This window comes from Streptomyces sp. NPDC053076 (assembly GCF_044546845.1).
Classification (GTDB): Bacteria; Actinomycetota; Actinomycetes; order Streptomycetales; family Streptomycetaceae; genus Streptomyces.
This window is the reverse complement of the sequence record NZ_JBITZL010000009.1, coordinates 56619-112054: the sequence shown is the minus strand read 5'-3', so window position 1 is coordinate 112054 and position 55436 is coordinate 56619. Positions and strand designations below refer to the sequence as shown.

Sequence of the window (55436 nt, the reverse complement as noted above, 5' to 3'; positions counted from 1 at the left end):
ACCCACGTCGTCCCCCTCGACCGCCTGCACGACGCCCCCGCCGGCACGGTCGGCAAGCTCATCGCCGGCACCGAGATGCGGATCGTCTCCCTGGACGACCCCGGCAAGGACCTCGGCACCGCCGAAGCCGGCGAGATACTGATCCGCGGCCCCCAGGTGATGAAGGGCTACCTCGGCCGCCCCGACGCCACCGCCGACATGATCGACACCGACGGCTGGCTGCACACCGGGGACGTCGGACACGTCGACGCCGACGGCTGGCTGTTCGTCGTGGACCGGGTGAAGGAACTCATCAAGTACAAGGGCTTCCAGGTGGCCCCCGCCGAACTGGAGGCACTCCTGCTCACCCACCCGGGCATCGCCGACGCCGCCGTCATCGGCACCGACGACGAGAACGGCAACGAGGTCCCGCACGCCTTCGTCGTCCGCCACCCGTCCGCCGACGGCCCGACCGAGAACGACATCCTGCTGTACGTCGCCGAACGCGTCGCACCCTACAAACGCGTCCGCCGGCTCACCTTCGTCGACACCGTCCCCCGCGCGGCCTCCGGCAAGATCCTGCGCCGGGAACTCCGGGAGCTGACGTGACCTCGATCAGCCGCACGCGCGCGCGTGCCGTGGAAACCCTCAGCCTGGACGCCGCCGACACCCGCAACGCCCTCTCGGCGGCCCTCGTCGGCGAACTCGCCGCCGCGCTCACCGACTGCGGCGAGGACCCCGGCGTACGCGCCGTCGTCCTCACCCACACCGGCACCACCTTCTGCGCCGGCGCCGACCTGCGTGACCCACCCGACCCGGACGCCCTGGTGGCCCTGCTCCGGCAGATCGTCGAACTGCCCAGACCCGTCATCGCCCGCATCACCGGACACGTCCGCGCCGGCGGCCTCGGCCTGCTCGCCGCCTGCGACATCACCGCCGCGGCCACCACGGCCACCTTCGCCTTCACCGAGGTCCGCATCGGAGTCGCCCCCGCGGTGATCTCCCTCCCGCTCATCCCGCGCACCGACCCCCGTACCCTCGCCCGCTACTACCTCACCGGCGAACGCTTCGGCCCGGCCGAGGCCGTACGCCTGGGACTGCTGACGGCGACCGCCGACGACGTGGACGAAGCCCTCGCCCCCGTCCTCGACGGCCTGCGCCGCTGCGCCCCGCAGGCCCTGGCCGAGACGAAACGGCTGCTCACGGCTAGGGTGCTGGAGACATTCGACCGGGACGCGGCGGACCTGACCGCCCTCTCGGCCCGGCTGTTCTCCTCCGACCAGGCCCGGGAGGGGATGACGGCCTTCCTGGAAAGACGTGAGGCGGCATGGGTGGTGTGAGTACGACCGAACGCGAGCGCGTTCCCAAGCAGGACCGCAGCCGGGCCACCCGGCAGCGGCTCCTGGAAGCCGCCGTGGCCTGCCTCGCCGAACACGGCTGGGCGGGCTCCACCGTCGCCGTCGTCGCCGAACGCGCCGGCGTCTCCCGCGGTGCCGCCCAGCACCACTTCCCGACCCGGGAAGACCTCTTCACCGCGGCCGTCGAGTACGTCTCCGAAGAACGCTCCCTCGCCCTGCGGGCCTTGTTCCCCGAAGGCGCCGCCGACCGCCGCGCCGTCGTCGCCGCCCTCGTCGACCTCTACACCGGCCCCCTCTTCCGCGCCGCCCTGCACCTGTGGGTCGCCGCCTCGGACGAGGACCCGCTGCGTCCGCGCGTGACCGAACTCGAGGCCCGCGTCGGCCGCGAGACCCATCGCATCGCCGTCGACCTCCTCGGCGCCGACGAATCCCGCCCCGGTGTCCGCGAATCGGTCCAGGGACTCCTGGACATGGCCCGCGGCCTGGGCCTCGCCAACCTCCTCACCGACGACACCGCCCGCCGCGAACGCGTCGTCGCCCAATGGGCGACGCTGCTGGACAACGCCCTCGACTGACCCCCGGCAACGCGCCCCCCGGCACCCGCACCCCCCGGCACCCGCACCTCCCGCCGACGCCGACAGCCGCCCGGCGACGGCCCCGCCCGGCAACGCACGTCCCGCCGACGCCGACAGCCGCCCGGCGACGGTCCCTCCCGGCACCCGCACGTCCCGCCGACGCCGACAGCCGCCCGGCGACGGTCCCTCCCGGCACCCGCACGTCCCGCCGACGCCGAGACCCGACCCTGGGGCGGCAACGGCCTGGCGTATCTCCCGTCGATCCGGGGCCCCACCTGTGAAGCAGGTCACAGGCGCTTCCCGTGGCCCGCAGTACCCTTGCCCCATGCTTCCGATGCTCGTCCGACGCCGCCACGTGGACTACGTGCGCGTCACGAGCATGGGCTGTCGGCGCTTCTCCGCCTGACCCAGCCCCCTGTATCTCCCTTTTCTTCCCTTTTCCGGCACCGGGGGCCGCCACACCCTCGGCGGCCACCCGTGCCCCGTACACCCTGCGGACGCACCCCATGACCACGCACACAGCGACGTCGTACCACCAGCTCCCGATCATCGACCTCTCGGCCGCCGACCACGGGCCCCAGGCACGCGCACTGCTCCACGCCCAACTGCACAGCGCCGCCCACGACGTCGGCTTCTTCCAACTCGTCGGACACGGCGTCACCCCGGCCGAGACCGACGCGCTGCTCACCGCCATGCGCGCCTTCTTCGCCCTCCCGGAGGCCGACCGGCTCGCCCTGGACAACATCGGCTCCCCGCACTTCCGCGGCTACACCCGCACCGGCGACGAACGCACCGGCGGCGCCCGTGACTGGCGCGACCAGCTCGACATAGGCGCCGAACGCCCCGCCCGGATCCCCAGGCCCGGCGAACCCCCGTACTGGTGGCTGCAAGGCCCCAACCAGTGGCCGGCCGCCCTCCCCGAACTCCGCACGGCCGCCCTCGCCTGGATCGACAGGCTCAGCACGGTCGCCCAGCGCCTCCTGCGTGAACTCCTGACCGCCATCGGCGCCCCCGCCGACTTCTACGACCCGGTCTTCGGCGACCACGCCCACCCGCACCTCAAGCTCGTCCGCTACCCCGGCAGCGCGGCCGACGGCACCGACCAGGGCGTCGGCGCCCACAAGGACTACGGCTTCCTCACCCTCCTCCTGCAGGACACGGTCGGCGGCCTCCAGGTCCAGCGCGAGGACGGCCGCTTCCACGACGTACCGCCCATCGAAGGCGCCTTCGTCGTCAACCTCGGCGAACTGCTGGAAGTGGCGACCAACGGATACCTGCTGGCCACGAACCACCGGGTCGTCAGCCCGCCCGGCGCCACCGAGCGCTTCTCGGTCCCGTTCTTCTACAACCCGCGCCTGGACGCGAAGGTGGACCCACTGCCCTTCCCGCACGCGTCACAGGCCCCCGGCATCACCACGGACCCGTCGAACCCCCTGTACGCCGAATACGGCTACAACGAACTCAAGGGCAAACTCAGAGCCCACCCGCTGGTGGCGGAACGACACCACGAGGACTTGCTCGCCGCCGCGTGAAGGACAGAACGCCGCGCGAAGGACAGAACGCCGCGCGAAGGACAGAACGCCGCGCGAAGGACAGGCGCCGCCTGAAAGACAGGGTGCCGCCTGAAAGACAGGGTGCCGCGAAAGACGGGGCCGCCTGAAAGACGGGGCGCGAAGCGCCTGTCTTTCAGGGGCGCGGGGAACTGCGCGACCAGCCACAACCGACCCGCAGCCGCCGACGCGCGCCCCCGGCCCCCGCTCAGTGGGCGACACCCACAACCGACCCGCAGCCGCCGACGCGCGCCCCAGACACCCGCACCCGCACCCGCCCCGCCCCGCTCAGTGGGCGATATCCGCATACCCTTCGATGTCCTGAGGCCGCCGCGCCCCCGGCCCCACATACCGGGCAGAGGGCCGCACCAGCCTCCCGGTCCGCTTCTGCTCCAGAATGTGCGCCGACCACCCGGCGGTCCGCGCACACGTGAACATCGACGTGAACATGTGCGCCGGCACCTCGGCGAAGTCGAGCATGATCGCGGCCCAGAACTCCACGTTGGTGGCGAGCACCCGATCCGGCCGACGGTTGTGCAACTCCTCCAGCGCCGCCTTCTCCAACGCCTCGGCCACCTCGAACCGCGGCGCCCCCAGCTCCCGAGCCGTACGCCGCAGCACCCGGGCCCGCGGATCCTCGGCCCGGTACACCCGGTGCCCGAACCCCATCAGCCGCTCACCCCGGTCCAGCGCCTGCCGGACGTACGCCTCCGCGTCCCCCGTGCGCTCGATCTCCTCGATCATCCCGAGCACCCGGGACGGCGCACCGCCGTGCAGCGGCCCGGACATCGCGCCCACCGCACCCGACAGCGCCGCGGCGACATCCGCCCCCGTGGAGGCGATGACCCGCGCCGTGAACGTGGACGCGTTCATCCCGTGCTCGGCGGCGGACGTCCAGTAGGCGTCCACGGCCGCCACATGCTTCGGATCCGGCTCGCCCCGCCAGCGGATCATGAACCGCTCCACCACCGAGTTCGCCTTGTCGATCTCCCGCTGCGGCACCATCGGCGACCCCTGCCCGCGCGCCGACTGGGCGACGTACGACAGGGCCATGACGGCGGCCCGTGCCAGATCGTCCCGAGCCTGCCCCTCGTCGATGTCGAGCAGGGGCCGCAGCCCCCACACCGGGGCCAGCATGGCGAGCGCAGACTGCACGTCCACGCGGATGTCGCCGGAGTGCACCGGGATCGGGAACGGCTCGGCGGGCGGCAGACCGGGATTGAAGGCGCCGTCGACGAGCAGCCCCCACACGTTCCCGAACGAGACCTGCCCGACCAGGTCCTCGATGTCGACGCCCCGGTAGCGCAGGGCACCGCCCTCCTTGTCCGGTTCGGCGATCTCCGTCTCGAACGCGACGACACCTTCGAGCCCGGGTACGAAATCGGACATCAGGCGGCTCCTAGTGATGTGTGGGCGGCGGTCTTCCCGGTGATGCCCCGATCCGCCGGCGGTCACCCATGGTCAACCCAACCGCAAGGGGGGACCAGCACGATAACTCCCGGTGCCGCGCTTGGGGAGACCACTCGACACTGAGTGCCATACCCGTTCGATACGGCAAGATGACCGCGTGACCGACCGCGACCCGCTTCCGGACCCCGTCCTCGACCCCGCCGCCATGCGCAAGCAGTACCGGGCCGACGGGCTCGCCGAAGAGGACCTCGCCACCCATCCGATGGACCAGTTCGCCCGCTGGTTCGAGGACGCCGCCCGCGCGACCCTGCACGGCACGCTCTACGAACCCAACGCGATGGTCGTCTCCACGGTGGACGTGACGGGCCGCCCCAGCTCACGCACGGTCCTGATGAAGCAGTTCGACACCGACGGTTTCGTCTTCTACACCAACTACGACTCCCGCAAGGCCCGCGACCTCGCGGAGAACCCGAACGTCTCGCTGCTCTTCCCCTGGCACCCGCTGGCCCGCCAGATCATCGTCACCGGCAGCGCCCGGCGCACCGGCCGCGACGAGACCGCCGCCTACTTCCGCAGCCGCCCGCACGGCTCCCAGCTGGGCGCCTGGGCCAGCGCCCAGTCCACGGTGATCGCCTCCCGCACCGAACTGGACGCGGCGTACGCCGAACTCGAGGCGCGCTACCCCGAGGACGAACAGGTCCCGGTCCCGCCGCAGTGGGGCGGCTTCCGCGTCGTCCCCGAGACGATCGAGTTCTGGCAGGGCCGCCACAACCGGCTCCACGACCGCCTGCGCTACGTCGCCCAGCCGAACGGCGTCTGGAAGGTCGAACGCCTCAGCCCCTGACCTCCGGGCCCACCGCCTGGCCCCTGACCTCCGGGCCCACACAGACCTCCGGGCCCACACAGACCTCCAGACCTCCGGGCCCGCACAACGCAGACGACCCGCGGGCTGGGTTCCTCCAGGGAGGAGCCGGCCGGACGTACCGGCAGCCCGCGGGTCGGGTGACTGCTTGAGACTGGGCCGGCTGCGTGCTCGCACACGCTGATCCGGCACCGCACATGGTGTGGTGACGGGCGCTAGCCCGCAGTCACCTCACGCGTCCGGTTTCCATACATCTGCCGAACCACCTCCCTTCTCGTGTACCGACACCCTAAGAAGGGTCCGGGAGGCGCTCAACTGTTTTTTCGAGCCGCCTGTTTTCCGGGGGCCGTGGCATTGATCCATGCCATCTTGCGGGAACAGGATGTGGGCTGTGTCACGTTCCAGTTGAATAAGGGCCAATTAGCGAACCGAGCGCCGTGTTCACGTGCGCGGATGCAGCCTCCAGGGGGTCCAGGTGAGTGCTTCGCGGCGGAGTGGGACCACCGACGAGCTGGGACCGGACGAGCCCGAGGAGCCGGGAGGCTCCGACCTGCTCGCCGCTCTGCTCGACGGGATGGACGCGGCCCTGTGCGCCTTCGACGCCGACGGCGTGGTGACGCACTGGAACCGGGAGGCCGAGCGGATCCTCGGGTGGACGGCCGCCGAGGCCGTGGGGCGGCACGGGTTCGCCGGGTGGGCGGTGCGCAGCGCCGACGCCGAGGAGGTGCAGGCCCGGCTGATGTCGGCGATGCACGCGCCGGGGCGGCAGGTGCACGAGTTCGCGCTGGTGACCAAGGACGGCGGGCGGGTGCTGGTACGGACCCAGTCCGCCGCCGTGCGCGGGCCCGAGGGGAAGCCCGCCGGGCTGTACTGCGCGTTCAGCGAGGTGCACGCGCAGATCGATCTGGAGCGGTCGATCGCGCTGAGCGAGGCGCTGTTCGAGGACGCGGCCTGGGGTGTCGTGCTCGTCGACGCCGATCTGCGGCCGGCCGTCATGAACGCGTACGCGGCGCGGGCGCTGGGCGTGGGGCGTACGTCGGCGCTGGGCCGGCCGCTGGGTGAGCTGCTGACGCAGGGCGCGGAGGAGCTGGAGGCCGCCCTGACGCATGTCCTGGCCGAGGGGGCCCCGCCCGCGCCGGCCGAGATGTGGGTGGCCGTGCGGACGCCGGAGGGCGAGACGCGGCGCTGCTGGCGGAGCGGGTTCCTGCGGCTGGCCTCGCCGCTCGCGGAGGAGCCGGTGCCGCTCGGTGTCGGCTGGCTGTTCCTGGACGTCACGGAGGCGAGGCAGGGGCAGCAGGAGGCGTCCCTGCTGCGGTTCCGGACGAATCAGCTGCATCGCGCGGCCCGGGCCGCCGCCGAGTGTGAGGACCCGGTGGAGGCGGCCACCGTTCATCTCGATTTCGCGCTCGCCGGCTTCGCCGACCACGCGCTCATCGACGGGGTGGCGGGCGGCCCGCACGCGGAGGGCGACGCGGCCTCGGGCCCGGTCCGGCTGGTACGGCTCGTGGCCACGCCCGCGGGGGCGCCGGGACCGAGCCTGCTCACGGGTGCGGCCGGGCTGCCCGCGCGCTACGAGGAAGGGCATCCGGCGTTGCAGTGCGTGCAGCGGGCCGGGAGCGTGCGCGCGGACGCCGGGTCCGTCCCGGCCGAGCGGGCGCGGGAGTGGGCGCTGGAGCGGCAGTGGCCCAGCGACGCGGTGCACGCGCTGTGCGCGGTGCTGCGCAGCCGGGGGCGGACGCTGGGTGTGGTGACCTTCCTGCGCGGTGCCGGCCGCAACCGCTTCGAACGGTCCGACACGGCCTACGCGGAGGACGTCGCCCTGCGGATCGCGGCGTCCCTGGACCTCGGTGAGGCGATGCGGGGGCGGCCGGGGGACCAGGTCCCGTAGGGCCCGGTCCGGTCGTGGCGGCGTGTCAGTGGTGGTGCGTCAGTGGCCGTAGAAGATCCGGTCGCCGTACTCCGTCATGACCCGGCCGTTCCACTCGTGTCCGCCGTCGACATTGCCGGAGCGCAGCAGAGGCGGCTCGATGCCGCGGTCGGCGAGGGTGGCGGCGGTGGTCGCCATGACGGCCTGGAGCAGGGCGGTGGTGACGACCGTGGAGGCGGGGGCGAAGGGCGCCGGGATGGTGTCCAGGGTGAGTTCCGCGTCGCCGACGGCGATCTTCGAGTCGAGGACGATGTCGCAGTGGTCCTTGAGGAAGGTGCCGGTGGTGTGCCGGGACTTCGTCTCGGCGGCGTACGCCACGGAGGTCACGCCGATGACGTGTACGCCGAGGGTGCGGGCGTGCAGGGCCATCTCGACGGGGAGGGCGTTGCGGCCGGAGAGGGAGATGATCACCAGGGCGTCGCCGGCGCGGAGCGGTGAGGTGTCCAGGACGGCGCTCGCGAGGCCGTCCACGCGTTCCAGGGCGGAGCCGAGGGTGGCCGGGGTGACGTCGACGCCGACGACGCCGGGGACGGCGAGCAGGTTCATCAGGGCCAGGCCGCCGGCGCGGTAGACGACGTCCTGGGCGGCCAGCGAGGAGTGTCCGGCGCCGAAGGCGAACAGGCGGCCGCCGGCGGTGACGGTGTCGGCGAGCAGGGTGCCGGCCGCGGTGATGGCTTCGGCCTCCTCGTCGCGGACCCGGTGCAGCAGGCCGATGGCGGCGTCGAAGAACAGGTCGGCAGGCGTGCCGTCGCTCATGCGGTGCCCCTTCGCAGCGTCTGTGTCGCGGATCACGGTGCGGTCTGGACCAGTACGGTGTCAATACGGCCCGTACCACTGGTGCGGTCTGCGTTTTCCCGGTACCGCCCGCTTGTCAGTGGGATCCGGCAGAATTGATGTCAGGGCCAGCGCACGCCGGCCGGGCGGCCGGCAGAGGTAATCGAGGGGCACGTATGTCCGGACTGATCGACACCACGGAGATGTATCTCCGCACCATCCTCGAGCTCGAAGAGGAAGGCGTCGTCCCCATGCGTGCTCGCATCGCGGAGCGGCTGGACCAGAGCGGGCCGACGGTGAGCCAGACGGTGGCGCGGATGGAGCGCGACGGTCTGGTGTCCGTGGCCAGCGACCGGCACCTGGAGTTCACGGACGAGGGGCGCCGGCTGGCGACGCGCGTGATGCGCAAGCACCGCCTGGCCGAGTGTCTGCTCGTGGACGTGATCGGGCTGGAGTGGGAGCAGGTGCACGCGGAGGCGTGCCGGTGGGAGCACGTGATGAGCGAGGCCGTGGAGCGGCGCGTGCTGGAGCTGCTGCGGCACCCCACCGAGTCGCCGTACGGCAATCCCATCCCGGGTCTGGAGGAGCTGGGCGAGAAGGACGGGGCGGATCCGTTCCTGGACGAGGGCATGGTCTCGCTGGCCGACCTGGACGCGGGGGCGGACGGCAAGACGGTCGTCGTCCGTCGTATCGGCGAGCCGATCCAGACGGACGCGCAGCTGATGTACACGCTGCGGCGGGCGGGCGTGCAGCCCGGTTCGGTCGTGAGCGTGACGGAGTCGCCCGGCGGTGTGCTGGTGGGCAGCGGTGGCGAGGCGGCCGAGCTGCAGGCGGACATCGCCTCGCACGTGTTCGTCGCCAAGCGCTGAGACGGAGAGGGCCCCGGCGCCGTGTGGCGCCGGGGCCTGTCCTCCCCTGTGCTGACCCGGAGCCCCGAGCTCCCAGGGTCATCCCCCTCGGACCGGCTTTTCCCCGAGCGGTCCGCCTCCCGCCAGAAGAGATCCCCTCGGCTGCGGCGATCATGCCCTGCTGGGTGTCACTCGAATGAGGGGTGTTGTCCGCAGATACGGAATCTTCGAATGGGTATTCGATAATCTGAGGCAGCTGGACGACGGGACAGGCGGAGGCTGGGGGGTGCCAGGTCGATGGCACGGCGTATCGATGTGACGGGAGCGGGCGGGGTACGCCTGGCCGCCTGGGAGTTCGCCGAGCCTCCGAAACCGGAGGCGGAACCTGCCCCTCCGCGAGGGGGGCCGGGCGCCCCGGCGCAGCAGGCGGAGGCCGACGCCCCGGGCGTGCTGTTACTGCACGGCCTGATGGGCCGTGCCTCCCACTGGGCGGCCACCGCCCGCTGGCTCGCCGGACGCCACCGCGCCGTGGCGCTCGACCAGCGCGGCCACGGCCGGAGTGACAAGCCCGCGCGGGCCGCGTACACCCGCGATGCCTACGTCGAGGACGCCGAGGCCGCCGTCGAACAGCTCGGTCTCGGCCCCGCCCTCCTCATCGGCCACGCCATGGGGGCGCTGACCGCCTGGCAGCTCGCCGCCAAGCGCCCCGACCTGGTGCGTGGCCTGATCATCTGCGACATGCGGGCCTCCGCGCTCGGCGCGGCCTCGCAGCGCGAGTGGGCCGACTGGTTCCGCTCCTGGCCCGTCCCCTTCGCCAGCCTGGCCGACGTCCGCAAGTGGTTCGGCGAGGACGACCCCTGGGTGGAGCGGCCCAGCCCGGCGCGCGGGGCGTTCTACGCCGAGGTGATGCACGAGTGCGAGGACGGCTGGCGGCCCGTGTTCGAACCCGAGCAGATGCTCAGCTCCCGTGAGACATGGGTCTATGACGCCCACTGGGAGGAGCTGGCCCAGGTGCGGTGCCCGACGCTGGTGGTGCGTGGCGTGGACGGTGAGCTGGGGCGGGCGGAGGCGCAGGAGATGGTGCGGGTGCTGCCGCGGGGCCGGTACGCGGAGATTCCCGACGCGGGGCACCTCGCGCACTATGACCTGCCGGCGGCCTGGCAGGGGGCTGTCTCACCGTTTCTTGAGGCGCTGCCCGGGGATTGGGCGCTGCCCGGGGAGTGAGGGCCTGGGCGTCTGCCGGTTTGCGGGTTCGTCGGCCGACGCGGGCGCGCGGCGGGTTTCTCGCGCGGTTCCCCGCGCCTCTTGAGCCGGCGCACCGCACCTCCCTCCAGGGGTGCGGGGACCGAGCGACCGGCCGCGAACGACCGGCGGCCGCCGACGTGCCGGCAACCAGGCAGACGGGTGGGCGGGTGGGCGGACCGGCTACCGGTCCCGGCCGCAGGCATAGGCCAGCGGCGAGATCAACTCCTCCGCGTCCGGCAGCCAGCGGTTCGCCGGGGTGGGCCGGCAGGCCCACTGCACCGCCCCGCGGGACCCGAACCGCGTGGGCGGCGCCGCCACGTACCCGCCCTCGCCCAGCGCCACCAGATCCAGCGACGGCAGCGACCAGCCGAGCTTGCGCACCAGCTCCGCCACCTTCACCGACGCCCCCGGCAGCACGAAGAACTGCATCCGCCGGTCCGGCGTCAGCGTGACCGGCCCGAGCGACAGCTCCATCCGCTCCATCCGGGCCAGCGCCAGGAATCCCGCGCTCTCCGGGACGGACAACGCGTCGAACGTCCGCCCCGTCGGCAGCAGGATCGACGCCGTCGGCTGCCTCTGCCACATCCGGCGCGCGACGGTCGCACTGCCGGTCGCCTGGGTCGCCCAGTCGGGGCGCGCGGGGTGCGCACCCGGCGCAGAGCAGGTGGCGTCGTCGCACGAGCAGCGCTGCATCCCGTCGACGGCTTCCAGCCAGGTGCCCGGGAACACGTCCCAGTGCCGCTCCTCGGCATAACGTACGGCGGTCTCCAGCAGCGATTCCCCGCGCTGCTGCGGAATATGACCGGAAATCTGAGTGTTTTCGGCGCCCGCGATCGTCTCTTCCACGCCTCACTCAACTCCCGCGTTCACCTTGAGTTACGGCTGTACCGCGCGCGGGGGAGGAGCATCGATTCGGCAACCGGGGCGCATGGGTGCACGGGCGGGGGCGCGTGGGAGGAAGCGGTGCGTGGGGTGGGTAGCAAGGGCTGGGGGTGGCGACGGCCTTTACCCCGGCAAACCGCACATGTCACGCATTGACGGTATGTCGGCTGGGCAGTGATCTTCCCGGCCGGAGCCGCACGCTCCAGCCGCACGCTCCAGGGGATCGCACCGCAGGGGGTAGCAATGGCCGCAAGGCCTCTCGTGGCGAGGCAGCCGAACGAACGGCTGCAGGCACTCATCCAGGAAGCGGGGTGCTCGAACGCCGGGCTGGCCCGGCGGGTCAACATGTGCGGCGCCGAGCACGGACTCGACCTGCGCTACGACAAGACGTCCGTGGCCCGCTGGCTGCGCGGCCAGCAACCACGGGGCCGGGCCCCGGCGATCATCGCCGAGGCGCTCGGGCGCAAGCTCGGCCGGACGGTCACGATCGACGAGATCGGCATGGCCAACGGCAAGAACCTCGCATCGGGGGTCGGTCTCCAGTTCTCGCCGACGGTACTGGGCGCCATCGAGCAGGTCTGCGAGCTGTGGCGCAGCGACGTGGGGCGCCGGGACTTCCTGTCCGGCTCCTCCGTCGCGGCCTCCGCGCTGGTCGAGCCGAGCCGCGACTGGCTGATCTCGGCGCCGGACGCCCAGGTGGCCCGGCAGGCCGGCCCGCGCGTGGGCCAGGCCGACGTGGCCGCCGTCCGGTCCATGACCCAGGCACTGGTGGAGCTCGACCACCAGTACGGCAGCGGGCACGTACGCCCGGTCGTCGTGCACTACCTCAACAGTGTCGTCTCCGGGCTGCTCGCGGGCTCGTACCGGGAGGCGGTCGGCCGGGAACTGTTCGCCGCCGTGGCCCGGTTGACCGAACTGGCCGGGTACATGGCCGTCGACACCGGCCAACCGGGCCTCGCCCAGCGGTACTACATCCAGTCGCTGCGGCTCGCGCAGGCCGCGGGGGACCGCGGGTACGGCGGTTACATCCTCGCCGCGTCCATGAGTCACCTCGCCGCGCAGCTCGGAAATCCGCGCGAGATCGCTCAGTTGGCCCGGGCGGCGCAGGAGGGGGCGCGCGGGGCCGTGACCCCGCGCGCGGAGGCGATGTTCCACGCCGCCGAGGCGCGCGGGCACGCGCTGCTCGGCGACGTACGCGCGGCACAGGCGTCCGCCGGCCGGGCGGTCGCGGAGATGGAGCGGGCGGACGGCTCCTCCGGTGCCGACCCGGTGTGGATCGCGCACTTCGACGAGGCGTATCTGGCCGATGAGTTGGCGCACTGCCACCGCGACCTCGGGCAGGCCGAGGAGGCGGCGCGGTACGCCGAGCAGTCGCTGGCCGGGCACCCGGAGTCCCGGGCCCGCCGGCGGGCCATCGGCTATGTGCTGCTCGCCACGGCCCAGGTGCAGCAGCGCGAGATCGAACAGGCATGCAACACCGGCATGAGAGCGGTGGAGTTGCTGGAGACACTCCGCTCCAACCGGGGCGCCGAGTATCTGGACGACCTCCAGCAGCGCCTGGAGCCGTTCCGGGACGAGGCGGTGGTGAGGGAGTTCGGGGCGCGCCTCGATCTCCAACAGGCCGCCTGAACAGCACGCCGCCTGAGCAACAGGCAGCCTGAGCGGCACGCCGCCTGAGCGGCACGCCGTCTGAACACGGGCCCCGCTGCTCGGTGAACGCACGGGAAACGGCACCCGGTGTGCGCCGGGTGCCGTAGAACAGCGCCTCGCGGGGCGGATCTGTTACTGCTGTCACAGGAAGGAAGATCACGCCCAGAGCTGCGTGGCACCCGGCTCGGGGGACCCGGTAGCGTGAGCCGACGATTCACAAGGTCCCCCATTAGTAGGAGTCCCGGTGACGCAGAGTGGACAGGGCGAGGAGCCCTCGGCGCGGCCCGCGCGCGAAGGCATCGTGCTGCCCTCCGACGGAGGCGAGCCCCTGCTGCCGGGCATGACCGCGACGCCCGCGCCCGCCGGCCCGGCCGGCGGGCAGGCATGGGGCGGTACCTGGGGCCCGGAGCAGCAGGCGCCCCAGCCGGGCCAGGGCTGGCCCCCGGCGGCCCCTCAGTGGAACGGCGCCGAGCAGCCCCCGGCCGCCACGGGCCCCGGCCCGCTGCCCCCGGAGGGAGCGCCCGCCCCGTCGTACGGCGGTCAGGCACCCGGTTACGGCGGCCAGGCCCCTTCCTACGGCGGTCAGGCCCCGGCCCAGGGCGGCCAAGCGCCCTCTCACGGCGGTCAGGCACTCGGTTACGGCGGGCAGGCCCCTTCCTACGGTGGGCAGCCCACGGCCCAGGGCGGTGGGGCACCTTCCTACGGGGGCCAGGCACCCGCCTACGGCGGCGAGGCGCCTTCTTACGGCGGTCAGCGCCCGGCCCACGGTCCCGGCGGAGGCCAGCCCGGTCCCGGCGCCTACGGGGCGGCTCAGCCCGCCTACGGCACGCCGGACGCCTACCAGCAGCACCAGCAGCCGTATCCGGCGCAGCCCGCCGCCCCGCTGCCGGACGCCTACCCGGCCGCCGCCCCGCTGCCCCCGACGGCGGACGCCGCGACCCAGTACATCCCCCCGGTCCCCGGCGGGCCCGGCGGCCCCGTCGCCCCCGTTCACGAGGGCGCCACCCAGTACCTGCCGCCCGTGCAGGCCGCGCCGGCCGACGGCGCCACCCAGTACATCCCGCCGGTCACCGCGGGGCCCACGGGCCCCGGAAACGAGGCGGCCACCCAGTACATCCCGCCGGTGACGCCCGGCGCGCTGCCGCCGGAGTCGGGAGGCGAGGAGACGCGGTACCTCGGCCAGGTGCCCCGGCAGGCGGCGCCCGCGTCCTCCGACGCGGAGGCCACGCAGTTCATCCCGCCCTACGCCGCCCAGGCCCAGGCGCAGGGGGCGGACCGGCAGCCGCCCGCCGAGTTCGACAACCTCTTCCGCGGCGGCGCGGCGGCCGACGACAGCCCGGCCGGCTCCACCCAGCAGCTCCCGCGCGTCCAGCAGCCGGACGCCCACCCCGGTCCGGCGCAGTCGTCGTACCGCCCGGCGCAGCCGTCGTACGACGCGGAGCCGGACGGCGGCGGGCGGCGCAGTGGCCGCTCGCGGCTGCCGCTGATCGCGGCCGTCGGCGTCGGCCTCATCGTGGTCGGCGTCGGTGCGGGCGCGCTGCTCAGCGGTGGCGGCGGCAAGGAGCAGGGCGGGGACGACAAGGACCAGACGGTCGCCGCCACCTCCCCGGCCACCCAGGACTCCGCCTCGCCCACCGTCGACCCCGCCCGGCAGCAGGCGGTCGAGCTGGACAAGGTGCTCGCGGACAGCGGCAGCAGCCGGGCCTCGGTGATCCAGGCGGTGGCGGACGTCAAGCAGTGCGACAACCTCGACCAGGCCGCCGGCAACCTGCGGGACGCGGCCAAGCAGCGCAACCAGCTGGTCACCCGGCTGGGCAAGCTGTCCGTGGACAAGCTGCCGGGCAACGCCGATCTGACGGCCGCGCTGACCACGGCATGGCAGGCGTCCGCCGCGGCGGACAACCACTACGCCGCCTGGGCCGGCCAGGCCAAGAGCCACAAGGTCTGCCACAAGGGCCATGCCCGCACCACCAACGAGACCCAGGCCGGCAACCGGGAGAGCGGCACCGCCAGCGCGCAGAAGACGAAGGCGGCGGCGCTGTGGAACGCGATCGCGACGAAGTACGGGCTGACCCAGCGCCAGCCGACCCAGCTGTGACGGCCGACCCAGCTGTGACGGCCGGCCCAGCTGTGACGGCCGGCCCAGCTGTGACGGTCGGGCCGGCCGTGCGGGGCCCCCGGACGGGGGCCCGTCAGGGCACGTCGGCGCGTTCCAGGACGGAGGTCATGTCGGCGATCCCGTCGTCGCCGCCGATGCCCTTGCGGGCCGCGACCAGCTTGCCGTCCTGGACCACCTGGAGGGTGACGTCGGCGTTGACCAGCCGCGGGAAGCCGACCCCGGCGAGCTTGCTCTCGTAGGGCCAGTACAGGGTCGGCGTGAGGCCGCCGGTGGAGACCCGCAGGCCGTCGTCGAGGGTGCGCCGCACGGTGTCGGCGCTCACCTCGCCGTCGCCGATCCTCTCCAGGACGGCCTTGAGCACGGTGTAGGCGATCCAGGTGGTCTGCACGCCGGCGTCCGCGGGGTCGATGCGGTTGTCGCCGAAGGCCGCCTCGTTGATCACCTTCTTCATCGGGGCCCAGCGGGGATCGGAGGCGACCGGGTACCAGCTGGTGATGTACGCCCCCTCGTACGGTCCGGACGCCCCGCCCGTGGTGTTGATCACCGTCTGGTCGACGCTGCCGAGCACGGTCGCCGTGCGCACGGCCGGGTAGTTCTCGCGGGCCCGCCGGAAGGAGTCCATGAAGGTGTCGGTGCGGTCCCCGAGCGCGGGCACCACGCAGCCCTTCCGGGCCACGTCCTGGGTGGCGTAGCGCAGCGCCTGGTCGGCCTGGTCGCCGTACTCGGTGCTGTCCTCGGCGGCGAGCCGGTCGCCGGCGACCGAGTGGCCGCCGGATCTCAGTCCCGAGTCGAGCATCGCGGGCAGCTCGTCGCCGGCGATGCTGTCGGGGCGGACCAGGGCGACGTTGCCGCAGCCGGCCGCGAGGGCCTTGCCGAGGCCCGCCAGGAGGGTGGGCTGGCCGCCGTTGACCGGATAGGACATGGCGCCCGTGAACTCGTCGTTGGTGACGCCGTAGCCGCCTATGTAGGGGATGCCGGCGCCTTCCAGCGGGGCGAGGTAGGAGTCGGCGAACTGGCTGTAGGAGCCGACGACCGCGACCACGTTCTCGTTCGCCGCCCGCCGGGCGCACTTCGCGGCGCCCACGCTGTCGTTGTGGTCGTTGCAGGTCAGGACGTCGAGTCTGCGGCCGTCGATGCCGCCGTGGGAGTTGATCCACTTCGCGTAGGCGAGGGCCATCGCGGGCATGCCGGGCTTGTTGGTCGCGTCGGTGTCCTGCGGGGCCCAGGTCATCACCCGGATCGGGTCATCCCCGGAGCCCCCCGTGGCACCAGGGATGACCCCGCATGCGGCTGCGAGCGACGCACAGACGGCCACAGCGCCCGCGGCGAGGGCGATGGCTCTGACGGGGCGGGAAAGGTGCGTGCGGGGGGTGTCGCGGGTGCGTCGCCTGCCGGTCATGGACCCGCACGATTCCCTCACACCGCTAACCGGGGAGTGACTCTCGGTCGATGAAGGGTGACATGGAGGTGAATTACAGGGGCCGGTGGGATCCGGGGAACGAGGAACGTACGATCGATGACCGTGCAAGGTTCGGAGAACTCTTCCCGTCGCGGCCGTCGCTCCTCCACCATGGGCGGCATGCCCTTGAACGACATGCCGTGGTGGCGGTGGCGCAGCAACGTGCGCTCGGCGCTGCACATGCTCTCCGACCCGGTGTTCCAGCGGGAGGTCTGGCTGGCCGGCGCGGACGGCTACGGCGACGTGACGGACGCCGTGTACCGGCTGGTGGAGGACACCTGGCTGGACAACTGGTCGGCGGAGAAGTACGTCGGCACCATATTCCGGGATTCGCAGGAGGCGGCGCTCGTCGACACCGCCGTGCTGCGGGTGCTGCGGATCATGCACCAGGTCGGCCCGGACGCCCCCGTCGCCGCGTACGTGGACGACGCCGGCTGGCCGGACGCGGTGCAGGCGGCGCGTGACGCGCACGTACGGATGTCGCTGAGCGACGGCGACGACCCGGACGCGCCGCCGAAGAGCCTGGAAGTGCTGCGGATCCTGACGAGGTCCGCGTAGCGGACGCCGGCCCCCGGCGGGTGGCCGGTATGGGACCCTGTAGTGCATGACTGAGCAGTCCGCCTCCTCCGCCGCAGCACCGGCCGACCAGTACGTCCTCACGCTCTCCTGCCCGGACAAGAAGGGCATCGTGCACGCCGTGTCCAGCTATCTGTTCATGACCGGCTGCAACATCGAGGACAGCCAGCAGTTCGGCGACCACGACACGGGGCTGTTCTTCATGCGCGTCCACTTCTCGGCCGAGGCGCCGGTGACGGTGGACAAGCTGCGGGCGAGCTTCGCCGCGATCGGTGACTCCTTCCACATGGCCTGGCAGATCAACCGGGCCGACGACAAGATGCGCATCGTGCTCATGGTCAGCAAGTTCGGGCACTGCCTGAACGACCTGCTGTTCCGGGCGCGGATCGGCGCGCTGCCGGTGGAGATCGTGGGCGTGGTGTCGAACCACACCGAGTTCAAGGAGCTGGTGAGCTCCTACAACATTCCCTTCCACCACATTCCGGTCACGAGGGACACCAAGGCGGACGCCGAGGAGAGGCTCCTGGAGATCGTGCGGGAGGAGGGGGTCGAACTGGTCGTCCTCGCCCGCTACATGCAGGTCCTCTCGGACGATCTGTGCAAGCAGCTCAGCGGCCGGATCATCAACATCCACCACTCGTTCCTGCCGAGCTTCAAGGGCGCGAAGCCGTACCACCAGGCGCATGCGCGGGGTGTGAAGCTGATCGGGGCGACGGCGCACTACGTCACCGCGGACCTGGACGAGGGGCCGATCATCGAGCAGGAGGTCGAGCGGGTCGGGCACGACGTGACGCCGGACCAGCTGGTCGCCATCGGCCGCGATGTGGAGTGCCAGGCCCTGGCGCGGGCGGTGAAGTGGCACGCGGAGCGGCGCATCCTGCTCAACGGCCGACGGACGGTGGTGTTCGCGTAAGGCCCGTTCCCTCGGGGGCGGTGCGCCTACTCGGGCACCGTGAAGTAGCGGGCGAAGGCCGGGATGACGTCCGGCTCGCCGACCCCTCCGTCGCCGTCGGTGTCCAGGGCGGCGGCGGTCGCCTCGGCGAGAGCGTCGGGTACGTGCAGAACCCGCAGCACGCGTGCGGCGTCGGCGATGCCGATGCGGCCGTCGCCGTCCGTGTCGGCCACCGCCAGGGCCGCGTGCAGGAACGGACGGGCGATCTCGGCGAAGCGGTCGGGGTTGTCCCGCAGCCGCTTGACCGCACCGGTGACGAACTCCTCGCGGGTGATGCGCTGGTCGCCGTCCCGGTCGGCGATGCCGGCCATGCCCTGCCAGAACGCCTCCGCGCCCAAGTACAGGGCCTGTCCCTTGTCGGAGCGGGCGGGCACCGCGAACTCGGCGAGCAGCGCCTTGGCCGCCGCGCTGAAGTCCTCGCGGTCGATGCAGCCGTTGCCGTCCTGGTCGAAGGTGGCGAACCGGGCCGCGATCCTGCGCTCGTACTCGGTGCTGTCCATGTCTGTTCGGACCGCCTTACGTGAGGGTCGTACGGGGAGGTCAGGTCGATCGGTGGGCCGGACCTGGCTGGGAGCGTACGACGCGGGTGGCCGTCGGACGGCGGAAAACCGGCGACTGTGCCAAGACCGGGGGAATTCTGCGACAACAGTGTGGCCGGGTCGCGGGGGCGTGACGGCCGGTCAGGCGGAGAGCGGCCCCGCCTCGTCGGTGGTCGCGGAGTCGAGGTCGGGGCGGACGTCGAACAGGCGTCGGACACCGAGCGCACCGAGCACGCGGTTGACGTGCGAGCCGTCCTCGGCGCCCCGGTCCGGCAGGATCAGCCGCAGCCGGCCCTGACAGGAGCGGATCAGCCGACGGGCGGCGATGAGGACGCCGACCCCGCTGGAATCGCAGAAGAACACGTCGGAGAGATCCACGACGAGGCTGTGGTGTCCCTCGGCGACGACGTCGTGCACGCGCTGGCGCAGTACCGGCGAGGTCATCAGGTCCAGTTCCCCGGAGACCCGGAGCACGGCCCACTCGCCTTGTTCGACGCCGGTCACATTGAATGCCACGGCCACGCCCCTCCGCTCGCCGGATCGCCCGGAACCGCCCGGAAACGGAAGCAGTTCCTACGTTTCATTCCGCGCGGCTGCCCAGCGGCCGTTCCCTGAAACGTGATGCGGCAAACGACCGGCGATCGACAAGGGGCTTGTTTCGGTCACTATCGATCCTGTTCGATCAGAGATGCACGCGTCCCGCGTGAAGGTTGTGTGAAGAGGGCACTATCACCTGCGACGCTCCCGGGGGCGCACGTTGACACAAAGGGGCGTGCACTGTCGGACGTGCCGACTACATTCGAGAGGACAGGACCGACAGGCTGGACGGGCCGGACACGGTGAGGGGAGGGGACCGCATGGCCAGGAAGGACGTACCGCCCCGCTGGGACCGCAAGATGCAGCAGCGGCTCGCCCGCGGTGAGGCAGCCGCCCTCGGCGAGCTGTACGACCGGTTCGCCTCCCTCGTGCACAGTCTCGCCCACCGCGTCCTCGGCGAGGAGCGGGCCGCCGACGCGGTCACCCGCGAGGTCTTCGCCCACGTCTGGGAGCACCCCGAGACCTACGATCCCCAGCAGGGCCCGCTGCGCTCCTGGGTCGCCGCGGTCACCCACCGGGTCGCCGTGCAGCGGCTGCGGGACCGGGAGGAACGGGAAGAGCCGCGGCGCGAGGAACTGGAGAGCACGGTCCGCCGCGCCTCGGTCGCCGCCCGCGCCGACTTCATCGTGCACTCCATGCCCGCCCCGCTGCGGGCCGCCCTGGATTCGGCCTACTTCCAGCGCCGTGACTACCGCCAGACCGCGGCCGACCTCGGCGTCACCGAGGACGAGGCCCGCCGCCGGCTCCGCCTCGGCCTGCAACTGCTCTCCACCGCCCACGACACGGGCACACCGCCGGGATACCGGGGTGCGGTGTGAACGGGGACCTGGGAGACGGTGTCACCGGGGACGGCGGCGGCGCGGGGGACGCCCCGGGTGACGTCGGCCGCCCCGGACCGGCCTCGGCCCCGCGCATACCCACCCCCCGCGCTTCCGTGGAGGACAGCGGGCTTGCGCTGCCCGACCTCGCCGACCTGGGGGACCTCGCACCCGTGCCGCTCGACCTGTCGCACGACGTCCTGAAGTCGCTGCTCGGCGCCTGGGCGCTGGCCGCGTGCTCGGCCGCGGAGACGGCGGCCGTGGAAGACCACCTGGGCGGCTGCGGTGGCTGCGCCGACGAGGCCCGCCGGCTCCGCGAGGCGGTCGGCCTGCTCCACCAGCCGGAGAGCCTGGACCTGGACCCCGCCCTGCGCACCCGCGTGCTGGGGAACTGCCTGAGCCGTCGGCCGCCGCGCATCCCGGTGCCCGACTGGGCGGTACCGTACGACGCCGAGACCGCGCGACTGGACGCGCTGCTCCAGGACTTCGGGGACGCGGAGTGGCATGCGCCGGTACGGCTGCGGTGGTTCGACGCCGACACCGCGACGAGCCGTCGTACGACGGTCGCCGGAGTGATCGCGCACCTGCTGTCGGTGGACGGCCTGATCGCCGCGGCGCTCGGCCTGACGGACCCGTTGGCCGAGGTCGCCGGGGCGGCGGAGCCGGGCGCCCTGGGGCCGGCCGGCCGCACGGAGGCGTTCTGGCGGGCATCGCACTTCCCGCCGACGCGCTCGGTGCGGGGGCCGTGGCGGGAGCAGAGTCACGGCCTGGTGCGCACGGTGTCCTTCACCGGCGGCCACGCGGGCGGACTCGGGGTGCCGTACGGCGACTTCGCGCTGCCGCTGCACGACGCGATGCTGGACCGCGCCTTCGAGTGCTGGGTGCACGCCGAGGACATCGCGGAGGCGGTGGACTACCCCTACCAGCCGCCGGCGCCCCGGCACCTCAACCGGATGATCGACCTGGCGGCCCGCCTGCTGCCGACGGTGCTCGCCGAGCGCCGCCGCGCCGGCCTGTCCGAGCCGGGCCGTGAGACCCCGCACCTGGTCCCGGCCGGCGCGCCCGGCCGCAGCCTGCGGCTGGAGATCGAGGGCGCGGCCGGGGGCGAATGGCTGATCCCCCTGGACTCACCGGCGGCGGTGGGCTCCGCGGACCTCGAGGTGGCCCATGTGGCGCTGGACGGCGTGGAGTTCTGCCGACTGGCCGCGGGTCACGTGTCGCCGGAGGACGCGGCGGTGGGCCAGGACGGCGACCGCCGGGTGATCAGGGACGTGCTGTACGCGGCGGCCAGCATGAGCCGGATGTGAGCGCGCCCGGCGACGGCAGGCGGTTCCGGGACCCGCCCGGCCCCCAGGACCTTCCTCCCGGACCCGGACCCGAACCCGGACCCGGACCGGACCGGACCGGCTCCGGGCGACCCCGTGCCGATCGGGATCCAGCGGTCGGTGGCGGCCCCACCGGCCGGCCGCGGCGAGAACCGGAGGGCGGGTCCGGCCGGCCCCGGACGGAGTGGGAGGGGCGGGTCTCAGGGCAGCGGTCCTGAGAACCGCTCCCGCAGCTTGTACTTCAGCACCTTCCGCAGGGTGTCGTTGCGCGGCAGGGCGTCCACCACCTCCAGCCGTTCCGGCAGCTTGTGCACGGACAGCCCTTCCGCCCGCAGGAAGGCCACGACCTCCGGCAAGGTCGGGCCGGCCGCTCCCGGCCGTCGCTCGATCACCGCGCAGACCAGTTCGCCGCGCTCGGTGTCCGGGAGGCCGATCACGGCCGCGTCGGCCACCGCCGGGTGCGCGGCCAGCAGGTCCTCGATCTCCTTGGCGGATATGTTCTCGCCCTTGCGGATGATCACGTCCTTCAGGCGGCCGGTGAGGACCAGATGGCCGGACTGCGTCACGTGCCCCAGGTCGCCGGTGCGCAGGAAGCCGTCGGCGTCGAAGGCCGCGGCCGTCTGGGCGGGGTCCAGATAGCCCTGGCAGACGGCCTCGCCGCGCAGCCGTATCTCGCCGTCGACGATCCGGACCGCCATGCCCGCCGGCGGGCGGCCCTCGGTGGTGGCCAGGTGCTCGGCGGTGTCCTCCGGGTCCCCCATCGTGATCATCGGGACCTCGGTCATGCCGTAGCCGTGGGTGAGCTGGACGCCCATCTCGCGCACCACGGCGCGGTACAGCTCGGGCGGCTTGGGGGCACCGCCGCCCGCGAGCAGGCGCAGGGTCGGGATCACCTTCTCGCCGGGCCGTTTGCGCTGCTCGGCCAGGAAGAGGGAGTAGAAGGCCGTGGAGCCGCCGGCCACCGTCACCCCGTGCCGCCGGTACTCCGCCAGCGCGTCCGGCAGCGCGAAGTGCTCGAACATCACCGCCGGGAAGCCGTAGAGCAGGAGCATCACCGTGTAGTCGGGGCCCGCTATGTGGGCGTAGGGGAAGGCCATCGAGCCCACGTCGTCCGCCGACAGCCGTAGCGCGTGCGCCAGGCAGGAGCCGCCCGCGATCAGGGACCGGTCCGTGTGCAGCACTCCCTTGGGGTCGGAGGTGGTGCCCGAGGTCCAGTAGATCCAGCGCACCGAGGTGCCCTCGGCGGGCGGCGGGGGCAGGACGGACGGGTCGCCGTCGGGCAGCGTGTCGTACGCCTCGAACACACCCTTGGCGCCGAGGCGGCGGGCCATCTCCGTGTGGTCGTGGCCGCGCCAGACGCCCGGTACGGCGAAGAACTCCGCCTGGGACTCGCGCAGGGCGAAGCCGACCTCCCGGTCCCGGTAGTAGGGGATGACCGGGGACTGCACGGCGCCCAGGCGGGCCAGCGCGAAGGACAGCAGGGCGGTCTCGATACGGGTGGGCAGCTGCCAGGCGACCACCGTGCCGGGGCGCACGCCCATGCCGTACAGGCCCGCCGCGACACGCTCGGACCGCGCGCGCAGTTCGCCGAAGGACAGCCGACGGCCGGCCTGGAGGAGGACGGGACGGCCGGGGGTGACGGCGGCCCGGCGGGCGACCAGCTCCCACAGTGTGCGGGCGGAACTCAGGGTGTGCGGGGTCTCGTTCACGGGTGCCCCCTGCTTGGCTGACGAGTCGTCAGGTGACATGCTATCTGACGGGCCATCAGATAAGCAGGGCCCAGCCCAGTACCGTCCGGCGGAGGGGACCCATGGCGACCGAACTGCCCCGCATCATCAGCGTCGACGACCACGTGATCGAGCCCGCCCACCTCTTCGAGACCTGGCTGCCCGCCAAGTACCGGGACCGCGGCCCCAAGCCGCTGACCGCCGGGATCGGGGAACTGGCCTACGTCGGGGGCAAGTACCAGATCACCATGGATCCGCAGGGCCAGCCCACGGACTGGTGGATCTACGAGGACCTGAAGTTCCCCTACAAACGGAACATCGCCGCCGTCGGCTTCGACCGGGACGAGATGACCCTGGAGGGCATCACCCGGGAGCAGATGCGGCGCGGCTGCTGGGACCCCGAGGCACGGCTGGAGGACATGGACCTCAACCACGTCGAGGCCAGCCTCTGCTTCCCGACCTTCCCCCGCTTCTGCGGGCAGACCTTCGCCGAGGCCCACGACAAGGAGGTCGCCCTCGCCTGCGTGCGCGCCTACAACGACTGGATGGTGGAGGAGTGGTGCGGCGGCAGCGGCGGCCGGCTGATCCCGCTGTGCCTGATCCCCCTGTGGGACGTGGAGCTGGCCGTCGCGGAGATCCGGCGCAACGCCGCGCGCGGGGTGCGGGCCGTCACCTTCTCCGAGATCCCCACCTACCTCGGGCTGCCCTCCATCCACTCCGGCCACTGGGACCCGTTCTTCGCCGTCTGCCAGGAGACCGGCACGGTCGTCAACATGCACATCGGCAGCAGCTCCCAGATGCCCGCCGCCTCCCCGGACGCCCCGCCCGCCGTCCAGGCGTCCCTGAGCTTCAACAACGCGATGGCCTCGATGATGGACTACCTCTTCAGCGGGGTGCTGGTGAAGTTCCCGAGGCTGACGCTCGCGTACTCGGAAGGGCAGATGGGCTGGATCCCGTACGCCCTGGAGCGCGCCGACGACGTGTGGGAGGAGCACCGCGCCTGGGGCGGGGTCAGGGACCTGATCCCGGAGCCGCCGTCGACGTACTACTACCGGCAGATCTTCTGCTGCTTCTTCCGCGACAAGCACGGTGTCGCGTCCCTGGACGCCGTCGGCCGCGACAACGCCACCTTCGAGACCGACTACCCGCACGTCGACTCGACCTTCCCGCACACCAAGGAGGTCGCCCTCGACCATGTGAAGGGCCTGGACGACGAGACCGTGTACAAGCTGATGCGGGGCAACGCCATCCGCATGCTGGGCCTGGACCTCGACACCTGATGGACCTCTCGGACACGCCCGAGGAGGAGGAGTTCCGGGCCCGGCTGCGCGAGTGGCTCGCCAAGGCGCTGCCCACCCTGCCCGCCGAGCCGTCCCCGGACGACTGGCCCGGCCGCCGCGCCTACGACCTCGGCTGGCAGCGGATGCTGCACGACGCCGGGTACGCCGGCGTCCACTGGGACGCCTCCCCGACCCTGCGGATGGTCTTCCTGGAGGAGACCGAGAAGGCCGGCGCGCCCTACGTGGGCGCCAACTTCGTCGGACTGCTGCACGCCGGGCCGACGATCGCCGCCGAGGGCACCGCCGAGCAGCGGGCGCGCTGGCTGCCGCCGATCCTGCGCGGCGAGCAGGTGTGGTGCCAGGGGTTCAGCGAACCGGATGCCGGATCCGACCTCGCCTCGCTGCGCACGCGCGCGCGGAGGGACGGTGACACGTACGTGGTGACCGGGTCCAAGATCTGGACCTCGCACGCCGAAGTCGCCGACTGGTGCGAGCTGCTGGTCCGCACCGATCCGGACGCGCCCCGGCACCGGGGCATCACCTGGCTGGCGATGCCCATGGCCGCCGACGGCGTCACCGTACGGCCGCTGCGCACGCTCGCCGGCTCGGCGGAGTTCGCCGAGGTGTTCCTGGACGAGGTGCGGGTGCCGGTCGCCAACCGGGTGGGGGAGGAGAACGACGGCTGGCGCGTCACCATGGTCACCCTCTCCTTCGAGCGTGGCACCGCCTTCGTCGGCGAGGTCGTCGCCTGCCGCCGCGTCCTTCGTGAACTCGCCCGCACGGCCCGGGGGAACGGGCGCTGGGACGATCCGGCGCTGCGCCGCCGGCTGGGCCGGCTCGACGCGGAGTTCCGGGCGCTGTGGCGGCTGACCCAGTGGAACGTCAGCGAGGCGGAGGCGAGCGGCGGGGTGCCGGGCGTCGGCGGCTCCGTCTTCAAGCTCCGTTACTCGCACGCCCGCCAGGAGCTGTACGACACCGCCGCCGAGGTCCTCGGCCCGGACGCCCTCGACCTGGACCGGCCCTGGGTGCTCGACCGGCTGTCCTCGCTGTCGTACACCATCGCCGCCGGCACCTCGCAGATCCAGCGCACCATCGTGGCCGAGCGGATCCTCGGCCTGCCGAGGGGGAGATGAGCGTGCGTCTGCGACTCACGGACGACCAGCGGGCGCTGCGCGAGGGGGTGCGGGAGCTGCTGGCGCGGTGTTTCGGGCGGGAGGCGCTGCGTGCCGCCGTCGACGCCCCGGGCCGGCTGGACCGGGCGCTGTGGCGCGCCCTCGGGGAGGCGGGGTTCTTCGCGCTGCGGCTGCCCGAGGCGGACGGCGGGGTCGGCCTGGGGCTGCCGGAGGCCGTGCTGGCCTTCGAGGAGGCGGGCCGGGCCCTGCTGCCCGGACCGCTCGTGGCCACGCATCTCGCGGCCGGCGATGTGCCCGGCGCGGCGCTCGGGGAGACGGTCGTGGCGGCCGTCGACGGGGGGCTGGCGGAGTGGCTGGAAGCGGCGGACGTCGTCCGCGGGGACGCCTCCGGTGCCGTACCGCTGCGGTCGGTGGACCCCCTCACACCGCTGCACCGCGTGCCCGGCACCGACACCCGGGCCCCCGGCACCGACACCGGCACCCGGGCCCCTGGCACCGGCACCGGCACCCGGGCCCCTGGCACCGGCACCCCAGGCCCTCTCCACGGCATCCCGGACCTCCTCGCCGACACTCCGGGCCCCCTCCTCGGCACCCCGGGCCCCCTCCTCGGCGGTCCAGGCCCCCTCCTCGGCGGTCCGGACCCCGTCGCCGTGCTCCTCAGCGCCGCCGAGCAGCTGGGCACGGCCGGACGGGTGTGCGAGCTGGCCGTGGAACACGCCCGGACCCGGAAGCAGTTCGGGCGGCCGATCGGCGCCCTCCAGGCCGTCCAGCATCTGTGCGCGGACCTGCTGGTGCGGGCCGAGACCGCACGTGCCGCCGTCTACGCCGCCGCCGTGACCGCCGACCCCGCCGACATCGCCGCCGCCCGGCTGCTCGCCGACGAGGCCGCCGTACGGGGGGCCCGCGACTGTCTCCAGGTGCACGGCGGCATGGGGTTCACCTGGGAGGCGGACGTGCATCTGCACCTCAAACGGGCCTGGGTGCGGGCGCGGCGGGCCGGGGGAGGCGCACAGGGTGAGGAACTGCTCGCCGCCGCCCTGGCGGGCTGAGCCGCCGGTGACGTCGCGGTCCGTGACACCCGGGAAGCTTTGGCCCACGATGTAGCGGACCGTGGTCGCACGGAATCACGGAGCGTTGATATCCGGTTGTGTCCTTCGTGGGGCTCGTCACGGCCCGGAGTCGAGTACCCGCTCCGGTACCTTGTGGTGGATGCGAGTGGCTGCGCGTACGAGCCGTGCCGGCGGTGCCCCTGGGGCGGTGCCGGGCCGCGCGGTGCGCTCCGCTGCTCGCGGGGCGGTCCGGGCCGTTGCCTCCGCCTGTTCGACTCCCCGTAACGAGCGTCGCACAGTATGCCCTACGCGTACTCCTTCGCGCGGGAATATGCCCGAAGCGCTTGTTGGGGTGACTGTACGTCAACCATGCTGTCTCGCAAGGGATTCACAGTCCGTGACCCTTGCTCTGGCCGTTGTCCTGGCCATGCAGAGAGTGGCTACGATCGTGGCCCTCGTCGTGATCGTCGCCGCGGCCGACGCCGTGGCGGGCGGACGGCGCGGGGACATGTGTCCGCCGGTTCGGATGGTGTGAGCGGTGCAGGTGCTTCAAGTGCAGCTGGAGATCCGGCCAGACCCCGCGGAGGTGGGGCGGGCCCGGAGGTGGGCGCGCTCGCGACTCGCCGGGTCGGGGATAACGGCCGACGAACCGTTGGCCGAGACCCTGATCCTGCTCGTCTCCGAACTCGTGACCAACGCCGTGGTGCACACCGGCCGTCCGGCCGTGCTGCGGCTCCGCCTGCCCGGCCCGGTGGCCGAGAACGGCGCGTCGGCCACGGTGCGGGTCGAGGTGGCCGACACCAGCGCCCGCGCACCCGTGCCCCGTTGTGCCGACGACGACGCCACCGGCGGCCGGGGCCTCGCCCTGGTGGACTGTCTCGCCGACCGCTGGGGCTGGAGCCCCGAGGACGCCGGCAAGAGCATCTGGTGCGAACTGGACCGCTGCGCACAGGCCCGGGGGAGCGCGGCGATGGCGTACGGGGGCGGACTGTCCGCGTACGAGGATCTCGCCTTCGAAGCGGTGTAGCGGCCCGCGGTCGTGCTGCGCCGCGGATGCGACCGTGCGCGGGTCGTGCGATCAGGGTGTCACCACCCGTGCGCGCACGGCGTTGACGTCCCCCGGGCACCTGATCAGGCTTGTGGGCGCCGATTCGCCGCGAGGGGACGGCGAGGGCCCGGCTGCCGTCGGCCCCCGCCGAGCGTGGGTCGCGTCGGGTGGCGGCGCGCGTGACGGTGGGGGGAGGCGCGCCGCCAACCGCGGACCCGCCGCCGTTCAGAGGATCGCCACCGGTGCCACGGGCGTGCCTGTCGCGCCCACGAACGGTTCGGGCATCGCCGACAGCAGGAACGCGTACCGGCCCGTTTGTCCACAGGCTGTGGACAACTCTTCGAGATTCCAGTTCTGGCCCTGCAACATCCCCATCTCCACCAGATGCAGCGCGTGCACGGGCAACCACAGATTCTCGATCTCGGGCGGAAATATCTCAAATGTGAGCGTGTCGTTCGCGACGGCGGCCACATCGCGCGCGTGGAACCACTCCGGGCAGCGCACCGAGAGTCCCGGTGACGGATAGCCGTACCCGTGCCTGTCCCCGGCCAGATACACCTGGAGCTGCCCGGTCCGCACCAGCACGATGTCGCCGGCCCGCACCCGGACCCGGCCGTACTCCTCGGCCGCCGTCAGATCCTCCGGCGTCACCGCGTGGCCCCCGGTCAGCCGGTCCGTGCCACGCGCGCGTGCCACGTCCAGCAGCACCCCGCGCGAGACGAGGTGGCGCACCTTGTCGATGCCGCTGAACTCGGCGCCGCCGTGCGCGGTGACCGTCCGTGCCGGGCGGCCGTTGTAGAGCGTGCCGGAGTGCGAGACATGGGTCAGCGCGTCCCAGTGGGTGCCGGCCTGCAGGCCCATGGTCACCGCGTCGTCGCTGCACGCCACCGTACCCGGGCCGAACAGCTCCTGGTTGAGCTGCACCATCGCGTGCAGCGGGTTGACCCGGCCCGGGATGATCCCCGTCTGCACGCCGTCCTGTCGGAGCGGGAGGGCGAGGGGGACCCGGTGCCCGGTGCGTACCTCGCCGGCCGCCGCGCGTACCACCTCGTCCGTGACCAGGTTCAGGGTGCCGATCTCGTCCTCGGCACCCCACCTCCCCCAGTTGTTCACGCGCCCCGCGATCTCCTGGAACTCCTCCGGCAGTGTCATCCGGTGCCTCCCCGGGGCTTGTGTCCGCGCATCCGACGGGCCATAAAATCTAACGGACCGTCAGAAACCGCGGGAAGGGGCCGGGCGTGGGGAACTTCTTGGCAGGCAAGGTCGTCGCCGTGACAGGCGCCGGCCGCGGGATCGGACGGGCGGTCGCGCTGGCGGCGGCGGCGGAGGGGGCGAAGGTCGTCGTCAACGACTACGGCGTCGCCGTGGACGGCGCCTCGCCCACCAGCGAGATCGCCGAGGCCGTCGTCAAGGAGATCGAGGCGGCGGGCGGCGAGGCCGTCGCGGTCGCCGACGACATCTCCACCATGGCGGGCGGGCGGCGGGTCGTGGAGACGGCGGTGGAGTCGTACGGCCGTGTCGACGGCGTCGTGTGCGTGGCCGGCATCCTGCGGGAGCGGATGCTGTTCAACATGGGCGAGGAGGAGTGGGACCCGGTCGTCGCCACCCACCTGAAGGGCACCTTCACCGTGTTCCGGGCCGCCTCCGCCGTCATGCGGGCGCAGCGGTCGGGCACCCTCATCGGCTTCACCAGCGGAAACCACCAGGGCTCCGTCTCCCAGGCCAACTACAGCGCGGCGAAGGGCGGGATCATCTCCCTGGTGCGCAGCGCGGCGCTCGGCCTGCACAAGTACGGGGTGACCGCGAACGCGGTGGCGCCGGTGGCGCGTACCCGGATGTCGGCGAACGTGCCGATGACACTGACGGAGATCGGGGAGCCGGAGGACGTGGCCGCGCTGGTGGTGTACCTGCTGTCCGAACGGGCCGCCGCGCAGGACATCACCGGGCAGGTGTACACGATCGCCGGGCCGAAGATCGCGGTGTGGGCCCAGCCGAGGGAACTGCGCTCGGCGTACGCCTGCGGCGGGTGGACGCCGGAAGCGATCGCCGAGTTCTTGCCGGGATCGGTGGGCGTCGATCCGATGCCGATGCTTGCGCAGTTGGCGGCGATGGAGGAAGCGGCGCGGGGTGGGGACCGGCCGAACGCCCACTAGCCCGGCAGCGCGCGCCGTCCGGCGACCGCGGGTCCGTCGTGGCTCGTCGCGCGGTTCCCCGCGCCCCTTCAGGGCGCTTCGGCGCCCTTCTGGCCGCGGGCGATCGTGCCTCCCAGTGCCTCAAGGGCCCCTTGAGGCACTTCGCCGGTGCCGGCAGGCGACCCACGACCGCGGGTCCGTCCTGGCTCGTCGCGTAGTTCCCCACCCCGCTTCAGGGCGCTTCGGCGCCCTTCTGGCCGTGGGCGATCGTGCCTTCCCGTGCCTCAAGGGCCCCTTGAGGCACTTCGCCGGTGCCGGCGAGCGACCCGTTCCCCGCCCGGCACCAGCGTCCGGCAACCGAAAAGAGGTGGCGTCCATGGAGTTCGGGTTCACCGAAGAGGACGAGGCGTTCCGGAGCGAGGCCCGCGACTGGCTTGCCGCGCACGTCGGCTCCACCGTGCACCGGCGCACGTGGGAACGCACGCTGGGCAGAGCCGGCTGGATAGGGCTCGGCTGGCCGGAGCCGGGATACGGCAACCGGACCGCCGGGCTCACCCAGCAGGTCGTGTGGGCCGAGGAGTACGCCCGCTCCAAGGCGCCGCCGCGCTCCGGGCACATCGGCGAGAATCTGCTCGCGCCGACGCTCGTCGCACACGGCACGGACCGGCAGAAGTCCCGCTTCCTGCCCCCGATCGCCGCCGGCGAGGAGCTGTGGTGCCAGGGCTACAGCGAACCGGACGCCGGGTCGGACCTGGCCGCGGTGCGGACGGCGGCGGTGCGCGAGGGGGCGTACTACCGGATCAGCGGGCAGAAGATCTGGACCTCGCTCGCCCATGAGGCCGACTGGTGCTTCGTGCTGGCCCGGACCGACCCGGCGGCACGCCGGCACCGCGGGCTGAGCTTCCTGCTCGTGCCCATGGACCAGCCCGGCCGGATCGAGGTGCGGCCCATCCGGCAACTGACCGGCACGAGCGACTTCAACGAGGTCTTCTTCGACGGGGCACGCGCACGCGTGGAGCACGTCGTCGGGGAAGAGGGACAGGGCTGGCGGGTGGCGATGAGCCTGCTGGGGTTCGAGCGCGGGGTGTCGACGCTGGCCCAGCAGATCGGATTTGCCGCCGAACTGGCCGGGATCGTGGAAACGGCCGTCGAGTCCGCAGCCGTGCGGGACCCGGTCCTGCGCGCCCGGCTCGTGCGGCAGTGGGCCGAACTGCGCACCATGCGCTGGAACGCCCTGCGCACCCTCGGCGGCACGGGCGACCCGGGCGCGCCCAGCGTGGCCAAGCTGCTGTGGGCGAACTGGCATCAGCGGCTGGGCGAACTGGCCGTCCAGGCCAGGGGTGCGGGAGCGGCCGTCGGGCCCGCGGACTGGTCGGCGCCGTCGCCGTACGAGATCGACGCGGACCAGCACCTGTTCCTGTTCAGCCGGGCCGACACCGTCTACGGCGGCTCGGACCAGATCCAGCGCACGATCATCGCCGAGCGCGTGCTCGGACTGCCGGGAGAGCCGAAGGGGGCCGTGTGATGCGTGGTGTGGTGTTCGACGGCGGACAGGTCCGGGTCGTCGACGACCTGGCGGTGCGGGAGCCGGGGCCGGGCGAGGTGCTGGTCGCGGTCGCGGCGGCCGGACTGTGCCACAGCGATCTGTCGGTGGTGGACGGCACCATCCCGTTCCCGGTGCCGGTGGTGCTGGGCCATGAGGGCGCCGGGGTCGTGGCGGCGGTGGGCGCGGGCGTCACCCACGTCGCCCCCGGTGACCATGTGGCGCTGTCCACGCTCGCCAACTGCGGGACGTGCGCGGAGTGCGACCGGGGCCGGCCGACCATGTGCCGGCAGGCGATCGGGCGCCCGGGGAAGCCGTTCACGCGGGGCGCGGACCCGGTGTACCAGTTCGCGGCCAACTCGGCCTTCGCGGAACGCACGGTCGTCAAGGCCGTCCAGGCGGTGCGGATCCCCGAGGACATCCCGCTGACGTCCGCCGCCCTGATCGGGTGCGGGGTACTGACCGGGGTCGGCGCGGTGCTGAACCGGGCGCGGGTGGACCGCGGGGACAGCGTGGTCGTCATCGGCACCGGCGGGATCGGGCTGAACGTGATCCAGGGCGCGCGGCTCGCGGGCGCCCTCGGCATCGTGGCCGTGGACGCCAATCCGGCCAAGGAGGCGGTGGCCCGGCAGTTCGGCGCGACCGGCTTCCTGACCTCGGTGGAGGGCGTCCGGGACATCCTGCCGACCGGCGCCGACCACGTCTTCGAGTGCGTCGGGCGGGTGGAGCTGATCCGCCAGGCCGTCGACCTGCTGGACCGGCGCGGCCAGGCGATCCTGCTCGGGGTGCCCCCGGCCACGGCCGAGGCGTCCTTCCTGGTCTCCTCCCTCTTCCTGGACAAGTCGATCCTCGGCTGCCGGTACGGCTCCGCACGCCCCCAGCGGGACATCGCCCTGTACGCCGGGCTGTACCGGCAAGGGCGCCTGCTGCTGGACGAGTTGGTGTCGGCCGTCTATCCGGTGGAGGACTTCGAGAAGGCCCGGACGGACGCGGAGGCGGGCCGGGTGGCGCGAGCGGTGCTCACGTTCTGAGGTGCCGTCGGTCCGGCCGGCGTTCCCCTCCGAGCCCGCCGAAAGCGCGTTTTCCGAGCGCTCCTGAGCGTCCGTCATCCGCCCGCGGCTCGCTTTTCTCGGCCGCCGCCGGGCGGGGTACGCGCGTCTTTCCGGCCACCGTCAGCCAGGGCGGGACGAGTTGTCCACAGGGCGGGAAAACGGGTCGGCGGTTGTCAGTGACGGCCCCTACCGTCGAGGCATGAGCTACCGCGATGTCGTTTCCCGGCGGGTCCTGACCTGGGCCCTGGTGGCCGTCGGCGCCCGTATGCCGGTGGCCATGGCCCCGCTGGCCCTGGTCTTCCTGGTCCGTGAGCGCCCCGGCGGCTACACCCTGGGCGCGGCCCTCGCAGCCGCCTACGTCATCGGCGAGATCGTCGGCGCTCCGGTTCTCGGCATGCGCCTGGACCCCCGGCGGGCCCGTCCGCAGCTGGCCGCCGGTCTCGTCGCGGGCGCCCTCGGCTTCACCGGCCTCGGCGCGTTCCCCGGCGCGCCCGCCCCGATACTCGCCGCGTTCGCCTTCCTCGCCGGAGCCGGTCCCGCCGCGGCGCCCGGCGGGCTGCGCACGCTCCTCACCTCCCTGGTCCCGGGGCACGCGGCGGCCCAGGCGCTGTCCGCCGAGTCGATGCTCACCTTCGGCGTCTGGGCCGTCTCCCCGGCGGCCGTCACCGGCCTCGCCCTCGGCGTCGACCCCCGCCTCCCGCTGCTGCTCGAAGCCGCCCTGATGGCGTCGTCCGCCGGGGGGCTGTGGTTCCTGCCGGCCGGCTGGGCGGTGGACGAACAGGACGGGCAGGACGGGCAGGACGTGTCCAAGCTGCGCGTGCTGGCCCGTGCCTGGCCGGTGTACGTCACGGGCGCGGCCAGTCTGTCGCTGCTGGCCCTCGCCGAACTCGTCCTGCCGGCCCTGCTCGAACAGCGTGGCATCGGCGTGGGCTGGGCCGGCCCGCTGCTCACGGTGATGTCGGTGGCCTCCGCCGTCGGCGCCTTCGTGTACGGGCTGCGGTCCTGGCCGGGACGGCTGCGCACGCGCAGTGCGGTCCTGATGGCGGGGATGTCGGCCGCGGTGACCCTGGTCGCCCTGATACCCGCCGCACCGGGCATGGCGGTGGCGCTGGCCATGGCCGGACTGCTCCAGTCGGGCGCGATGCTCACCCGCAACCTGTCCCTGCGGGAGGTGCTCCCGCCGCATGCCCTGGCCGCCGGTTACTCGGTCATGTACGCCGCGGTCGGCGCAGGTTACGCGGCGACGGGCTCCCTCGCCGGTGCCCTGCTGCGGCTCGCCGCGCCCTCGACGGCGATCCTCGCGGGCGTGGCCCTGACCCTGCTGCTGGCGTCGGCCGGCTGGTGGGGCGAGATACGCGCCGGCCGGTCAGCGCGGGGCGCCGGCGCCGCCGTGCCGCTCGACGCCGCCACCGGCCCGGAAGGTGCGGCGGTACGCGGTGGGCGTGACGCCGAGCGCCGCCTGTAGGTGCTGGCGCATCGACTGGGCCGTGCCGAAGCCCGAGTCCCGGGCCACCTGGTCCATCGGCAGTCCGGTGGACTCCAGCAACTGCCGGGCGTGCTCGACGCGTTGCTGGGTGAGCCACTGACCGGGGCTGATGCCGGTCTCCTCGCGGAAGCGGCGGGTGAAGGTGCGCACCGACATGGACTCCTGCGCGGCCATGTCCCGCAGCTGGATCGGCTCGTGCAACCGGCCCAGCGCCCAGGCGCGGGCGGCGGTCGTCGTGGCCAGCTGGGGGTCGGGGACCGGGCGGTGGATGTACTGGGCCTGGCCGCCGTCGCGGTGGGGCGGTACGACGGTGCGGCGGGCCACTTCGTTGGCGACGGCCGTACCGAAGTCGCGGCGCACCATGTGCAGGCACAGGTCGATGCCGGCGGCCACACCGGCCGAGGTCAGCACGTCGCCGTCGTCGATGAACAGCACGTCCGCGTCCACCCTGACCTTCGGGAACATGCGCTGGAAGCGTTCGGCGTCGGCCCAGTGCGTGGTCGCCGGGCGGCCGTCCAGGCGGCCGGCGGCGGCGAGGACGTAGATGCCGGTGCAGATGGAGGCGAGCCGGGTGCCCGGGCGGACGAGGGCGAGGGCGGCGGCCAGCTCGTCGGTGAGCCGGCCCTCGTCGTACAGCGGGCCGGCCTCGAACGACGCGGGGACGATCACCGTGTCGGCCGTGGCCAGCACCTCGGGGCCGTGGGCGATGCGCACGGCGAAGTCGGCGTCCGTCTCGACCATGCCGGGCGGCCGTACCGAGCAGGTCATGACCTCGTACAGATACCGCCCCTGCGCGTCCCGGGGGCGGCCGAAGATGCGGTGCGGTATGCCCAGTTCGAAGGGCAGCAGACCGTCCAGGGCGAGGACGGCGATCCGGTGGGGGCGGAATTCCTCGGCGCTCGTCATGGCCCGATCGTAGCGAAGCCTGACTTTCGGGCCACTCGATGCACGGGCATGCGGGACGGAGGCTAGGGACGTGACTCAGAGAACCGCAGCCGCAGCCCCCGTCAAGGCCCCGCCCGGCCGGCGCCACCGCGTGCACCGTGCCTGGTTCGTCGCCGCCGTCACGTTCGTCACGATCACCGGCGCGGCGGCCTTCCGCTCCCTGCCCGGCCTGTTCATCGACCCGCTGCACCAGGAGTTCGGCTGGTCGCGCGGGACGATCGGCGCGGCCGTCTCCATCAACCTCGCCCTCTACGGCCTCACCGCGCCGTTCGCCGCCGCGCTGATGGACCGCTTCGGCGTCCGCCGCGTGGTGGCCGTCGCGCTCACCGTGATCGCGCTCGGCTCCGGGCTGACCGTGTGGATGACGGCGGCCTGGCAGCTGCTGCTGTGCTGGGGCCTGCTGGTGGGGCTCGGCACCGGTTCCATGGCGCTGGCGTTCGCCGCGACGGTCACCAACCGCTGGTTCACCGAGCGGCGCGGCCTGGTCACCGGCATCCTCACCGCGGCCTCCGCCTCCGGCCAGCTGATCTTCCTGCCGCTGCTGTCCTGGATCGTCGACCGGCACGACTGGCGTCCCGCCGCGGTCACGGTGGCCCTGACCGCGCTGGCCGTGGTCCCCTTCGTCTGGTTCCTGCTGCGCGACCATCCGGCCGACGTGGGCGCGACGCCGTACGGGGCGCGGGAGTTCGTGCCCAAGCCGCCACCCGTCACCGGTGCGGCCCGCCGGACGCTGGCCGTCCTCTCCTCCTCCGTCCGCACGGGCACCTTCTGGCTGCTCGCCGGCGCCTTCGCGATCTGCGGTGCCTCCACCAACGGGCTGGTCCAGACCCACTTCGTGCCCGCCGAGCACGACCACGGCATGCCCGTGACGACGGCGGCCTCGCTGCTCGCGGTCATCGGCGTGTTCGACGTCGTCGGCACGATCGCCTCCGGATGGTTCACCGACCGCTTCGAACCGCGCCGCCTGCTCGCCGTCTACTACGCCCTGCGCGGCCTGTCCCTGCTGTTCCTGCCGATGCTGCTGGGCTCCGCCGTCCACCCGCCGATGATCTTCTTCATCGTCTTCTACGGCCTCGACTGGGTGGCCACCGTCCCGCCCACGCTGGCCCTGTGCCGTGAACAGTTCGGCGAGGACAGCGCCATCGTCTTCGGCTGGGTGCTCGCCTCCCACCAGGTCGGCGCGGCCGTCGTCGCCTATCTCGGCGGCGTCGCCCGGGACGTCTTCGGCTCCTACGACCTGGTCTGGTACGCCGCCGGCACGCTGTGCGCGGCGGCGGCCCTGATGTCCCTGGTCGTCCGCCGCCCCGCCCCGGCCGTTCTCGCGCCCGCCGTGTCCTGACGAACCTGCCCGCCCGCCGGCACACCTGTCCCCTGGCATCGCCCGCCCCCTGGCCCGCCGCGGCCGGACGGCCCGCACCCCGTGCCGGCCGGCGGGCTCAGCCGCCGGTCAGCCGGGCGAACCGCCCCCGGTGGAAGAGCAGCGGCTCCGGCGGCCCGTCCGCGCCGAGGGCCTTCACCCGCCCTACGACGATGAGGTGGTCGCCTCCGGTGTGCACGGCGTGGACGGCGCAGTCGATCCAGGCGGAAGCACCGGCCAGCCGCGGCGACCCGGAGACGGGCGCGGGGTCGTACGCCACGCCCGCGAACTTGTCCGCGCCGCTCACCGCGAAGGCCCGGCACAGCTCGTCCTGCCCGGCGCTGAGCACGTTGACGCAGAAGACTCCGGCGCGGGCGATGCGCGGCCAGGTCGTGGACGTACGGCCCACCAGGAAGGCCACGAGGGGCGGTTCGAGGGAGAGGGAGGAGAAGGACTGACAGGCGAACCCGGCGGGCCCAAGCTCCCCGTCGGTCCCGGGTGCCGTGATCACGGTGACCCCGCTGGCGAAGCTGCCCAGCACCCGCCGGAACTCCGCCTGCCCCACCGGTGCCCGCTCGCCCGCGCGCACGCACCGCAACTCGGGCCGCGGCAGGGCCTCAACGGGCCTGTTCCCCAGATACCGGACGGCGAAGGCCGCCGCTCCTGCGTGTCCCATCACCGTTCCATTGAACCTGACGGGCTGTCAGGTAACAAGGTGCGGCGGTGGGCCGGTTTCCGTACGACGCCGCCGGTGAGGCTCCGACGGACTCGCCCGGGGCAGGGCGTCACCGTCCCCGGAACCCCGGTTCCCTGCGTTCCGCGAACGCCCGCAGCCCCTCCCGGGCGTCCTCGGTCGTCATGTTGATCTCCTGGGCCCATGCCTCCGCGGCGAAGGCGGCCGTGCGGTCGGTGTCGAGCGAGGTGTTCACCAGGTGCTTGGCCAGGGCCAGGGACCTCGTCGGGCCGGCGGCCAGGCGCGCCGCCCACTCGCGGGCCGTCTTCTCCAGCCCGGCGTCCGCGACGACCCGGTTGACCAGGCCCAGCCGCTCCGCCTCCGCCGCCGGCACCGTGTCGCCGAAGAACATCAGTTCCTTCGCCCGCTGCGGGCCGATCAGCCGGGGCAGGAGGTAGGCGCCGGCGGCGTCCGGGACCAGGCCGCGGCGGACGAACACCTCGATGAAGCGGGCCGACTCCGCGGCCAGGACCAGGTCGCAGGCGAAGGCCAGGTGCGCGCCCAGGCCGGCCGCCGTGCCGTTCACGGCGGCCAGGACCGGCTTCTCGCAGTCCAGCACGGCCGCGATCAGGCGCTGGGCGCCGACGCGGAGGGTGCGGGCCACGTCCCCGGCGATCCGCTCTCCGGAGGCGGTGGCGGCGCCTCGCAGGTCCGCGCCCGCGCAGAAGCCGCGGCCGGTGCCGGTGAGGACCACCGCCCGGGTCCCCGGGTCCGCGGACGCGTCCGTCAGCAGGGCGACGAGGCGGTCACGCATGGCAGGCGTCAGGGCGTTCAGGGTCTCGGGGCGGTCCAGGGTGACGTAGGAGACGTGGTCGCGGAGTTCGTGGCGGACGTCCGTCATCGGCACACCACCAGCGCGTCCAGTGCCACCGCGCCCTGCCCCTGGGGCAGCACCATCAGCGGGTTGATGTCCAGCTCGGCGATGTGCGAGCCCAGTTCGAGGGCCATGCGCTGGACCCGCAGGACCACTTCCACCAGCGCGTCCACGTCGGCCGGCGGGCGGCCCCGGACCCCGTCCAGCAGGGCTCGGCCGCGGAGTTCGCCGAGCATGGCGCGGGCCTGGTCCTCGCCGAACGGCGGGACGCGGACCGCCGTGTCGCGCAGCACCTCCACCAGCACCCCACCGAGCCCGACCGTCACCGTCGGCCCGAAGAGGTCGTCGTGACCGACGCCGACCACCATCTCCACGCCCTGCTCGACCATCTGGCACACCAGGACGCCGTCCAGCCCGACGCCCTCGTAGCGGGCGATGTCGGTCAGCTCGCGGTAGGCGTCCCGGACCTGACTCGCCGAGGTCAGGCCGATCTTCACCAGGCCCAGTTCGGTCTTGTGGGCGAGCTGCGCGCCGGACGCCTTCATCACCACGGGGTAGCCCACCTGCCCGGCCGCCCGCACGGCCGCCGCCGCGCTGGTCACCAGCTGTTCGCGCGGCACCCTGATGCCGTACGCCCGCAGCAGCTGCTTGGCCGCGTGCTCGCTGAGCTGCCGGCCGGGCTGCACCAGTGCCTCGGCCTTGCGGAACGAGGGGGACGGGGTGCGCGGGGCCGTGTCGAAGGGGGAGTGGTAGTCGCCGACGAAGCGGTGGTGGTCCAGCCAGGCGCGGACGGCGGTCAGACAGTTGCCGACGGTCCGGAAGGTGGCCACGCGGGAGGAGCCGAGCAGCACCTCCCGGTACGCCGGCTCGGTGCCGGCCGGCGAGCCCCACACCACGCACACCAGCTTGTCCGTCTCCTCCGCGGCCTCGACCAGGTCCCGCACGAGCCGGTCGCTGAGCGGCGGGAACGGGCCGGTGACCGGGCAGAGCAGCACACCGACGTCCGGGTCGGCGAGGATCGCGTCGATGATCTTCCGGCCGCGCCAGTCGCCCACCGGGTGCCCGCCGTTGTCCACCGGGTTGGCCACGCTCAGGTACTCCGGTATCCACTGGTGCAGCTCGGCCTGCTTGTCCGGCGACAGCCTCGGCAGCCGCAGCCCGGCCCCGGCGGCCAGATCGGCGACGTGCGCGCCGGTGCCGCCCGAGATGGAGCAGACGACCACACCGTCGGCCAGTGGTGGCCTCGCCCGGGCCAGCAGGGCGGCGGTGTCCTGGAGTTCGTCCAGGGCGTCGACGCGGATCACGCCGTACTGCCGCATGGCCGCGTCCACCACGTCGTCGGCGCCGGTGAGCTTGCCGGTGTGCGAGGCCGCCGTGCGGGCGCCGGCCTCGGTGCGGCCCACCTTCACGGCGACCACCGGCACCCTGCGGCGGGCGGCGCGGTCGGCGGCCAGCAGGAAGGCGCGGCCGTCCTTGAGCCCCTCCACATAGGCGGCGATGGCGCCGACCTCGGGCTGTTCGGCGAACCAGGAGAGGAAGTCGGCCGTCTCCAGGTCGGCCTCGTTGCCGGTGGGCGCCCAGTGCGAGAGCCGGATGCCCAGTTCCTGGAGGGCGAAGACGGGCCGGCCCTGGTGTCCGGACTGGGTGATCAGCGCGATGGCCGGCCCGGACAGGTCGTCCCGGAACCGTTCGAAGGCGTTGAGGTTGGTGTTCGGGCCGAGCAGCCGCAGCCCCGAGCGCCGTACCGCCTCGGTCAGCCGCTCCTGGGCCCCGGCGCCCGCCTCCCCGGTCTCGGCGAACCCGGAGGCGAAGGCCACCGCGAACTTCACCTTCGCCTCGGCGAGTTCCCCGATCACGGGCAGTGGGTCGGCGACCAGCAGCACGGCGAGGTCGACCTGTTCGGGCAGGCCGGCGACGGAGGTGACGCAGGGCAGACCGAAGACGGACGGCCGGGTCGGGTGCACCGGGTGCACCCGCGCCCCGACCCGCCCGGCCCAGTCGAGCAGCTGCCTCGTGATCTGGGTGTTGGGCCGCCCGTCGGCGTCGGAGGCGCCGATGACGGCGACGGACTCCGGCCGGAAGAACCGGGTCAGATCCGGTACGTCCGCGTGCAGCGGGCGCCCGCTGACATCGAGGTCCTCCACCCGGTCGTGGACCGCGGGGCCGGGCCGCTGCTCGCCGCAGGCGATGACCCGGGCCCGGCGGGAGTCGGTGGTGAGGGTGCCGTGGGTCGATCCAAGCATCGTTCCGCCCGCCTCCTGTGAGACAGTCACCTGCAACTGACGCCGTGTCAGATTACTGAACTGACGGTACGTCAGGAACTGGTCGGAACGGCAAAGTTACCGCCGGGTGTGAAACCGGTGGTTCTCCGCGGTGTGATACCCCCCGGCTACCGGGTGCGAAAACCCTTCGCCACGGCCCGTGCGATCCCCCGCGCGTCGATCGCCAGCTCGCGCAGCATCCCGCTGAGGGGATTGGTGAACCCGGTGAAGTACAGGCCGGGCGCCTGCGCCGCCGTACGGCCGCCGTGCGCCACCGGTCTGCCGCGCCCGTCCAGCACCCCGAGATGCCCGACGAGCCCCTCCAGCGCGCGGACGTACCCGGTCGCGGCGATCACCGCGTCGGGTGAGATCCGGCTGCCGTCGGCGAGGACCACCTTGCCGTCCTCGAACGCCTCCACGGCGGCCACGATCTCCACCCGGCCCCCGCGCACGGCGTCGATCAGGCCGACGTCCTGGACCGGGATCGCGCCCTGCCGGGCCCTGCTGTACAGGCCGGTGTCCGGACGCGGCAGCCCGTGCGCGGACAAATCCGGCGTACTGAGCCGCCCCACCGGGCCGGCGAGCCGGTCCACGAACCGCACCGGCAGCCGCCGGACCAGCACACCCGTGTACTGGGCGGCCCAGCCGAGAGTCGACCGGCGCAGGATGTGCGGGGCCGTGCGCACCGCCAGCCGCACCCGCGCGGCCCCGCCCTCCACCAGATCCACAGCGATCTCCGCCCCCGTGTTGCCGATCCCGACGACGAGCACGTCACGGCCGCGGTACGGCTCGGCGTCGCGGTAGTCGCCGGCGTGCAGCAGCTCACCGCCGTACTCCTCGCGGCCCGGCCAGTCGGGCAGCAGCGGGGTGTGGTTGAAGCCGGTGGCGACCACCACCGCGCTGCCGGTCAGCTCCCGGCCGCCGGAGGCGTGCAGCAGCCACCCGGTGCCGTCCTCGGTCCGCTCGACGCGGTGCACCTCCACCCCGGTGACGATCTCCAGCTCGTGGTGCTCGGCGTACCTCTCCAGGTACCGCACCACGTTGTCCCGGGACACCCAGCGACCGAACTTCCGGGGCATGCCGAGGCCCGGCAGTGAGGACAGCCGCCGGGTGGTGTGCAGGCGCAGACGGTCGTAATGGCCGCGCCACGAGGCGCCCACCCGGTCGGACTTCTCCAGGACCACGGCCCGTACGCCCCGCTCCCGCAGCGCGTGGGCGGCGGCGAGGCCACCCGGGCCGGCGCCGATCACATAGACCGGGCGGTCGGCGGGAGTCGCCGAAAGGTGTACGGGAGTGGGACGGGAGACTGCCATGAGCGGGAGCGTAATCACACACTCGGTTGATGGGTCTCGGTCAAGACCGGAATTGGTTGCGGATTGATCACGTGTGTACGGCAGGAGTGTCCGGGCCGTGAAAAAACCGCGCCACCGGGCCCGGGAGCGCGGGTCCGGCGGCGCGGGCCGGGTGGCCTGCCGGACTGCCGCTTCTCGGCGGTCTCCCCGTGCCCCACAGGCGCCGCACGGGGAACCCCTGCCGGCCCTCTCGGCAGAGCGGCTTATCTGACGTACCGTCAGATTCATGGATGCGATATGGCTGGACGGCGCTCAGTGGCTGGCGGTGCTGCGCATCGGCCTCGGCCTGTGGTGGCTGGAGAGCTGGCGGCACAAGGACAAGAAGGCTTGGTTCGAGCGCGGGAGCGGCATCGCCTGGGCGGGGGACGTGGCGGCGAGACACCGGTGGACGGCCGTGCGGTCGGGCTTCGAGACGGTGGTGAGGCCCCACCCGAAGCTCATGGCCTACGTCGTGGCCTACGCCGAGCTGTCCCTGGGCCTCGGCCTGATCCTCGGCTTCCTGACCCCGGTCGCGCTGGTGGCCGGCCTCCTCCTCAACGCGATCTACCTCGTTCTCATGATCCACGACTGGGCGGAACAGGGCCAGAACTCGATGATGGGCCTGATCTCTCTGGTCGGCTTCTTCGGCATGGCCTGGCAGACCTGGTCGCTGGACGCCTGGCTGGGGTGGTTCTGATGGCCGTGGCACGCCACGACGTCCCCGAGCCCGACGCCCTCACCCGCCCCTACTGGGAGGCCGCGGCGCGGGGCCGGCTGCTGATCCGCCGCTGCGGGGCCTGCGGCCGGGCCCACCACTACCCCCGGGAGTTCTGCCCGCACTGCTGGAGCGAGGAGGTGACCTGGGAGGAGGCCGGCGGCCGGGCCACGCTCTACACGTGGTCCACGGTCCACCACACCGACCTCCCCCCGTTCACCGACCGCACCCCCTACCTGGCCGCGGTGGTCGACCTCGCCGAGGGGCCACGCATGATGACGGAGCTCGTGGACTGCCCCGAGGACACCGTGCGGGCCGGGATGCCGCTGGAGGTGACGTTCCGGGACGGGATCCCGGTGTTCCGGCCGGCGCCGGACGCCCTCACTTCCACGGGTCGGTGAACGACCGGCCGGGCACCGGCTTGGCGATGAGCGCCACCGGGATGAAGAAGTTGACCTGGCCGATCGCGAACATCAAGGTGGCGAGCGCCTTCCCCGGGTAGTGCTCGGCCGCCCGCGCGTACAACTCGTCGGAGACCCGCTCGCCGGCCGTGGACGGCTGGAGCACGGCCTCCACCAGCGCCAGCGCCGCGCGCTCGGCCGCCGTGAAGTACGGCGAGTCCTGCCAGGACGCCACCGAGGTGATCCGCTCGTCCGACTCCCCGGCCTTGCGCAGGAAACCCGTGTGCAGAACGGTCAGATAGGTGCTGCCGACGATCTGACCGGCCCGCAGCTGGACCAGGCTGATCGTGGAGCGCGGCACCGAACCGTTGCCGGTGGCCTGGAAGAGCGCCGCCGACACCTGCGCCAGCTCGGGGACCAGCTCCGCCGGGTCCTCGGGCATCCGCGGGGCCATCGGGATCTCCGCCGTGATCGAACGTGTTTCCATCGCCGTCTCCTCGAACTCTCGGGTTGCTTTCACCGCCCTGACGGATCACGACGCGGAAACGTGACCGGCCTCCTCACGGCCACAGCAACCCCCTGCTCCAGCCGAACCCCGTGCTCCGGTACTCCAGGCGCACGTGCCGCCGCTCCGGGTCCCCCTGGAAGAACTCCACGGTCTCCGGCCGCAGCCGGTACAGGGTCCAGGTGGGCGACGGCTCGTCCGGGTGCTCCCGGGCCCGCTCCCAGGCCGCCTGCGACGCCTCGCGCAACTCCGCCACCGAGGACAGCTCCTCGCTCTGCCGTCCGGTCAGGGCGGCGGCCAGCGCGCCCGTGGACCGCGCGTGCAGGTCGGCCTGGCTCTCCTCGGCCGGCGCCGAGGTGACCGGCCCGCGCACCCGCACCTGGCGTCCCAGGGCCGGCCAGTAGAAGGTGAGGGCCGCGTACGGCCGGACGCTCAGTGCGCGGCCCTTGCGGCTGGTGGCGTGCGTGGCGAAGGACCAGCCGTCGACGTCGGCGCCGTGCAGCATCACGATCCGTACGTCCGGCCTGCCCTCCTCGTCCACGGTCGCCAGCGACATGGTGTGCGGTTCCGGCTGCCCCGCCGCCACCGCCTCCGCGAACCAGCTCGTGAACAGGGTCAGCGGGGTGGGAGGGGCGGTGTCCGGGTCGAACGGCCGCAGCTGTGTCGCCCGGGGGTCCCAGACCCGCAGCGACCGGAGCAGTTCATGGAGATCCTTCTGTGCCATGGGGCGAGTATCACCGGTGGTCCGGCTCTCAGTCCCGACCCAACACCACCGTCCCCGAGGAACAGAACCAGCCGCCGGTCCCCGACGCCACCCCCAGCCGGGGCAGTCCGCCGTCCCGCGCCCGGACCTGCCGTTCCCCGGCCTCCCCGCGCAGCTGCCGTACCGCCTCCACGAGCAGGAACAGCCCCCGCATCCCCGGATGCTGGGCCGACAGACCGCCCCCGTCCGTGTTCACCGGCAGCTCACCGCCCCGCACCAGCAGCCGGCCCTTGTCCACGAACGCGCCGCCCTCGCCCTTGGCGCAGAAGCCCAGGTCCTCCAGGGTCACCAGGGTCATGTAGGTGAAGGCGTCGTAGATCTCCGCGAAGTCGATGTCCGACGGTGTCACCCCGGCCCGTGCGAAGGCCAGCCGGCCGCTCACCGCTGCCGGGGAGAGGGTGAAGTCCGGCCACTCGGACATGGCGGCGTGCGAGACGTGCTCGCCGGTGCCGAGGATCCAGACCGGGGTCGTGCGGCAGTCCCGTACGTACTCCTCGGCCGCCAGCAGGACCGCCGCGCCGCCGTCCGAGCGCAGGCAGCAGTGCAGCTTGGTGAAGGGGTCGGCGATCACCGGTCCGGACGCGACGTCGTCGACCGTGATCGGGGCGCGGTACATCGCCTCCGGGTTCAGGGCCGCGTTCGCCCGCGCCTGGACCGCCACCTGGGCGAGCTGTTCGACGGTCGTGCCGTACTCGATCATGTGCCGACGGGCCGCCATGGCGTACTTGGAGATCAGCGTGTGGCCGTAGGGCGCCTCGAACTGGAGCGGGCCGCGGGCGCCGAAGGAGAGGGTTCCCGTCCTGCGGCCCGCCTTGATGTCCGCCCGTGCCGTCGAGCCGTACACCAGCAGCACGGCGTTCGCGTGGCCCGCGGCTATCGCGTCCGCCGCGTGGGCCGCCATGACCTCCCAGGTCGAGCCGCCGACCGAGGTGGAGTCCACCCAGGTGGGGCGCATGCCCAGGTATTCGGCGACCTCCACCGGGGCCAGCGTGCCGAGGCCCGCCGAGGCCAGGCCGTCCACCCGGGCGCGGTCCAGGCCGGCGTCCGCCAGGGCGCGGCGGGCCGCCTGGGCGTGCAGGGTGTACGGCGTCGCGCCGGTCACCCGTCCGCAGTCGGCGAGGGACACGCCGACCACGGCGACTTTCCTGCTCCCTGGCTCCATGAAAACTGACGGTACATCAGATCCCGTGCCGGGCGGCAGGTGTCGAGGGTCTGGGCATCACCTCCCCGGCTGCTTAATATGACGACCCGTCAGTTCTCGGAGGGATCAGCCATGGACACGCGCCTCACCGCCGAGCAGGACGGGATCCGCCGGACCCTGCGCGAGCTGCTGCACGAACGCTGCGGCCCGAGGGAGGTCCGGGCCGCCGTCGACAACCCGGCCGGGTACGACCCCCTCCTGTGGTCCGCCCTCGCCGGCCGGCTCGGACTGCCGGGACTCGCGCTCCCGGAGGCGTACGGCGGGGTCGGCTGCTCGGTCACCGAGCTGGCCCTCGCCTGCGAGGAGACGGGCCGGTGCCTCACCCCCTCACCGCTGCTCGCCACCTGCGTCCTCGCCGCCCCGCTCCTGCTCGCCCTCGGCACCGAGGCCCAGCGCGCCGAACTGCTGCCGCGCATCGCCGCCGGGTCCCTCACCGCCACCCTCGCCGTCGCCGGACCGGCGCTCGCCACCGCCCTCGGTCTGACCCGCGTCAACAGCGGGTACAGCGCCGGGGGCGGGCGGGCCGGCGGAGTGCAGGCGCGGCGGGCGGAGGGCGGATGGCGGCTGTACGGGGAGGCCGGGCAGGTGCTGGACGGGCACAGCGCGGGGGTGCTGCTGGTCGCCGCGCACGCCGGGGGGTTCGCCCGGTCGCGGACCCTGCTGTTCCTGGTGCCAGAGGACGCGGCGGGGCTGGCGCGGGTCCGGCAGACCGCGCTGGACGCCACCCGGCCCCAGGCGCGCGTTCAACTACGGGACGTACACGCGCAGTTGCTGGGCACCGAGGAGGCGGACGTGCTGTCCGCCCTCGTCGGCGCCGGGGACGCCGTGGCCGCCGTGCTCGCCGCCGAGGCCGTGGGCGCGGCGGACCGGGTGCTGGAGCTGACCGTGGAGTACGCCGGGCGACGGGTGCAGTTCGGGCGGCCCGTCGGGTCCTTCCAGGCCGTCAAGCACCGGCTGGCGGACGTGTACGTGGAGGTGCAGGCGGCACGGTCGGCCGCGTACTACGCCGCCTGGGCGGCCGGCTGCGGGGAGGGGGCCGGCGGGCTCGCGCTCGCTCAGGCGCTTCAGGCGCTGCGGTGTGCCGCCGCCGAGGGCATCCAGCTGCACGGCGGGATCGGCTTCACCTGGGAGCACGACGCCCACCTGTACTTCAAACGGGCGGCCGGGGACGAGCTGCTGTTCGGCCCGGCGTACCGGCTGCGCGACCGGGCCGCCGAGGCGGCGGGGCTCTTCACGGGCGGGGAGGTGGCGGTCTGATGGCCCTTCCCGCCGGTGCCCGGCTCGTGCAGAAGGTGTCGTCCACCCGGCTGTTCGCGTGGCTGGCCCCCCATGTGATCCCGGCGCTCGACCGGGGCGTGCACCGGCTCACCCGGGGCAAGACGCTGCTCAGCGCGCGGATGCTGCCCGGGGTGATCCTCACCTCGACGGGGGCGCGGAGCGGGCTGGCGCGCCGGACCCCGCTCGCCTGCATGCCGGAGGGTGACGGTCCGGGCTGGATCCTCGTCGGCTCCAACTTCGGGCGGACCGGTCACCCCGCCTGGACCCACAACCTCCTCGCCCGGCCGGACGCCTCGATCAGCTGGAAGGGCCGGGACGTCCCCGTCACCGCCCGGCTGCTGACGGGGGAGGAGCGCGCCGCGGTCTGGCGGGCCCTGGTGGTGTTCTGGCCGCCGTACGCCACCTACCAGGCCCGGGTGACACGGGAGATCCGGCTCTTCCGGCTCACCCCCCGGTAGCGCGAGCGCCGCCACCCTGCGGAGCTACAGCGTGGCCAAGCGCTCCACCAGCAGGAACGCGCCGATTCCGAGCATCGCCGCGCCCGAGGTGCGGGTCACCGCCCGCGCCGCCGCGGGGCGGGCCGCGAGCAGGGCGCGGGCCAGGACGCCGACGGTCAGGTAGACGGCCGCGCAGCACGCCATGTGCAGCAGGCCCAGCGTGGCCGTCTGCACGGGTACGGGGAGGTGGGTGCCCCGCAGGGTGAGGAACTGCGGGAGCACCGACAGGTAGAGGAGCAGGCCCTTGGGGTTCAGGCCGCTGATCGTGGCGCCCCTCAGGAAGAGCCGGCCGTCGGCCGCCGCCGGGCCGGCCGCGCTCGGGACCGCCGGGCGGCGCAGCACCCCCCAGCCCAGCCACAGCAGGTACCCCGCGCCCGCCACCGTCAAGGCCGTCAGCAGGCCGGGCGAGCTGGCCACCAGCACCGCCAGGCCCGCCGTCGCCAGGGTCGTGTGCAGGGCGTAACCGCAGACCAGGCCCGCCACCGCGCGCGCCACCGAGCTGCCGCGCAGGGCCGTCGCGATGACGTACGCCCAGTCGGCGCCCGGTACGCACACCAGCAGCAGGTCCACGGCGAGGAAGGAGAAGAGCAGTCCTGAGTCCATGCTGGGGACATTAGGCGCGAATGGCCCGAAAGTGTTCCCGAAGTTTGCTCATGATCGCCATTTCTGAGCAAGTATCTTCTTCATGGACGACGTGGACCGGAAAATCCTTGCCGAGCTACAGCAGGACGGGCGGCTGACCGTGACCGAGCTGGCCGCCCGGGTGCGGCTCAGTGTCTCGCCCTGCCACCGGCGGCTGCGTGAGCTGGAGCGGTCCGGCGCCATCCAGGGGTACCGCGCGGTGGTGGACCCGCCGTCGCTCGGGCTGAACTTCGAGGCGCTGGTCTTCGTGTCCATGCGCCAGGAGGACCGGGACACGGTCGCCGAGTTCGAGCGGGCGGTCAGTGGGCTGGAGCATGTACTGGACGCGCAGCGGCTGTTCGGCGAGCCGGACTATCTGCTCCGGGTGGCCACCGCCGACCTGGCCGCCTTCCAGCGGCTGTACGACGAGCGGCTGGCGACCCTGCCGGGGGTGCAGCGGCTGACGTCGACGCTGGTGATGAAGCACGTGGTGCGGGACCGGCCGCTGCCGGCGTAGACGGCGGGCGGTGGTTCACCATGTGAACCACCGCCCGACAGACAGGACTTGGACCCCGGCAAAAGAACGCGTGCCTACTTGGACGGTCTCTTGCCCGTCACGCCGAGGTGCACCAACAGGGCCAGATTGGGCTTGAGTTCGGCCTGCTTCACACCCCAGGACGAGAAGCCCTTCTGGTGGGACGCCACCGCGGCGAGCATCGCGACCAGCGAACCGGCCACCGCCGCCGGGTTCACGTCCTTGTCGACGCGGCCCTTGGACTGGAGCTGCGCGATGGAGTCCGAGAGGGAGTTGTTGACCGAGTTCAGGATCTTCATCCGGATCTTGTAGAAGCGCTTGTCCCCCTCGGCCGCTCCCAGGTCGACCACGCGCAGAATGGCGTCGTTCCGGCGCCAGAACTCCAGGAACCCGTCGACGAGTTCCTGGGCGGTCTGCCAGCCCGACTTGCCGGTCCAGGTGCGTCCTTCGAGGAGCTCGGTCAACCCCGCGCCCTCGGCCGCCATCTGCTCGGCGATCTCCAGGACGGCGCCCTCGACGTCCGGGAAGTACTGGTAGAAGGTGGCGGGCGAAGTGCCCGCCTTCCGGGCGACATCGATGACCTTGACGTCCCGGTAAGGGGAGGAGCTGAGCATCTCGCTGAGGCAGTCGAGCAGCTTCTGCCGGGTCGCCTGCCCACGCCGGCCGGCCACGCGGCCGTCGACGGTACGCACTTGTCCTGTCATGCCGTCAGCTTACCGAGGGGTGATCGGAGCGCGATTCGGCCGACTGCAAATGGGGTGCACGGGGGTATCGGGGGTGGTGTGCCTGGTCTGCGGGGTGCGCGCGACCCGGTTACTTTGACGGCATGGCCGAAAACAGGGCATCCGCGAACGAAGAGACATACGGGGAGGGCGTCCCCTGCTGGGTGGACGCCCAGCTGCCCGACGTCGAGGCGGGCAAGCGGTTCTACGGTGAGCTTTTCGGGTGGACCTTCGAGGAGTCGTACGGCTCCTCCGTCTGGGCCCGGCTGGACGGCGACCGCGTCGCCTCCCTGGCCCCCAAGACGGACGGCCGGATGCCCACCGTCTGGACGGTCTCCTTCGCGACCTCGGACGCCGAGGCCCTCGGCCGGCGGATCACGGCGGCCGGCGGGCGGGTGGTGACGGCTCCCTTCCCGGTCGGTGACCTCGGCATCGCCGCCCTGGCCACCGACCCCGAGGGCGCGGTGTTCGGGCTGTGGCAGCCCGGCAGCCACCCCGGCTTCGGGCGGCGGCACGAGCCGAACACCTTCGCCTGGGCCCAGCTGTACACGCGGGACACCGCGGCGGCCAACGTCTTCTACGGGGGCCTCTTCCGCGACGCCCTGTTCGGCGCCGACGCCGAGCCCGACTTCGGCCGCGCGGACGTCACCGAGATGTTCCCGGCCGAGATGCCCCCGCACTTCGTCACCCACTTCCGGGTCACGGACCTGGACGAGGCCCTCGGGGCCGTCCAGCGGATCGGCGGGCGGCTGCAGGTGCCACCCTTCGAGGCGTCGTACGGACGAGTGGCCATCGTCACCGACAATCAGGGGGCGTCGTTCGCGCTACTGCAACGCTGATACGTCTGCTTTGAAATGATTCGGCACGAGACACCCCGATTGTCACCGGGTTCGCAACCGGCCGCCCGGCCAGGAAGAATCGGGGTGCGTGCCGCCATGGCGGTGCGGTGGTGAGACGCTGCACTTCGGCCGCGTCCACACGTGGGCGGCGCGGTGCGTACGGGGAGGTGGCAGGCAAGTGGTGGATCAGCTGACGCAGCACGATCCGCGGCGGATCGGGCCGTTCGAGGTGCTGGGCCGGCTGGGGGCCGGTGGCATGGGGCTGGTCTATCTCGCGCGTTCGGCGTCCGGCCGGCGTGTGGCGATCAAGACGGTGCGCACCGAACTGGCCGAGGACCAGCTCTTCCGGGTCCGCTTCACCCGCGAGGTGGAGGCGGCCCGCGCGGTCTCCGGCTTCTACACCGCGGCCGTGGTCGACGCCGACCCGCGCGCCGCCGTGCCCTGGCTGGCCACCGCCTACGTCCCCGCGCCCTCGCTGGAAGAGATAGTGAACGAGTGCGGGCCGCTCCCGGCGCAGGCCGTGCGCTGGCTCGCGGCGGGCGTGGCCGAGGCGCTCCAGTCCATCCACGGCGCGGGGCTGGTCCACCGTGACCTGAAGCCGTCCAACGTGCTCGTGGTCGAGGACGGCCCCCGGGTGATCGACTTCGGTATCGCCTCCGGTGTCTCCAACACCCGCCTGACGATGACGAACGTCGCCGTGGGCACCCCCGCCTACATGTCCCCCGAGCAGGCCAAGGACTCCCGCAGCGTCACCGGCGCCAGCGATGTCTTCTCCCTCGGCTCCATGCTGGTCTTCGCGGCCACCGGTCACCCGCCCTTCCACGGCGCCAACCCGGTCGAGACCGTCTTCATGCTGCTGCGCGAGGGGCCCGACCTCACCGGTCTCCCCGAGGAACTGCGCCCGCTCATCGAGGTCTGCATGCAGATGGAGGCATCGGGCCGCCCCTCCCCGGCCGACCTCCAGGCGCAGCTCGCCCCGCACCTGTTCGGCTCCGGCTCCGACGACAGCGGTACCGCCTCCGCCTGGCTGCCCGAGAAGGCCGTCGGCCTCATCGAGTCGCGCCGCGGCGGACGCCCCGCCGCCAAGCCCGCCCCGGCCCCGGCCCCGGCCGGCGGCCCGCGCAGCGGCGGCCGGCAGGCGGTACCCCCGCCCCCGCCGTACGACCCCCCGGTCCCGCCCTCCAGGCCCGTGTCCGTCCCGGTCGGCGCCCCCGACACCGGCCCGGTCCGGCTGGCCGGCGCCCAGGTGCCCATCGGCCCCGGCCCCCGGGTCGCCGACGCCCGTGCGGCCGCCGTCAAGGCGCCCCCGCCCGAGGCCGGTCTGGTGGCCAGCTGGTCCCGGCCCCGGCCCGGCCTGGCCGGCGCCGACCCCGCCGTGCCGCCGGTACCGCCCGCGCCGCCGGAGACGGCGGCGGGCTGGCGCCCCTGGCGGTTCCGCATGTCCAACGACGTGTGGGGCACCCCGTCCGTGGACGGCGACCTGGTCTACGTCACCTCCTTCGAGGTGCACGCCCTGGACGTGGCCACCGGCCGCCGCCGCTTCAAGACGAGGGACGTCGCCTGGTCGATGGCCGTGGCGGACGGCCGTATCCACGCCTCCGACGGCCCCACCCTGTTCGCCCTGGAGGCCCGCGAGGGCGCCGATCTGTGGCGGCTGTCCACGGACGCCTGGGTGTACTCGCTCGTGGCCGACCGCGGCACCGTCGTCACCGGCACCCGCGGCGGCGGCGTCCAGGCGTGGGAGGCGGCCAACGGGCAGAAGCTGTGGGAGATCACCGGCTGCCAGACCGACTTCGAGTCCCCGGAGGCGGGTCCCGCCGTGCACGACGGCATCGTCTACGTCTGGCAGGACGCCCGGCTGCGTGCCCTGGAGGCCCGCACCGGTGAGGAGCGCTGGTCGTACCCCATCGGTGACGCGGCTTCCTGCGGCGGTGTCCCGGTCCGCCTGACCCCGGCCTCCGACGGCTGCGTCTACGTCTCCGCGGGCACCCGTGTCCTCGCCATCGACGCGGTGAGCGGCATGGTCCGCTGGCACTTCGAGGCCCCGGCGGTCTTCCTGTGCCCGCCGGCCTTCGCCCCGGGCCCGGCCGTCACCGGTGGCGGTGTCTATCTCGCCGACTACCTCGGCACGGTCTACGCCCTGGACGCCGCCGACGGCCGAGACCGCTGGCGCATCGCCACCGAGGCCCGTTCCTCCGTCGAACCCGTCCTGGTGGCCGCCGGGCACGTCCACGTCGGCAGCGGCAAGGGCCTCTACACCCTGGACGCGGTCACCGGCACGCCCAAGTGGCGCTTCCAGGCGGGCGGTGACGTGGTGGGCGCGCCCGCCGTGGCGGAGGGCCGCATCCACTTCGGCTCCACCGACCATCTCCTCTACACCCTGAAGGCCGACGACGGCCGGCTGCGCTGGAAGCTCGCCACGGGCGGCGAGATCACCGGCTCCCCGGTGGTCAAGGACGGTGTGGTGTACGCGTGCAGCAAGGACCGGTGCGTGTACGCGCTGGACGCGGAGAAGGGCACGGGAACCGCGCGGACCGCGTAGTGCGTGACGGCCGTCGTACCGGGTTCGCACGGAAGGGCTCCGGACGGCGGCCGTCCCCGGCTGACGCCACCCGGGGCACACGGCGTCCGCCATGCGGTGCGGGCCCCGGCCGACGACGGAATAAGGTGCTGGCATGTACACGCCCACACGGAAGCGCTCGCTCAAGTTCACGGCCGTACTGACCCTGGTGGTGCTCAGCCTGACCGGCTTCTCGAAGGGGCGGCATCACGGCGGCGGAGGGAGTGGTGGCGGGGGCGGGTGCAGCAGCTCGCACCAGGACCACGACAGTTCGTCATCCTCCACGTCCGGCGGCTCGTCCGGCGGGTACTACGACTCCTCGGGCGGCTCCTCGGGCGGGTCCACGTACGACTCCTCGGGCGGGTCCACGTACGACTCCTCGGGCGGGTCCACGTACGACCCCTCCTATGGCTCGGACGACGACAGCTCCGGCGGCAGCACCACGGGCGGCAGCTCCTACCGGCGCACGCACCGGCCCACCTCCACACCCTCCGGCAGCGGCAGCACCAGGGCGCCGGAGGACGGCACGGTGAAACTGGTCGGCTGCGCGACCGAGAAGCGGCCGTACGCCACGGTCGAGATCGGCAACCCGAACAGCCGCACGGAGAAGTTCACGGCCTGGGTCACCTTCCTCGACGCCGACGACAGCTATCTCTGGAGCGCGGAATCCCCGGAGGTCTCCGTCCCCGCGCACGGCAGGGCGACCGCACGGGTGCCGCTGCGCGAGCAGTACCTGAAATCCGTCGACCACTGCGAGGCGGACGAGGAGGCCCAGCTCAGGAGCTAACGCACCCGGAACTCCCGCCGTCGGCCGGCGAACAGCTCCGCCTGCCGCCCGGCCGGCAGATTGCCGAGGGCGATGAGATGCGGCGCCTGCGCGAACGCCTGCGCGCGCGCCGCCTCCCTGGCCGCCCACAGCGCGCGGACGGTCCCCTGTACCCCCTGTGGCGGATACCCGGCGAGCACAGCGGCGCAGCGCACGGCGCCCGCCAGGGCCCCACCCTCCTGTGTGATTTCGGAGACCAGCCCCACCTCGTGGGCCCGCCGCGCGGAGACACGCTCGGCCGTGCCCATGAGCATCATCCGTGCGACCTCCCCGTACGGCATCCGCTCGGCCATGAGCACGGACTCGTAGGCGCTGACCATGCCGTACGTCGTGTGCGGATCGAAGAACACGGCCGTCGGGTCGGCCACCACGAACTCGCACTCGCCCAGCAGATAGAAGGCGCCCCCGCAGGCCATCCCCTGCACCGCCGCGACGACCGGTTTCCACAGGCCGTTCGCCTTCGGCCCGACGCCCAGCAGCGGATCGTCCTGCATGTACGGCGACGACGGCTGCGGTACGACGGTGTCCCGGTCGATGCCCGTACAGAACGCCCGCCCCCCGCTCCCGGTGAGCACGACGGCCCGTACGGCGTCGTGGAACCGCAACTGCCGCCACATCTCGCCCAGTTCCCGCACCATCTCCAGGTCGATGGCGTTCAGCCGCTCGGGCCGGTCCAGTGTGACGACGGCGACGCCGGTGTCCTCGTCGACCGCCAGGCGGACGGTGGTCACGCGAGCACCCACTGCGGCAGCCCGCCGGAGAAGACCACCCGCACCCGGGCCCCGATCCGCAGCCGCGCCGGATCGACGGAGTCCAGCGGCGCCCCGGCGTGCGCGACCACGTTCCCCACGAGCCGTATCCGCGGAACCTCCTCCAGCTCCACCACGACCACGTTGTACGGCGCCTGTTCCGCGTAGTCGGGCAGCAGCGGCGGATGCGGCACGACGTAGGACCAGATCCGCCCGCGCCCCGGCACCGCCCGCCACTCGCTCGCGAAGGACTGGCAGTGCGGGCAGCAGGGCCGGGGCGGGAAGCGCGGCTCACCGCAGTCGCCGCACGCCTGGACGCGCAGCTCGCCACGGGCCGCGAACTCCCAGAAGGGCGCGCCGTCGGTGTCGGTGACGGGACTCAGCATGACGGTCAGCTCCTCAGCAGAAGGGCGGAGGTGGGCACACCCTCCCCGGCCGTGACCAGACAGGTGGTGGCCCCCGGGACCTGCGCGGTACTGGTGCCCCGCAGCTGCTTCACCCCTTCGTTGACGAGGTTGAAGCCGTGCACGTACGCCTCGCTGAGCCCGCCCCCACCGGTGTTGACCGGCAGCCGGCCGCCGATCTCCAGGGCGCCCTGTTCGGTGAAGGCGCCGCCTTCCCCCCGCGCGCAGAAGCCGTAGCCCTCCAGGGACAGCGGTATCAGGGCGGTGAAGGCGTCGTAGACCTGCGCTACGTCGACGTCCTCCGGCGTGAGGTCGGCGTGTTTCCACAGGTGCCGGGCGGCGGTCCAGGCGGGACCGGTGAGCGGGTCGTCGTTCCAGTAGTTGACCATGCCGTGGTGCTGGGCGGGCAGCCCCTGGGCGGCGGAGTGGACGTACACGGGTCTTTCGGCGCAGTCCCGGGCCCGCTCCCGGCCGACGATCACGCACGCGAGGGCCCCGTCCGTCTCCAGGCAGTTGTCGTAGAGGCACAGCGGCTCGCTGATCCACCGGGAGGACATGTACATCTCGCGGGTGAGCGGCCGGTCGTACATGACGGCCGCCGGATTCTGATTGGCCCGGTTGCGGCAGGCGAGGGCGACGTTGAACAGGTGGTCCCGGGTGACGCCGTACTCGTGCATGTACCGCCGCGTCAGCACGGCGATCTCGTCGGCGGGCCGGAGCAGCCCGAAGGGCCGGGTCCACTGGCCCGGAGTCGGCAGCTGCACCGCGGTGTTGGTCCACGGCCGAGTCCCACTGCCCCGTTTCCGGGAGCGCCAGGCGACCCCCACGGTGGCCTGCCCGGCGGCGATGGCGGCGGCGAGATGCGCGACGGTGGCGCAGGACCCGCCACCCCCGTAGCCCACCTTGCTGAAGAAGGTCAGATCCCCGAACCCGACGGCCTTCGCCAGCTCCACCTCATCGGTCTCCTCCATGGTGTAGGAGGCGAGAGCGTCGACCTCTCCCGGCGCGATCCCCGCGTCGTCCAGCGCGGCGAGCACGGCCCGGCAGGCGAGTGTCTTCTCGTCCTCGGCGAGGTGCTTGGCGAAGGCGGTCTGCCCGATCCCCACGATGGCGGTGGCGTCCTTGATCCCTGGTCCCGGCATGGTGCGGCCCCCTCTCCTGACAGGTCGTCAGATTACCGCTAATCTGACGGGTAGTCAGCAACCGGCTGCTCATCGGTGGAGGCTGGGCCGTGATCGAGTGGGACACCATCCCGGAACTGGTGCGGTCGGCGGCGGAGCGGTACGCGGACGCGGAGGCCGTGGTGGACGGCCGGACGAGAATCACGTACGCCGAACTGGGCGCCCGCGTCGACCGCGCGGCGGCGGCCTGCCTGGCCTGCGGGGTTCAGGTGGGCGACCGAGTCGCGGTCTGGGCCCCCAACTCCCCGGACTGGATCGTCGCGGCCCTCGGCGCGGTGACGGCGGGCGCGGTCCTCGTCCCGC

The 55436-nt window shown here is 73.1% G+C and carries 53 protein-coding genes (2 of these 53 cut by a window edge); 32 read left to right on the top strand and 21 right to left on the bottom strand.

The window, feature by feature from the left end:
- From ACIGYR_RS31345 to ACIGYR_RS31330, 4 genes are all read left to right on the top strand, one after another.
- Positions 1–588, top strand: partial view of a 4-coumarate--CoA ligase family protein gene (locus tag ACIGYR_RS31345; protein ID WP_399606154.1) — the final stretch only. The gene continues 981 nt to the left of window position 1, outside the view; only the last 588 of its 1569 coding nucleotides appear in the window; its start codon lies beyond the left edge, outside the window; it ends in the stop codon at positions 586–588.
- Positions 585–1319: an enoyl-CoA hydratase family protein gene (locus ACIGYR_RS31340; RefSeq protein ID WP_399606157.1), complete on the top strand. Its 735-nt coding sequence runs from the start codon at positions 585–587 to the stop codon at positions 1317–1319. Before ACIGYR_RS31345 ends, ACIGYR_RS31340 begins: the two co-directional genes overlap by 4 nt.
- Positions 1307–1912: a TetR/AcrR family transcriptional regulator gene (locus ACIGYR_RS31335; protein WP_399606160.1), complete on the top strand. Its 606-nt coding sequence runs from the start codon at positions 1307–1309 to the stop codon at positions 1910–1912. The genes ACIGYR_RS31340 and ACIGYR_RS31335 overlap by 13 nt, the downstream gene beginning before the upstream one ends.
- 506 nt (positions 1913–2418) lie before the next feature.
- Positions 2419–3444 carry an isopenicillin N synthase family dioxygenase gene (locus ACIGYR_RS31330; protein ID WP_391846677.1) on the top strand — a complete coding sequence of 342 codons (1026 nt, stop codon included), beginning with the start codon at positions 2419–2421 and terminating at the stop codon, positions 3442–3444.
- Between the two features lie 306 nt (positions 3445–3750).
- Here the strand turns inward: ACIGYR_RS31330 and ACIGYR_RS31325 are convergent, their stop codons facing one another.
- A complete protein-coding gene (locus tag ACIGYR_RS31325; protein ID WP_399606164.1) occupies positions 3751–4851 on the bottom strand; it encodes a citrate synthase 2 in 1101 nt (366 codons plus the stop codon).
- Between the two features lie 178 nt (positions 4852–5029).
- Here ACIGYR_RS31325 and pdxH point away from each other — a divergent pair, with 178 nt between their 5' ends.
- Both pdxH and ACIGYR_RS31315 read left to right on the top strand, forming a co-directional pair.
- Entirely contained in the window at positions 5030–5716 is a 687-nt protein-coding gene (pdxH, locus tag ACIGYR_RS31320; RefSeq protein ID WP_399606166.1) for a pyridoxamine 5'-phosphate oxidase, read from the top strand.
- A 493-nt stretch (positions 5717–6209) separates the two neighbouring features.
- Complete coding sequence (locus ACIGYR_RS31315; RefSeq protein ID WP_399606169.1) at positions 6210–7622, top strand: PAS domain-containing protein; 1413 nt, start codon at positions 6210–6212, stop codon at positions 7620–7622.
- A 39-nt stretch (positions 7623–7661) separates the two neighbouring features.
- On the opposite strand, the gene ACIGYR_RS31310 is transcribed toward ACIGYR_RS31315, so the two are convergent.
- On the bottom strand, positions 7662–8417 hold the full coding sequence (locus ACIGYR_RS31310) for an SIS domain-containing protein (protein WP_391846685.1): 756 nt from the start codon (positions 8415–8417) through the stop codon (positions 7662–7664).
- A 194-nt stretch (positions 8418–8611) separates the two neighbouring features.
- Between ACIGYR_RS31310 and ACIGYR_RS31305 the strand changes: the two genes are divergently transcribed.
- Both ACIGYR_RS31305 and ACIGYR_RS31300 read left to right on the top strand, forming a co-directional pair.
- Positions 8612–9304, top strand: a complete 693-nt coding sequence (locus ACIGYR_RS31305) for a metal-dependent transcriptional regulator (RefSeq protein WP_391846687.1) — start codon at positions 8612–8614, stop codon at positions 9302–9304.
- Between the two features lie 276 nt (positions 9305–9580).
- On the top strand, positions 9581–10507 hold the full coding sequence (locus tag ACIGYR_RS31300; protein WP_399606173.1) for an alpha/beta fold hydrolase: 927 nt from the start codon (positions 9581–9583) through the stop codon (positions 10505–10507).
- Positions 10508–10708: 201 nt separating this feature from the next.
- On the opposite strand, the gene ACIGYR_RS31295 is transcribed toward ACIGYR_RS31300, so the two are convergent.
- Positions 10709–11374: a bifunctional DNA primase/polymerase gene (locus ACIGYR_RS31295; RefSeq protein WP_399606175.1), complete on the bottom strand. Its 666-nt coding sequence runs from the start codon at positions 11372–11374 to the stop codon at positions 10709–10711.
- A gap of 279 nt (positions 11375–11653) precedes the next feature.
- On the opposite strand from ACIGYR_RS31295, the gene ACIGYR_RS31290 reads away from it, so the two are divergent.
- Positions 11654–13039 (top strand): transcriptional regulator, encoded by a 1386-nt coding sequence (locus tag ACIGYR_RS31290; protein WP_391846693.1) that lies wholly within the window; start codon positions 11654–11656, stop codon positions 13037–13039.
- A 265-nt stretch (positions 13040–13304) separates the two neighbouring features.
- Positions 13305–15158, top strand: coding sequence for a hypothetical protein (locus ACIGYR_RS31285; protein WP_399606178.1), 1854 nt, complete (start codon positions 13305–13307; stop codon positions 15156–15158).
- Positions 15159–15252: 94 nt separating this feature from the next.
- On the opposite strand, the gene ACIGYR_RS31280 is transcribed toward ACIGYR_RS31285, so the two are convergent.
- Positions 15253–16578 (bottom strand): ABC transporter substrate-binding protein, encoded by a 1326-nt coding sequence (locus tag ACIGYR_RS31280; protein WP_399606181.1) that lies wholly within the window; start codon positions 16576–16578, stop codon positions 15253–15255.
- A 117-nt stretch (positions 16579–16695) separates the two neighbouring features.
- On the opposite strand from ACIGYR_RS31280, the gene ACIGYR_RS31275 reads away from it, so the two are divergent.
- Together ACIGYR_RS31275 and purU are read left to right on the top strand one after the other, a co-directional pair.
- A complete protein-coding gene (locus tag ACIGYR_RS31275) occupies positions 16696–17196 on the top strand; it encodes a hypothetical protein (RefSeq protein WP_391846699.1) in 501 nt (166 codons plus the stop codon).
- A gap of 46 nt (positions 17197–17242) precedes the next feature.
- On the top strand, positions 17243–18127 hold the full coding sequence (purU, locus tag ACIGYR_RS31270) for a formyltetrahydrofolate deformylase (protein ID WP_391846701.1): 885 nt from the start codon (positions 17243–17245) through the stop codon (positions 18125–18127).
- A 26-nt stretch (positions 18128–18153) separates the two neighbouring features.
- On the opposite strand, the gene ACIGYR_RS31265 is transcribed toward purU, so the two are convergent.
- Positions 18154–18666: an EF-hand domain-containing protein gene (locus ACIGYR_RS31265; protein ID WP_391846703.1), complete on the bottom strand. Its 513-nt coding sequence runs from the start codon at positions 18664–18666 to the stop codon at positions 18154–18156.
- 180 nt (positions 18667–18846) lie between these two features.
- Entirely contained in the window at positions 18847–19227 is a 381-nt protein-coding gene (locus tag ACIGYR_RS31260) for an STAS domain-containing protein (RefSeq protein WP_391846705.1), read from the bottom strand.
- Between the two features lie 335 nt (positions 19228–19562).
- Between ACIGYR_RS31260 and ACIGYR_RS31255 the strand changes: the two genes are divergently transcribed.
- On the top strand, positions 19563–20120 hold the full coding sequence (locus ACIGYR_RS31255) for a sigma-70 family RNA polymerase sigma factor (protein ID WP_391846707.1): 558 nt from the start codon (positions 19563–19565) through the stop codon (positions 20118–20120).
- Positions 20117–21427 carry a zf-HC2 domain-containing protein gene (locus ACIGYR_RS31250; protein WP_399606187.1) on the top strand — a complete coding sequence of 437 codons (1311 nt, stop codon included), beginning with the start codon at positions 20117–20119 and terminating at the stop codon, positions 21425–21427. The genes ACIGYR_RS31255 and ACIGYR_RS31250 overlap by 4 nt, the downstream gene beginning before the upstream one ends.
- A 218-nt stretch (positions 21428–21645) precedes the next feature.
- Here ACIGYR_RS31250 and ACIGYR_RS31245 read toward each other — a convergent pair whose 3' ends face one another.
- A complete protein-coding gene (locus ACIGYR_RS31245; RefSeq protein ID WP_399606190.1) occupies positions 21646–23154 on the bottom strand; it encodes a class I adenylate-forming enzyme family protein in 1509 nt (502 codons plus the stop codon).
- 101 nt (positions 23155–23255) lie between these two features.
- Between ACIGYR_RS31245 and ACIGYR_RS31240 the strand changes: the two genes are divergently transcribed.
- The 4 genes from ACIGYR_RS31240 (at position 23256) to ACIGYR_RS31225 (ending at position 27661) form a co-directional block, all read left to right on the top strand.
- Positions 23256–24452, top strand: coding sequence for an amidohydrolase family protein (locus ACIGYR_RS31240; RefSeq protein WP_399606192.1), 1197 nt, complete (start codon positions 23256–23258; stop codon positions 24450–24452).
- Positions 24452–25585: an acyl-CoA dehydrogenase family protein gene (locus ACIGYR_RS31235; protein ID WP_399606195.1), complete on the top strand. Its 1134-nt coding sequence runs from the start codon at positions 24452–24454 to the stop codon at positions 25583–25585. Before ACIGYR_RS31240 ends, ACIGYR_RS31235 begins: the two co-directional genes overlap by 1 nt.
- 2 nt (positions 25586–25587) lie before the next feature.
- A complete protein-coding gene (locus tag ACIGYR_RS31230) occupies positions 25588–26634 on the top strand; it encodes an acyl-CoA dehydrogenase family protein (RefSeq protein ID WP_399606197.1) in 1047 nt (348 codons plus the stop codon).
- A 553-nt stretch (positions 26635–27187) separates the two neighbouring features.
- The gene (locus tag ACIGYR_RS31225; RefSeq protein ID WP_399606372.1) at positions 27188–27661 is read left to right on the top strand and encodes an ATP-binding protein; all 474 of its coding nucleotides are present in this window, start codon (positions 27188–27190) and stop codon (positions 27659–27661) included.
- Positions 27662–27907: 246 nt separating this feature from the next.
- Here the strand turns inward: ACIGYR_RS31225 and ACIGYR_RS31220 are convergent, their stop codons facing one another.
- A complete protein-coding gene (locus tag ACIGYR_RS31220; protein ID WP_399606200.1) occupies positions 27908–28834 on the bottom strand; it encodes a cyclase family protein in 927 nt (308 codons plus the stop codon).
- A gap of 86 nt (positions 28835–28920) precedes the next feature.
- Between ACIGYR_RS31220 and ACIGYR_RS31215 the strand changes: the two genes are divergently transcribed.
- The 4 genes from ACIGYR_RS31215 to ACIGYR_RS31200 all read left to right on the top strand — a co-directional run bounded on the left by ACIGYR_RS31215 (position 28921) and on the right by ACIGYR_RS31200 (position 33874).
- Positions 28921–29835 carry an SDR family NAD(P)-dependent oxidoreductase gene (locus tag ACIGYR_RS31215; RefSeq protein WP_399606202.1) on the top strand — a complete coding sequence of 305 codons (915 nt, stop codon included), beginning with the start codon at positions 28921–28923 and terminating at the stop codon, positions 29833–29835.
- Positions 29836–30190: 355 nt separating this feature from the next.
- Positions 30191–31339: an acyl-CoA dehydrogenase family protein gene (locus ACIGYR_RS31210; RefSeq protein WP_399606204.1), complete on the top strand. Its 1149-nt coding sequence runs from the start codon at positions 30191–30193 to the stop codon at positions 31337–31339.
- Complete coding sequence (locus ACIGYR_RS31205; RefSeq protein WP_399606207.1) at positions 31339–32388, top strand: alcohol dehydrogenase catalytic domain-containing protein; 1050 nt, start codon at positions 31339–31341, stop codon at positions 32386–32388. The genes ACIGYR_RS31210 and ACIGYR_RS31205 overlap by 1 nt, the downstream gene beginning before the upstream one ends.
- A gap of 220 nt (positions 32389–32608) precedes the next feature.
- Positions 32609–33874, top strand: coding sequence for an MFS transporter (locus ACIGYR_RS31200; RefSeq protein ID WP_399606209.1), 1266 nt, complete (start codon positions 32609–32611; stop codon positions 33872–33874).
- Here ACIGYR_RS31200 and ACIGYR_RS31195 read toward each other — a convergent pair.
- On the bottom strand, positions 33776–34801 hold the full coding sequence (locus tag ACIGYR_RS31195) for a GlxA family transcriptional regulator (RefSeq protein ID WP_391846729.1): 1026 nt from the start codon (positions 34799–34801) through the stop codon (positions 33776–33778). The genes ACIGYR_RS31200 and ACIGYR_RS31195 overlap by 99 nt on opposite strands.
- Positions 34802–34871: 70 nt before the next feature.
- Between ACIGYR_RS31195 and ACIGYR_RS31190 the strand changes: the two genes are divergently transcribed.
- Entirely contained in the window at positions 34872–36179 is a 1308-nt protein-coding gene (locus tag ACIGYR_RS31190) for an MFS transporter (RefSeq protein WP_399606212.1), read from the top strand.
- A gap of 97 nt (positions 36180–36276) precedes the next feature.
- Here the strand turns inward: ACIGYR_RS31190 and ACIGYR_RS31185 are convergent, their stop codons facing one another.
- From ACIGYR_RS31185 to ACIGYR_RS31170, 4 genes are all read right to left on the bottom strand, one after another.
- Complete coding sequence (locus ACIGYR_RS31185; protein ID WP_399606214.1) at positions 36277–36873, bottom strand: flavin reductase family protein; 597 nt, start codon at positions 36871–36873, stop codon at positions 36277–36279.
- A 109-nt stretch (positions 36874–36982) separates the two neighbouring features.
- Positions 36983–37771 (bottom strand): enoyl-CoA hydratase/isomerase family protein, encoded by a 789-nt coding sequence (locus tag ACIGYR_RS31180; RefSeq protein ID WP_399606217.1) that lies wholly within the window; start codon positions 37769–37771, stop codon positions 36983–36985.
- Positions 37768–39987, bottom strand: coding sequence for an acetate--CoA ligase family protein (locus tag ACIGYR_RS31175; protein WP_399606219.1), 2220 nt, complete (start codon positions 39985–39987; stop codon positions 37768–37770). The genes ACIGYR_RS31180 and ACIGYR_RS31175 overlap by 4 nt, the downstream gene beginning before the upstream one ends.
- Before the next feature lie 146 nt (positions 39988–40133).
- On the bottom strand, positions 40134–41318 hold the full coding sequence (locus ACIGYR_RS31170) for a flavin-containing monooxygenase (RefSeq protein WP_399606221.1): 1185 nt from the start codon (positions 41316–41318) through the stop codon (positions 40134–40136).
- 265 nt (positions 41319–41583) lie between these two features.
- Here ACIGYR_RS31170 and ACIGYR_RS31165 point away from each other — a divergent pair, with 265 nt between their 5' ends.
- Positions 41584–42033 (top strand): DoxX family membrane protein, encoded by a 450-nt coding sequence (locus tag ACIGYR_RS31165; RefSeq protein ID WP_391846741.1) that lies wholly within the window; start codon positions 41584–41586, stop codon positions 42031–42033.
- Entirely contained in the window at positions 42033–42452 is a 420-nt protein-coding gene (locus tag ACIGYR_RS31160; protein ID WP_399606224.1) for a Zn-ribbon domain-containing OB-fold protein, read from the top strand. Before ACIGYR_RS31165 ends, ACIGYR_RS31160 begins: the two co-directional genes overlap by 1 nt.
- Here the strand turns inward: ACIGYR_RS31160 and ACIGYR_RS31155 are convergent.
- The 3 genes from ACIGYR_RS31155 to ACIGYR_RS31145 all read right to left on the bottom strand — a co-directional run bounded on the left by ACIGYR_RS31155 (position 42433) and on the right by ACIGYR_RS31145 (position 44882).
- Positions 42433–42939 carry a carboxymuconolactone decarboxylase family protein gene (locus ACIGYR_RS31155; RefSeq protein ID WP_391846745.1) on the bottom strand — a complete coding sequence of 169 codons (507 nt, stop codon included), beginning with the start codon at positions 42937–42939 and terminating at the stop codon, positions 42433–42435. The genes ACIGYR_RS31160 and ACIGYR_RS31155 overlap by 20 nt on opposite strands.
- A 73-nt stretch (positions 42940–43012) precedes the next feature.
- Complete coding sequence (locus tag ACIGYR_RS31150; RefSeq protein ID WP_399606227.1) at positions 43013–43681, bottom strand: pyridoxal 5'-phosphate synthase; 669 nt, start codon at positions 43679–43681, stop codon at positions 43013–43015.
- Positions 43682–43709: 28 nt separating this feature from the next.
- A complete protein-coding gene (locus ACIGYR_RS31145; RefSeq protein ID WP_399606230.1) occupies positions 43710–44882 on the bottom strand; it encodes a thiolase C-terminal domain-containing protein in 1173 nt (390 codons plus the stop codon).
- Positions 44883–44993: 111 nt separating this feature from the next.
- Between ACIGYR_RS31145 and ACIGYR_RS31140 the strand changes: the two genes are divergently transcribed.
- Both ACIGYR_RS31140 and ACIGYR_RS31135 read left to right on the top strand, forming a co-directional pair.
- Positions 44994–46178, top strand: a complete 1185-nt coding sequence (locus tag ACIGYR_RS31140) for an acyl-CoA dehydrogenase family protein (RefSeq protein WP_399606232.1) — start codon at positions 44994–44996, stop codon at positions 46176–46178.
- Complete coding sequence (locus tag ACIGYR_RS31135; protein WP_399606235.1) at positions 46178–46657, top strand: nitroreductase family deazaflavin-dependent oxidoreductase; 480 nt, start codon at positions 46178–46180, stop codon at positions 46655–46657. The genes ACIGYR_RS31140 and ACIGYR_RS31135 overlap by 1 nt, the downstream gene beginning before the upstream one ends.
- A gap of 24 nt (positions 46658–46681) precedes the next feature.
- Here ACIGYR_RS31135 and ACIGYR_RS31130 read toward each other — a convergent pair whose 3' ends face one another.
- Complete coding sequence (locus ACIGYR_RS31130; protein ID WP_399606238.1) at positions 46682–47299, bottom strand: LysE family translocator; 618 nt, start codon at positions 47297–47299, stop codon at positions 46682–46684.
- A gap of 82 nt (positions 47300–47381) precedes the next feature.
- Here ACIGYR_RS31130 and ACIGYR_RS31125 point away from each other — a divergent pair, with 82 nt between their 5' ends.
- Positions 47382–47834 (top strand): Lrp/AsnC family transcriptional regulator, encoded by a 453-nt coding sequence (locus ACIGYR_RS31125; RefSeq protein WP_391846757.1) that lies wholly within the window; start codon positions 47382–47384, stop codon positions 47832–47834.
- 74 nt (positions 47835–47908) lie between these two features.
- On the opposite strand, the gene ACIGYR_RS31120 is transcribed toward ACIGYR_RS31125, so the two are convergent.
- Positions 47909–48544 (bottom strand): TetR family transcriptional regulator, encoded by a 636-nt coding sequence (locus tag ACIGYR_RS31120; protein ID WP_391846949.1) that lies wholly within the window; start codon positions 48542–48544, stop codon positions 47909–47911.
- A gap of 134 nt (positions 48545–48678) precedes the next feature.
- Between ACIGYR_RS31120 and ACIGYR_RS31115 the strand changes: the two genes are divergently transcribed.
- The 3 genes from ACIGYR_RS31115 (at position 48679) to ACIGYR_RS31105 (ending at position 52760) form a co-directional block, all read left to right on the top strand.
- Positions 48679–49413, top strand: a complete 735-nt coding sequence (locus tag ACIGYR_RS31115) for a VOC family protein (protein WP_399606241.1) — start codon at positions 48679–48681, stop codon at positions 49411–49413.
- A gap of 178 nt (positions 49414–49591) precedes the next feature.
- Entirely contained in the window at positions 49592–51955 is a 2364-nt protein-coding gene (locus tag ACIGYR_RS31110; protein ID WP_399606244.1) for a PQQ-binding-like beta-propeller repeat protein, read from the top strand.
- Positions 51956–52088: 133 nt separating this feature from the next.
- A complete protein-coding gene (locus ACIGYR_RS31105; protein WP_399606247.1) occupies positions 52089–52760 on the top strand; it encodes a hypothetical protein in 672 nt (223 codons plus the stop codon).
- Here the strand turns inward: ACIGYR_RS31105 and ACIGYR_RS31100 are convergent.
- From ACIGYR_RS31100 to ACIGYR_RS31090, 3 genes are read right to left on the bottom strand one after another with little or no spacing between them, the layout of a single operon-like run.
- Entirely contained in the window at positions 52757–53530 is a 774-nt protein-coding gene (locus ACIGYR_RS31100) for an enoyl-CoA hydratase/isomerase family protein (RefSeq protein WP_399606249.1), read from the bottom strand. The two genes, ACIGYR_RS31105 and ACIGYR_RS31100, sit on opposite strands and share 4 nt — an antisense overlap.
- Positions 53527–53934 carry a Zn-ribbon domain-containing OB-fold protein gene (locus tag ACIGYR_RS31095; RefSeq protein ID WP_399606252.1) on the bottom strand — a complete coding sequence of 136 codons (408 nt, stop codon included), beginning with the start codon at positions 53932–53934 and terminating at the stop codon, positions 53527–53529. The genes ACIGYR_RS31100 and ACIGYR_RS31095 overlap by 4 nt, the downstream gene beginning before the upstream one ends.
- Before the next feature lie 5 nt (positions 53935–53939).
- Positions 53940–55094, bottom strand: coding sequence for a lipid-transfer protein (locus ACIGYR_RS31090; RefSeq protein WP_399606254.1), 1155 nt, complete (start codon positions 55092–55094; stop codon positions 53940–53942).
- Between the two features lie 92 nt (positions 55095–55186).
- Here ACIGYR_RS31090 and ACIGYR_RS31085 point away from each other — a divergent pair, with 92 nt between their 5' ends.
- Positions 55187–55436: the start of a FadD3 family acyl-CoA ligase gene (locus tag ACIGYR_RS31085; RefSeq protein WP_399606376.1), read on the top strand. The gene runs 1358 nt beyond the window's last position; only the first 250 of its 1608 coding nucleotides appear in the window; it begins with the start codon at positions 55187–55189; its stop codon lies off the right edge, out of view.

What these genes read in the sequence shown, in the direction of transcription:
- ACIGYR_RS31155 (WP_391846745.1), bottom strand. Translation starts at nt 42,939, where the DNA reads ATGGAAACACGTTCGATCACGGCGGAGATCCCGATGGCCCCGCGGATG.
- ACIGYR_RS31280 (WP_399606181.1), bottom strand. Translation starts at nt 16,578, where the DNA reads ATGACCGGCAGGCGACGCACCCGCGACACCCCCCGCACGCACCTTTCC.
- ACIGYR_RS31265 (WP_391846703.1), bottom strand. Translation starts at nt 18,666, where the DNA reads ATGGACAGCACCGAGTACGAGCGCAGGATCGCGGCCCGGTTCGCCACC.
- ACIGYR_RS31130 (WP_399606238.1), bottom strand. Translation starts at nt 47,299, where the DNA reads ATGGACTCAGGACTGCTCTTCTCCTTCCTCGCCGTGGACCTGCTGCTG.
- ACIGYR_RS31160 (WP_399606224.1), top strand. Translation starts at nt 42,033, where the DNA reads ATGGCCGTGGCACGCCACGACGTCCCCGAGCCCGACGCCCTCACCCGC.
- ACIGYR_RS31310 (WP_391846685.1), bottom strand. Translation starts at nt 8,417, where the DNA reads ATGAGCGACGGCACGCCTGCCGACCTGTTCTTCGACGCCGCCATCGGC.
- ACIGYR_RS31165 (WP_391846741.1), top strand. Translation starts at nt 41,584, where the DNA reads ATGGATGCGATATGGCTGGACGGCGCTCAGTGGCTGGCGGTGCTGCGC.
- ACIGYR_RS31305 (WP_391846687.1), top strand. Translation starts at nt 8,612, where the DNA reads ATGTCCGGACTGATCGACACCACGGAGATGTATCTCCGCACCATCCTC.
- ACIGYR_RS31325 (WP_399606164.1), bottom strand. Translation starts at nt 4,851, where the DNA reads ATGTCCGATTTCGTACCCGGGCTCGAAGGTGTCGTCGCGTTCGAGACG.
- ACIGYR_RS31235 (WP_399606195.1), top strand. Translation starts at nt 24,452, where the DNA reads ATGGACCTCTCGGACACGCCCGAGGAGGAGGAGTTCCGGGCCCGGCTG.
- ACIGYR_RS31180 (WP_399606217.1), bottom strand. Translation starts at nt 37,771, where the DNA reads ATGACGGACGTCCGCCACGAACTCCGCGACCACGTCTCCTACGTCACC.
- ACIGYR_RS31170 (WP_399606221.1), bottom strand. Translation starts at nt 41,318, where the DNA reads ATGGCAGTCTCCCGTCCCACTCCCGTACACCTTTCGGCGACTCCCGCC.
- ACIGYR_RS31135 (WP_399606235.1), top strand. Translation starts at nt 46,178, where the DNA reads ATGGCCCTTCCCGCCGGTGCCCGGCTCGTGCAGAAGGTGTCGTCCACC.
- ACIGYR_RS31125 (WP_391846757.1), top strand. Translation starts at nt 47,382, where the DNA reads ATGGACGACGTGGACCGGAAAATCCTTGCCGAGCTACAGCAGGACGGG.
- purU (WP_391846701.1), top strand. Translation starts at nt 17,243, where the DNA reads ATGACTGAGCAGTCCGCCTCCTCCGCCGCAGCACCGGCCGACCAGTAC.
- ACIGYR_RS31220 (WP_399606200.1), bottom strand. Translation starts at nt 28,834, where the DNA reads ATGACACTGCCGGAGGAGTTCCAGGAGATCGCGGGGCGCGTGAACAAC.
- ACIGYR_RS31290 (WP_391846693.1), top strand. Translation starts at nt 11,654, where the DNA reads ATGGCCGCAAGGCCTCTCGTGGCGAGGCAGCCGAACGAACGGCTGCAG.
- ACIGYR_RS31115 (WP_399606241.1), top strand. Translation starts at nt 48,679, where the DNA reads ATGGCCGAAAACAGGGCATCCGCGAACGAAGAGACATACGGGGAGGGC.
- ACIGYR_RS31335 (WP_399606160.1), top strand. Translation starts at nt 1,307, where the DNA reads ATGGGTGGTGTGAGTACGACCGAACGCGAGCGCGTTCCCAAGCAGGAC.
- ACIGYR_RS31105 (WP_399606247.1), top strand. Translation starts at nt 52,089, where the DNA reads ATGTACACGCCCACACGGAAGCGCTCGCTCAAGTTCACGGCCGTACTG.
- ACIGYR_RS31175 (WP_399606219.1), bottom strand. Translation starts at nt 39,987, where the DNA reads ATGCTTGGATCGACCCACGGCACCCTCACCACCGACTCCCGCCGGGCC.
- ACIGYR_RS31145 (WP_399606230.1), bottom strand. Translation starts at nt 44,882, where the DNA reads ATGGAGCCAGGGAGCAGGAAAGTCGCCGTGGTCGGCGTGTCCCTCGCC.
- ACIGYR_RS31195 (WP_391846729.1), bottom strand. Translation starts at nt 34,801, where the DNA reads ATGACGAGCGCCGAGGAATTCCGCCCCCACCGGATCGCCGTCCTCGCC.
- ACIGYR_RS31200 (WP_399606209.1), top strand. Translation starts at nt 32,609, where the DNA reads ATGAGCTACCGCGATGTCGTTTCCCGGCGGGTCCTGACCTGGGCCCTG.
- ACIGYR_RS31330 (WP_391846677.1), top strand. Translation starts at nt 2,419, where the DNA reads ATGACCACGCACACAGCGACGTCGTACCACCAGCTCCCGATCATCGAC.
- ACIGYR_RS31090 (WP_399606254.1), bottom strand. Translation starts at nt 55,094, where the DNA reads ATGCCGGGACCAGGGATCAAGGACGCCACCGCCATCGTGGGGATCGGG.
- ACIGYR_RS31205 (WP_399606207.1), top strand. Translation starts at nt 31,339, where the DNA reads ATGCGTGGTGTGGTGTTCGACGGCGGACAGGTCCGGGTCGTCGACGAC.
- ACIGYR_RS31150 (WP_399606227.1), bottom strand. Translation starts at nt 43,681, where the DNA reads ATGGCACAGAAGGATCTCCATGAACTGCTCCGGTCGCTGCGGGTCTGG.
- ACIGYR_RS31240 (WP_399606192.1), top strand. Translation starts at nt 23,256, where the DNA reads ATGGCGACCGAACTGCCCCGCATCATCAGCGTCGACGACCACGTGATC.
- ACIGYR_RS31300 (WP_399606173.1), top strand. Translation starts at nt 9,581, where the DNA reads ATGGCACGGCGTATCGATGTGACGGGAGCGGGCGGGGTACGCCTGGCC.
- ACIGYR_RS31255 (WP_391846707.1), top strand. Translation starts at nt 19,563, where the DNA reads ATGGCCAGGAAGGACGTACCGCCCCGCTGGGACCGCAAGATGCAGCAG.
- ACIGYR_RS31210 (WP_399606204.1), top strand. Translation starts at nt 30,191, where the DNA reads ATGGAGTTCGGGTTCACCGAAGAGGACGAGGCGTTCCGGAGCGAGGCC.
- ACIGYR_RS31185 (WP_399606214.1), bottom strand. Translation starts at nt 36,873, where the DNA reads ATGGGACACGCAGGAGCGGCGGCCTTCGCCGTCCGGTATCTGGGGAAC.
- ACIGYR_RS31095 (WP_399606252.1), bottom strand. Translation starts at nt 53,934, where the DNA reads ATGCTGAGTCCCGTCACCGACACCGACGGCGCGCCCTTCTGGGAGTTC.
- ACIGYR_RS31275 (WP_391846699.1), top strand. Translation starts at nt 16,696, where the DNA reads ATGACCGTGCAAGGTTCGGAGAACTCTTCCCGTCGCGGCCGTCGCTCC.
- ACIGYR_RS31140 (WP_399606232.1), top strand. Translation starts at nt 44,994, where the DNA reads ATGGACACGCGCCTCACCGCCGAGCAGGACGGGATCCGCCGGACCCTG.